The 57,671-nt window shown below is 65.8% G+C and carries 45 protein-coding genes and 2 tRNA genes (1 of these 47 running past the window's edge); 32 read left to right on the top strand and 15 right to left on the bottom strand.

The genetic code is table 11. The features are described 5' to 3' along the window. A protein-coding gene (locus tag ASG77_RS06100; protein WP_056342563.1) for a prolyl oligopeptidase family serine peptidase crosses the window boundary here: on the bottom strand, positions 1-2,234 show its 5' portion. 61 nt of this gene lie to the left of the window's left edge; 2,234 of the gene's 2,295 nt are visible here — the first part of the coding sequence; it begins with the start codon at positions 2,232-2,234; the stop codon falls past the left edge of the window. Positions 2,235-2,308: 74 nt separating this feature from the next. On the opposite strand from ASG77_RS06100, the gene ASG77_RS06095 reads away from it, so the two are divergent. The 6 genes from ASG77_RS06095 to ASG77_RS06070 all read left to right on the top strand — a co-directional run bounded on the left by ASG77_RS06095 (position 2,309) and on the right by ASG77_RS06070 (position 10,011). After that, positions 2,309-4,348: an FAD/NAD(P)-binding protein gene (locus ASG77_RS06095; protein WP_056342561.1), complete on the top strand. Its 2,040-nt coding sequence runs from the start codon at positions 2,309-2,311 to the stop codon at positions 4,346-4,348. A gap of 382 nt (positions 4,349-4,730) precedes the next feature. Continuing rightward, positions 4,731-5,807 (top strand): ABC transporter substrate-binding protein, encoded by a 1,077-nt coding sequence (locus ASG77_RS06090; RefSeq protein ID WP_056342558.1) that lies wholly within the window; start codon positions 4,731-4,733, stop codon positions 5,805-5,807. Positions 5,808-5,810: 3 nt separating this feature from the next. After that, on the top strand, positions 5,811-6,695 hold the full coding sequence (locus tag ASG77_RS06085) for an ABC transporter ATP-binding protein (RefSeq protein ID WP_056342556.1): 885 nt from the start codon (positions 5,811-5,813) through the stop codon (positions 6,693-6,695). Continuing rightward, positions 6,695-7,627, top strand: coding sequence for an ABC transporter permease (locus ASG77_RS06080; protein WP_056342554.1), 933 nt, complete (start codon positions 6,695-6,697; stop codon positions 7,625-7,627). Before ASG77_RS06085 ends, ASG77_RS06080 begins: the two co-directional genes overlap by 1 nt. A 60-nt stretch (positions 7,628-7,687) precedes the next feature. Beyond that, on the top strand, positions 7,688-8,650 hold the full coding sequence (locus tag ASG77_RS06075; RefSeq protein WP_056342551.1) for a TauD/TfdA dioxygenase family protein: 963 nt from the start codon (positions 7,688-7,690) through the stop codon (positions 8,648-8,650). Continuing rightward, positions 8,647-10,011, top strand: a complete 1,365-nt coding sequence (locus ASG77_RS06070) for an LLM class flavin-dependent oxidoreductase (RefSeq protein WP_442854232.1) — start codon at positions 8,647-8,649, stop codon at positions 10,009-10,011. Before ASG77_RS06075 ends, ASG77_RS06070 begins: the two co-directional genes overlap by 4 nt. 87 nt (positions 10,012-10,098) lie before the next feature. Here ASG77_RS06070 and ASG77_RS06065 read toward each other — a convergent pair whose 3' ends face one another. From ASG77_RS06065 to ASG77_RS06055, 3 genes are all read right to left on the bottom strand, one after another. Then, complete coding sequence (locus ASG77_RS06065) at positions 10,099-14,649, bottom strand: ExeM/NucH family extracellular endonuclease (RefSeq protein WP_056342546.1); 4,551 nt, start codon at positions 14,647-14,649, stop codon at positions 10,099-10,101. Positions 14,650-14,887: 238 nt separating this feature from the next. Beyond that, positions 14,888-15,655, bottom strand: coding sequence for a VOC family protein (locus ASG77_RS06060; RefSeq protein ID WP_056342543.1), 768 nt, complete (start codon positions 15,653-15,655; stop codon positions 14,888-14,890). 146 nt (positions 15,656-15,801) lie between these two features. Further along, positions 15,802-15,889, bottom strand: a tRNA-Ser gene (locus ASG77_RS06055). A gap of 109 nt (positions 15,890-15,998) precedes the next feature. Here ASG77_RS06055 and ASG77_RS06050 point away from each other — a divergent pair. The 9 genes from ASG77_RS06050 to ASG77_RS06010 all read left to right on the top strand — a co-directional run bounded on the left by ASG77_RS06050 (position 15,999) and on the right by ASG77_RS06010 (position 25,620). Then, positions 15,999-16,982: an NAD(P)H-quinone oxidoreductase gene (locus tag ASG77_RS06050; RefSeq protein ID WP_056342539.1), complete on the top strand. Its 984-nt coding sequence runs from the start codon at positions 15,999-16,001 to the stop codon at positions 16,980-16,982. 119 nt (positions 16,983-17,101) lie between these two features. Continuing rightward, positions 17,102-17,713 (top strand): PadR family transcriptional regulator, encoded by a 612-nt coding sequence (locus ASG77_RS06045; protein ID WP_056342537.1) that lies wholly within the window; start codon positions 17,102-17,104, stop codon positions 17,711-17,713. Next, complete coding sequence (locus ASG77_RS06040) at positions 17,710-18,447, top strand: ABC transporter ATP-binding protein (protein WP_056342534.1); 738 nt, start codon at positions 17,710-17,712, stop codon at positions 18,445-18,447. Before ASG77_RS06045 ends, ASG77_RS06040 begins: the two co-directional genes overlap by 4 nt. Before the next feature lies 1 nt (position 18,448). Then, positions 18,449-21,208, top strand: coding sequence for an FtsX-like permease family protein (locus ASG77_RS06035; protein WP_056342531.1), 2,760 nt, complete (start codon positions 18,449-18,451; stop codon positions 21,206-21,208). Between the two features lie 138 nt (positions 21,209-21,346). Beyond that, on the top strand, positions 21,347-21,631 hold the full coding sequence (locus tag ASG77_RS06030) for a DUF1540 domain-containing protein (RefSeq protein WP_056342528.1): 285 nt from the start codon (positions 21,347-21,349) through the stop codon (positions 21,629-21,631). 200 nt (positions 21,632-21,831) lie between these two features. Beyond that, positions 21,832-24,135: a carbon starvation CstA family protein gene (locus ASG77_RS06025; RefSeq protein WP_056342526.1), complete on the top strand. Its 2,304-nt coding sequence runs from the start codon at positions 21,832-21,834 to the stop codon at positions 24,133-24,135. Further along, entirely contained in the window at positions 24,132-24,335 is a 204-nt protein-coding gene (locus ASG77_RS06020; RefSeq protein WP_056342522.1) for a YbdD/YjiX family protein, read from the top strand. The genes ASG77_RS06025 and ASG77_RS06020 overlap by 4 nt, the downstream gene beginning before the upstream one ends. A 116-nt stretch (positions 24,336-24,451) precedes the next feature. After that, entirely contained in the window at positions 24,452-25,132 is a 681-nt protein-coding gene (locus tag ASG77_RS06015) for a bacterial proteasome activator family protein (protein ID WP_056342517.1), read from the top strand. Between the two features lie 8 nt (positions 25,133-25,140). Next, a complete protein-coding gene (locus tag ASG77_RS06010; RefSeq protein WP_056342515.1) occupies positions 25,141-25,620 on the top strand; it encodes a hypothetical protein in 480 nt (159 codons plus the stop codon). Between the two features lie 20 nt (positions 25,621-25,640). Here ASG77_RS06010 and ASG77_RS06005 read toward each other — a convergent pair whose 3' ends face one another. Both ASG77_RS06005 and ASG77_RS06000 read right to left on the bottom strand, forming a co-directional pair. Then, positions 25,641-25,826, bottom strand: a complete 186-nt coding sequence (locus tag ASG77_RS06005; protein WP_056342512.1) for a hypothetical protein — start codon at positions 25,824-25,826, stop codon at positions 25,641-25,643. A gap of 39 nt (positions 25,827-25,865) precedes the next feature. After that, complete coding sequence (locus tag ASG77_RS06000; protein ID WP_056342649.1) at positions 25,866-26,849, bottom strand: hypothetical protein; 984 nt, start codon at positions 26,847-26,849, stop codon at positions 25,866-25,868. Between the two features lie 63 nt (positions 26,850-26,912). On the opposite strand from ASG77_RS06000, the gene ASG77_RS05995 reads away from it, so the two are divergent. Further along, positions 26,913-27,413, top strand: coding sequence for a hypothetical protein (locus ASG77_RS05995; RefSeq protein WP_156380190.1), 501 nt, complete (start codon positions 26,913-26,915; stop codon positions 27,411-27,413). On the opposite strand, the gene ASG77_RS05990 is transcribed toward ASG77_RS05995, so the two are convergent. The 5 genes from ASG77_RS05990 to tmk form a co-directional block, all read right to left on the bottom strand. Next, positions 27,410-28,312, bottom strand: a complete 903-nt coding sequence (locus tag ASG77_RS05990; protein ID WP_056342506.1) for a DNA/RNA non-specific endonuclease — start codon at positions 28,310-28,312, stop codon at positions 27,410-27,412. The two genes, ASG77_RS05995 and ASG77_RS05990, sit on opposite strands and share 4 nt — an antisense overlap. Before the next feature lie 163 nt (positions 28,313-28,475). Next, a tRNA-Thr gene (locus ASG77_RS05985) sits at positions 28,476-28,548 on the bottom strand. A gap of 107 nt (positions 28,549-28,655) precedes the next feature. Next, entirely contained in the window at positions 28,656-30,221 is a 1,566-nt protein-coding gene (locus tag ASG77_RS05980; RefSeq protein ID WP_056342504.1) for an alpha/beta hydrolase, read from the bottom strand. 21 nt (positions 30,222-30,242) lie between these two features. After that, positions 30,243-31,385: a DNA polymerase III subunit delta' gene (locus ASG77_RS05975; protein ID WP_056342501.1), complete on the bottom strand. Its 1,143-nt coding sequence runs from the start codon at positions 31,383-31,385 to the stop codon at positions 30,243-30,245. Then, positions 31,382-32,038, bottom strand: coding sequence for a dTMP kinase (gene tmk / locus ASG77_RS05970; protein ID WP_056342497.1), 657 nt, complete (start codon positions 32,036-32,038; stop codon positions 31,382-31,384). Before tmk ends, ASG77_RS05975 begins: the two co-directional genes overlap by 4 nt. Positions 32,039-32,091: 53 nt before the next feature. On the opposite strand from tmk, the gene ASG77_RS05965 reads away from it, so the two are divergent. Together ASG77_RS05965 and ASG77_RS05960 are read left to right on the top strand one after the other, a co-directional pair. After that, the gene (locus ASG77_RS05965; RefSeq protein ID WP_056342493.1) at positions 32,092-33,282 is read left to right on the top strand and encodes a trans-sulfuration enzyme family protein; all 1,191 of its coding nucleotides are present in this window, start codon (positions 32,092-32,094) and stop codon (positions 33,280-33,282) included. A gap of 9 nt (positions 33,283-33,291) precedes the next feature. Beyond that, positions 33,292-33,642, top strand: coding sequence for a DUF2516 family protein (locus ASG77_RS05960; protein WP_056342490.1), 351 nt, complete (start codon positions 33,292-33,294; stop codon positions 33,640-33,642). A gap of 16 nt (positions 33,643-33,658) precedes the next feature. On the opposite strand, the gene ASG77_RS05955 is transcribed toward ASG77_RS05960, so the two are convergent. Next, the gene (locus ASG77_RS05955; RefSeq protein WP_200950675.1) at positions 33,659-34,483 is read right to left on the bottom strand and encodes a class I SAM-dependent methyltransferase; all 825 of its coding nucleotides are present in this window, start codon (positions 34,481-34,483) and stop codon (positions 33,659-33,661) included. A 78-nt stretch (positions 34,484-34,561) separates the two neighbouring features. Between ASG77_RS05955 and ASG77_RS05950 the strand changes: the two genes are divergently transcribed. After that, on the top strand, positions 34,562-35,308 hold the full coding sequence (locus ASG77_RS05950; RefSeq protein ID WP_056342488.1) for a phosphoglyceromutase: 747 nt from the start codon (positions 34,562-34,564) through the stop codon (positions 35,306-35,308). Between the two features lie 76 nt (positions 35,309-35,384). Here the strand turns inward: ASG77_RS05950 and phoU are convergent, their stop codons facing one another. Beyond that, the gene (phoU, locus tag ASG77_RS05945) at positions 35,385-36,038 is read right to left on the bottom strand and encodes a phosphate signaling complex protein PhoU (RefSeq protein ID WP_056342485.1); all 654 of its coding nucleotides are present in this window, start codon (positions 36,036-36,038) and stop codon (positions 35,385-35,387) included. Positions 36,039-36,240: 202 nt separating this feature from the next. Here phoU and ASG77_RS05940 point away from each other — a divergent pair, with 202 nt between their 5' ends. Continuing rightward, on the top strand, positions 36,241-37,449 hold the full coding sequence (locus ASG77_RS05940) for a sensor histidine kinase (RefSeq protein WP_056342482.1): 1,209 nt from the start codon (positions 36,241-36,243) through the stop codon (positions 37,447-37,449). Further along, positions 37,446-38,126, top strand: coding sequence for a response regulator transcription factor (locus tag ASG77_RS05935; RefSeq protein ID WP_056342479.1), 681 nt, complete (start codon positions 37,446-37,448; stop codon positions 38,124-38,126). Before ASG77_RS05940 ends, ASG77_RS05935 begins: the two co-directional genes overlap by 4 nt. Before the next feature lie 107 nt (positions 38,127-38,233). On the opposite strand, the gene ASG77_RS05930 is transcribed toward ASG77_RS05935, so the two are convergent. Continuing rightward, entirely contained in the window at positions 38,234-38,779 is a 546-nt protein-coding gene (locus ASG77_RS05930; RefSeq protein ID WP_056342474.1) for a hypothetical protein, read from the bottom strand. Between the two features lie 270 nt (positions 38,780-39,049). Here ASG77_RS05930 and ASG77_RS05925 point away from each other — a divergent pair, with 270 nt between their 5' ends. The 8 genes from ASG77_RS05925 (at position 39,050) to ASG77_RS05890 (ending at position 46,876) form a co-directional block, all read left to right on the top strand. After that, positions 39,050-39,532, top strand: a complete 483-nt coding sequence (locus ASG77_RS05925; protein WP_026266570.1) for a CarD family transcriptional regulator — start codon at positions 39,050-39,052, stop codon at positions 39,530-39,532. A 133-nt stretch (positions 39,533-39,665) separates the two neighbouring features. Beyond that, positions 39,666-40,472: a 2-C-methyl-D-erythritol 4-phosphate cytidylyltransferase gene (gene ispD / locus ASG77_RS05920; RefSeq protein WP_056342471.1), complete on the top strand. Its 807-nt coding sequence runs from the start codon at positions 39,666-39,668 to the stop codon at positions 40,470-40,472. 2 nt (positions 40,473-40,474) lie between these two features. After that, positions 40,475-40,975, top strand: a complete 501-nt coding sequence (gene ispF / locus ASG77_RS05915; RefSeq protein WP_056342468.1) for a 2-C-methyl-D-erythritol 2,4-cyclodiphosphate synthase — start codon at positions 40,475-40,477, stop codon at positions 40,973-40,975. Positions 40,976-41,044: 69 nt separating this feature from the next. Beyond that, the gene (gene cysS / locus ASG77_RS05910; protein ID WP_056342465.1) at positions 41,045-42,502 is read left to right on the top strand and encodes a cysteine--tRNA ligase; all 1,458 of its coding nucleotides are present in this window, start codon (positions 41,045-41,047) and stop codon (positions 42,500-42,502) included. A gap of 68 nt (positions 42,503-42,570) precedes the next feature. After that, entirely contained in the window at positions 42,571-43,560 is a 990-nt protein-coding gene (gene rlmB, locus ASG77_RS05905) for a 23S rRNA (guanosine(2251)-2'-O)-methyltransferase RlmB (protein ID WP_056342462.1), read from the top strand. A 335-nt stretch (positions 43,561-43,895) separates the two neighbouring features. Further along, on the top strand, positions 43,896-46,007 hold the full coding sequence (gene glgX, locus ASG77_RS05900) for a glycogen debranching protein GlgX (protein ID WP_056342642.1): 2,112 nt from the start codon (positions 43,896-43,898) through the stop codon (positions 46,005-46,007). Between the two features lie 18 nt (positions 46,008-46,025). Next, positions 46,026-46,511, top strand: a complete 486-nt coding sequence (locus ASG77_RS05895; RefSeq protein WP_056342459.1) for a ribonuclease domain-containing protein — start codon at positions 46,026-46,028, stop codon at positions 46,509-46,511. Positions 46,512-46,519: 8 nt separating this feature from the next. Next, positions 46,520-46,876, top strand: a complete 357-nt coding sequence (locus ASG77_RS05890) for a barstar family protein (protein ID WP_056342456.1) — start codon at positions 46,520-46,522, stop codon at positions 46,874-46,876. Between the two features lie 57 nt (positions 46,877-46,933). Here the strand turns inward: ASG77_RS05890 and glgP are convergent, their stop codons facing one another. Continuing rightward, positions 46,934-49,552 carry an alpha-glucan family phosphorylase gene (glgP, locus tag ASG77_RS05885; protein WP_200950673.1) on the bottom strand — a complete coding sequence of 873 codons (2,619 nt, stop codon included), beginning with the start codon at positions 49,550-49,552 and terminating at the stop codon, positions 46,934-46,936. A 152-nt stretch (positions 49,553-49,704) separates the two neighbouring features. On the opposite strand from glgP, the gene ASG77_RS05880 reads away from it, so the two are divergent. From ASG77_RS05880 to ASG77_RS05870, 3 genes are read left to right on the top strand one after another with little or no spacing between them, the layout of a single operon-like run. Next, positions 49,705-51,786, top strand: a complete 2,082-nt coding sequence (locus tag ASG77_RS05880; RefSeq protein WP_082575864.1) for an alpha-1,4-glucan--maltose-1-phosphate maltosyltransferase — start codon at positions 49,705-49,707, stop codon at positions 51,784-51,786. After that, positions 51,783-53,579, top strand: a complete 1,797-nt coding sequence (gene treS, locus ASG77_RS05875; RefSeq protein WP_056342450.1) for a maltose alpha-D-glucosyltransferase — start codon at positions 51,783-51,785, stop codon at positions 53,577-53,579. The genes ASG77_RS05880 and treS overlap by 4 nt, the downstream gene beginning before the upstream one ends. A gap of 1 nt (position 53,580) precedes the next feature. Then, positions 53,581-57,261: a 1,4-alpha-glucan branching enzyme gene (locus ASG77_RS05870; RefSeq protein ID WP_056342446.1), complete on the top strand. Its 3,681-nt coding sequence runs from the start codon at positions 53,581-53,583 to the stop codon at positions 57,259-57,261. Positions 57,262-57,671: the final 410 nt, after the last annotated feature.

Genomic DNA, 57,671 nt, shown 5'->3' with positions numbered 1-57,671 from the left:
TGCCGGTTGTCCGAAGCTCCGGCGTGGCCGCCTTCCAGCGCCTCGTGGAACCAGACATTCGGGATTCCCATCGCCTGCATCCGGGCTGCCATCTTTCGCGCCTGAACCGGTCCTACCCTGTCATCCGACGTCGCCGTCCAGATGAATGTTTCGGGGTACTCCACGCCGTCCTTGAGCAGGTGGTACGGGGAGAAGGTCTTGATGTACTCCCATTCCGCCGCCACGTCCGGGTCGCCGTATTCGGCGATCCAGGAGTGCCCGGCGGAGAGCTTGGTGTAGCGCCTCATGTCCAGCAGCGGAACGCCGCAGGAGATAGCCCCGAAGAGCTCCGGGTAACTGGTGAGCATGTTGCCCACCAGCAGCCCGCCGTTGGAACCGCCCACGCAGCCCAGCCGCTCCCGGGACGTGACGCCACGGGAGACGAGGTGCTGCGCCACGGCCGCGAAGTCCTCGAAGGCGCGGTGGCGGTTTTCCTTCAGCGCGGCCCGGTGCCATGACGGCCCGTATTCGCCGCCGCCGCGGATGTTGGCCACCACATAGACGCCGCCGCGGGAGTGCGCTGCCTCGCCGGGGCCGCCGGAGGTGGCGGTCCTGCGCTCAAGCCAAGCCCTGCCGACAGTTCCGCTGTACGCCGGGGTCCGGGAAACTTCAAAGCCGCCGTAGCCGGAGAGTTGGGTGGGGTTCTGCCCGTCCAGTACCAGGTCCCGCGAGGCCACCTGGAAGTAGGGGACCCGGGTGCCGTCCGCGGACACGGCGAAGTGCTGCTGCACCTCGTACTGGTCGTCATCAAAGAACGACGGCGACGCCTTGACAGCCGCATGGCTGCTCACCACGCCAGCCGTCCCGGCAACGCCCCCTCCGGAGCCAGCGGTCCCGGCAGGATCCCGCGTGAGGCTTCCGCGCATCAGTGTGCTGGGGGTGGTGAATCCGGTGGCGACCAGCCAGAAGTCGTCGCCCGCACCGTCGCCCGCACCGCCGCCCGCACCGCTGTCGGCCGGTCCTTCATCTTCGTCGTCCACCGCGTAGGCGTTGACGTCGTGCAGCGGCGGGCAGGCATCCAGCAGCGACGAAGCCCAGGCGCCGCCGTCGGCCGCACTCCCGTCGGACGCAGCCGCGTGGGCCGAAACGCCGGGAACAGAGGGATCCAGCACCCGGATCTCGGACGAGACGTCGCGCAACAGGTTCAGCAGCAGGAAATTCCGCGTCCAGCTCCACGACTGCAGTGAAGTGTGCGCATCCGGCGTAAACAGCACCAAGAGATCCCGCGCCCCGGCAAGGTAGTCCTCGAACTTCGCGGCCAACAGGGACCCGGCGGGGTACGTGGTGCCCTCAAGGGACCAGTCCTGCTGAGGCCGGAACAGGAGCCACTCGCGGTGCGCGCTGAGGTTCACGTCTGTCGGTGCGTCGATCTCGAGCCAGGCGTCGTCCCAGCGGATGAACGTGCTGCGGTTGTAGAAATCGATGTAGTCCACGGCGAACGTGCGCTCGAAGCCGGGAGTGGAATCATGCGCCACCACGGCCATCATGTGGTCCTCCGGCACCTCAAAAAGCCGGGCAGCCGCGGAGAGGGTTTCGCCGCGCCGCAGGGTGACGGCCGTCCGGGCGTAGGAGGAGGCGGTCCGCGGCAGGTTCCCGGCGGTGGAGGCGACCAGCAGCGTGTCCGTGTCCAGCCACGAGACGTTCCCCTTCGCCGTTGGCAGGTCAAAGCCGCCGTCGGCCGGGTCAACAAACGTGCGGGTCCCGACGTCGAACTCGCGGTAGCGGTTGGCGTCGCCGCCGTCGGGGGAGAGCGCCAGCAGCGCGAGGCGGTACGGTTCGCCGGCGGCGGGACGAAGGAACGTGGCACCGTGGAAGACCCACTCCTCACCTTCGGCGGCGGCGAGGGCGTCCACATCCAGCAGGACGTCCCAGTCGGGGGAGTCCGTCAGGTAGCTTTCCCAGGTGGTGCGGCGCCACAGCCCCTTCGGGTTCGCCTGGTCCTTCCAGAAGTTGTAGTACCACTCGCCGCGTTTGCCCACCATGGCGATCCGGTCCGTGGAGTCCAGCACCTCCAGGATGCTTCCTTCCAGGCCCGCATAGTCGGCGTCCTCCAGGAGGTCCTCGGTGCGAGCGTTCTGCTCCCGGACCCAGGCCAGCGGCGCCTCGCCGTAGATTTCCTCCAGCCAGACGTTCTCATCAGTGGGTTCGGGGGCGGACGATGGACCGGGCGCTTGATCAGCTGCAGTGGTGGTCATGCGCCCCATCCAAACAACAATTTCGCGCCGCAAGCAAGTCAAGTGCCTTGGGCTCATGCCGATACTCTGGATGCTTGGGTAAATCGAAGAGCATCCGGGCCGCCATCATCGGCGCCGGACCCCGGGGAACCAGTGTGCTGGAGCGGCTGCTCGCACACGCCGCCGCGTACGCCGCTGCCCATCCCGGCTCCGCAGCCCTGCATATCGACGTCATCGACCCCTATCCGGCGGGTCCGGGGCACGTGTGGCAGCCCGGCCAGTCCCGGCTGTACCTCATGAACACACAGTCCTTCTATCCCACGGTCATCCCTGAGGACCCCTGCCTGGCGCCGCCGGTCGCGGGCACCACGTTCGACCGCTGGCGGGTCCGGCAGAAGCGTGAGCCGACGCCGGCCCTGACGCTGGACGAGCGGTCCGAACTGGCTGCCTTGGGATCGCGGGACTTCCCCAGCCGGGCACTGTACGGCCGATACCTGCGCTGCACGCTGGACGAGTTGACGGCAAAACTGCCCGACGGCGTCACCGTCAGTTTCCACGAAACGATGGCCGTATCGGTGCGCCCGTCGCGCGACGGAACAGCCCGGACGCCGGGAGCCGGCGCCGCAGATGACGGCACACCAGATGAAAGCACCCCGGGGGACGGCGCCCCTGGCGAAGCAACCCCAAGTACGGGAACGTTCGACGTCGGACTCGCCGGCGGCGGTTCCCTCACGGTCGATTCCGTGGTCCTGGCCCTGGGGCACCTTGCGTCCCGGCTGAACCCTGAGCAGCGGGAACTCCAGGCATCGGCCGCACAGCTGGGCCTCAGCTACTTCCCGCCGGCCGTCCCTGCGGACGTTGACTGGACCGCGATTCCGGCCGGAGAACCGGTCCTGGTGCGGGGTATGGGGCTGAACTTCTTCGACGTGATGGGCCAGCTCACGGAGGGCCGCGGCGGAAAGTTCATCGACGCCGGAACCCGGCTTGAGTATCAGCCTTCCGGCCAGGAGCCCCTGATCATTGCCGCCTCCCGCCGCGGCACCCCGTACCGGGCCAAGGCCGCGCTGGCCGGCTACTACCCGGCGTCGGTCACCCTGCGGTACCTGACCCGTGCAGCGCTGGAGCGGTTCGCGGCCACCGGGATCCGCCCGGGTTTCGACCACGACCTCTGGCCCTTGCTGCACCGCGACACCCTCTGGGCCTACTACTCCACCCTGGTGCGCTCGCAGCCCGCGGCCGTCCCCGACGCGTCCGCGTTCCTGGCCGCGCTGGATGAGGCGCTGCGGCCGCATGCCCACAGCGCCGCCAACTGGGAGGTTGCGGTGGAGAGCGTCCTGGCCGTGCACGTCGGGCCGCGGCACCGGCTGGATCTGCGGGGCCTTGCGTCCCCGCTTGCGGGCAGGTCTTTCGGATCACGCGCCGAACTGGATGCCGCCGTCGTCGAGTACCTGCTTGATGACGCCCGCCGCTCCGCCCTGGGCGAGGAGGATCCCGTGAAGATGGCCATCGGCGCCCTTCATCATGGGCGCGCGGTGCTGAAAACGGCAGTGGCCGACGGCGGTATCACCGATGAGTCCTGGGTGGCCGGCCTGCGTGGCTGGTTTGAGTCGTTTGTGGAGGGCCTGGCCAGCGGGCCGCCCGCGCTGCGCGCTGAACAGCTGGCTGCCCTGGCGCGCGCCGGCGTGGTCAGTTTCGTAGGGCCCGATCCCCGGTTCAGCGTGGACCGGCGGACAGGCCGCTTTACCGCCGTCTCTCCGTGGGTGAAAGGCCCGCCGGTGGCGGCGAAGACCATGGTGGAGGCCCTCGCGCCGGCGAACCGAGTGTCGGCGAACGCTTCACCGCTGCTGGAACAGCTCCTCGCTGACGGGATGGTGCGGCCCCGGCTGATGATGACGGCGGAAGGTGCGCCGGTGCAGGCCAGCGGGCTCGACGTGGCGCCGCACCCGTACCGGCCGGTGGCGGCCAACGGCTCGGTCACCGACGGACTCTATGTGCTGGGCCTCCAGCTCTCGGCCACCCAGTGGGGGACGGCCATCGCCGCGGAAGCGCTCCAGCCGGGCGGCCCCACGTACGCCAGCGGGCAAAGGACACTCCGCGATGCCGACGAAATCGCGCAGGCGATCCTCGGACACTGAGGATCCCTGCCGCAACGAAATATTCGTCCGCACGTCCCCTGAGTTTTTGTCCAGATAAACGGCCTGGGGGCTCGTAAAGACGAATATGTGGACAAAAACTCGGGGAATATTGAGCCGCCGCGTCCGGGCGTTGCGGTTGATGACGTCCCAAAGCCTTGAAACAGGGCGCATTGTTGCGCCCTGTTGTGGTGGATGACGCGGCGTTGCCCCCTGCGTCCGGATTGCCCCGTGCTACGCCCCATGGACCGCCGTGACGTGCGGTTTCCCGCTGTGAACGCCGCCCTTTTGCCGCCCGTTCTTCTCTGTTCTAGTGGTTGCCACAAGCCAGCCGGCCTGGACCAGCATCACCGGTTCCACACCTCCAGTGCAGAAAGATTCAGCCATGAAATTCCGAAAGCCATCCGCACGAACCGCCCCCGCTGCAGGCACTGTGGCCGCCGTCGCCGCAGCCATGGCGCTGTCGCTGGTGCTGACGGGTTGTGGCGGCGCAGCGACAGCCCAGTCCGGAGGCAGCGGCGCCGAAGTAAAAACCATCCGGTACCAGGGTTCGCCCAACACCGTGGCCCTGGTGGAAGTGGCCGAGGACCTCGGCTACCTGGGCGACGTCAAGCTCGAATGGATCAGCAACACCACCAGTGGGCCGCAGAGCATCCAGTCCGTGGCCACCGACCAGACCGACATCGGGGGAGCGTTTACCGGTGCCGTCATCAAGCTCATCGAAGCCGGCGCGCCCGTCCAGGCCGTCATCAACTACTACGGCGAGGACAAGGAAACGTTCACCGGCTACTACGTGGAAGAGGGCAGCCCCATCAAGACGGCCCGGGACCTGATCGGCAAAAAGGTTGCCGTGAACACCCTGGGCGCCCACCACGAAGCGATCATCAACACCCACCTGAAGAACAGCGGACTGACCCCGGAGGAGATCAAGCAGGTCCAGCTGGTGGTGGTGCCGCCGAACGAAACCGAAGTGGCCCTCCGCAAGAAACAGGTCGACGTCGGCACACTCGGCGGGGTGCTCCAGGACCGGGCGCTCGCCGAGGGCGGCGTACGGGCCCTGTTCACCGACGTCGGGGTGATCGGCGGCCCGTTCGATGCCGGCCAGTACGTCCTGCGGAAGGACTTCCTGGCCAAGAACCCGGAAACCAGCCGCACGGTGGTCACCGGAATCGCCAAGGCCATCGAGTGGGAGCGCACTACCCCGCGGGAACAGGTGATCGCCAAGTTCGAGGAAATCATCGCCAAGCGCGGCCGCAACGAGAGCACAGAGGCGCTGAAGTACTGGAAGAGCGTGGGAGTGGCATCGCCGGGCGGCCGGCTCCAGGACAGGGACTTCACCCGCTGGGCCGATTACCTGACGTCCGCGGGAATCATCACCGGCGACCTGGACACCAAGAAGCTCTATACCAATGAGTTCAACCTGCTGGAAACCCCTGCACCGGCAGCAACCTCGAAAGGATAGAAGATGACACCCAAGATCAGTCTCAGAAACGTCACCAAGGAATTCACCGTCCGGCCGGGCAAAGGGGCGGGCAAAAACACCAGGACGGAAGCGTCCGTCCTCACCGCCTTGGATGACCTCAGCCTGGATGTGGCCGCAGGCGAATTCCTCACGCTGGTTGGCCCCAGCGGCTCCGGAAAGACCACGCTCCTGGACCTGCTGGCCGGCCTTTCGCGCCCTACCTCGGGGAAGGTCCTGGTGGACGGCAAGGAAGTGACCGGGCCCGGCCAGGACAGGGCCGTCGTCTTCCAGCAGTACGCGCTGTTCCCCTGGCGCACGGCGTCGGCCAACGTCTCCATCGGCATCGAGAACACAGGCCTGTCCAAGAAGGAAAGGGCGGCGAAGGCCAGCGAGTTCCTCGACCTGGTGGGCCTTGCCGGGTTCGAGGACCGCTACCCGCATGAACTGTCCGGCGGTATGAAGCAGCGCGTGGCCATCGCCAGAAGCCTCGCCTATGAGCCGGACGTTCTGTTGATGGATGAGCCCTTCGCCGCCCTGGACGCCCAGACCCGTGAGCAGCTCCAGGACGAGCTCCTGCGGATCTGGAAGGCCACGGGCAAAACCATCGTGTTCATCACCCACGGGATCGACGAGGCGGTCTACCTCGGCCAGCGGGTGGCGGTACTCAGTGCCCGCCCCGGCAGGCTCAAGGAAATCGTGGACATCAACATCCCCGACCGCGACGGCGACGCGGACATCCGCTCGCATCCGGCTTTTGTGGAACACCGGCACCAGGTCTGGTCCCTGCTGCATGACGAAGTCCGCCGGGCCCAGACCTCCGGCCACCGGAAGATCCTCCCGGACGGCACCGCCCCCGATGAACAACCCCTCGAAAGGAGTGCGGCCTGATGAGCACTGTGTTGACCCGACCGCAAGAGGCGGCTGCCGCCGTCGACCCTTCACTGCAGCCCGGAATACCGCAGCCCGGACCCTCCGGACCCTCCGGAGCGTCCGGTTCGGAACGCGGACAACGCCCGACGCCGGCAGCCAGGTTGGGTGCCGCAGCCCGCAATGCGGGGCGGGCTGGCTGGAAATCGCTCGCCGTTGTCCTGTTCCTGGCACTGTGGGAAGTGGGTCCGCTGTACCTGGCCAGCCCGGCCACGCGGGTGTTCCTGCCGCCGCTGCATGAGGTGCTGGCAGCGGGGGCCAAACTCCTGGAGAACGGACAGCTGCAGAGCCATCTGCAGGCCAGCCTGACCCGCTCGGTGTCCGGTTTTGGCATCGCCGTGGTGTCCGCCGTTGTCCTGGGGCTCCTGATCGCGTGGTACGGCTGGCTGAATTCGTTCCTGAACCCGCTGCTGGAGCTTTTCCGCAACACGGCAACGCTGGCCCTGCTGCCGGTGTTCACCCTGCTGCTGGGCATCGGGGAGGAATCGAAGATCACCATCGTGGCCTACGCCGCGTTCTTCCCGGTCCTGCTGAACACCATCGCCGGCGTCCGGACCGTGGACCCGCTGCTGATCCGGGCCGCGAAATCCCTGGGGCTGAACAGCTTCCGGCTCTTCCAGAAGGTGATCCTGCCGTCGGCGGTCCCCACGATCTTCACCGGCATCAGGATGGCCGGAACCTCGTCCATCCTGGTGCTCATCGCGGCCGAGATGGTGGGCGCCAAAGCCGGGCTCGGCTACCTGATCGTCAACGCGCAGAGCAGCTTCCTGATCCCGGACATGTACGCCGGCATCCTGACCGTCTCCGTCGTGGGCCTGCTGGTCAACACCGTACTCGTGGCACTGGAACGGCACTTCTCCCGCTGGCGCACCGCCGTCGGCTCCGACACCTGAGCGCCCAGCCGCCACCTCTGAACCAACAAACACAAAACTTTGAACTGCAAAGGAAGCACCATGACTGTCATCACCGAAACCAAACTCCAGTTCACCAAGCTCAGCTCCCGCATCGGCGCCGAAATCCGCGGCCTGGACCTCAGCGCAGACCTGTCCCCGGACACCGTGGCGCAGCTCCGGGCCGCCCTGAACACGCACAAGGCCCTGGTCTTCCGGGAAGCGAACATCCGCACTGACGAAGACCAGGTGCGGTTCGCCAGCCGCTTCGGTCCGCTCACCAAGGCCCACCCCACAGTGGCCTCCGTGGACGGAAAGCCTGCAGTCCTGCCCGTGGACAGCGAAAACGGCAGCGCCAACAACTGGCACACCGACGTCACCTTCGTGGTGAACCCGCCGCAGGCCTCCACCCTGCGCAGCATCACCCTGCCGGGCTACGGCGGGGAAACCCTGATCGCGTCCTCGGCCGGTGCCTACCAGGACCTGCCGGAGGAACTGCGGAACTTCGCCGACACCCTCTGGGCCATCCACACCAACGACTACGACTACTCCGTGCCCAAGAACCTGGAACACGCCAACGCCGACGAACGGCGCAAGGAGTTCACCAGGATCCACTTCGAATCCGCCCACCCCGTAGTGCGGGTCCACCCGCTGACCGGCGAGCGCGGATTGTTCATTGGGGGCTTCGCGCAGCGGCTGCGGATCGTTGGCCTGTCCAACACGGAGTCCAAGGACATCCTGCGGCTCCTGCAGGCCTACATCACCCGCCCGGAGAACGTGGTGCGCGTGAACTGGGAGCCGGACCAGCTGGTGCTGTTCGATAACCGCATCACCCAGCACTACGCCCCGGACAACTACGACGGCCAGCCCCGCCAGCTCAACCGCGTGACCATCGCCGGCGACCTTCCCCGCGGCGTCGACGGACGCAGCAGCACCTCCATCAAGGGCGACTCGTCCGCCTACTCCGAGACCGTCGTCGTTCCTGAAACTGCGAGGGTTCTCGATGCTGCCGGAGCCCGGCCGTGAGCGCGCAGCTTGGCGGCGCCAGGCAGCTGCACCTGAACGCCTTCCTCATGAGCACCGGCCACCACGAGGCGTCATGGCGCCTGCCGGAGAGCAACAGCTTCGCCGGCACGGACGTTGCCCACTTCCAGCGGCTGGCCCAGACGGCAGAGCGCGGCAAGCTGGACTCGATCTTCTTCGCCGACTCTCCGGTGCTGCACGGAAACGTGGCCCAGCGGCCCTACGGCAGCCTCGAGCCCACCGTGCTGCTCGCCGCCATCGCCGCCGTCACGGAACGGATCGGGCTGATCGCCACCGCGTCCACAACCTACAACGAGCCCTACAACCTGGCGCGGCGGTTCGCCTCCGTGGACCACATCAGCGGCGGCAGGGCGGGCTGGAACGTGGTGACCACGGCGGGGGACGCGGCCGCCAGGAACTTCTCGCTCGCCGGCCAGCCCGCCCACTCGCAGCGGTACGAGCGGGCGGCGGAATTCCTGGATGTGGCCAAGAAGCTCTGGGACAGCTGGGAGGACGACGCCGTGGTGGCGGACAAGGACGCAGGTGTGTGGGCCGACAGCTCGCGGGTCCATCCGGTGAACCACCAGGGCCGGCATTTCCTGGTGGAGGGCGGCCTGGATGTGCCCAGGTCCGTCCAGGGGCACCCGGTCATTGTCCAGGCCGGTTCCTCGGAGAACGGCAAGGACTTCGCGGCGCGGTACGCGGAGGCGGTCTTCACGGCGCACCAGACGCTGTCGGCTGCCCAGGACTTCTACGCCGACCTGAAAAGACGGACGACGGCGGCGGGCCGGGACCCGCAGTCCATCAAGATCCTGCCGGGCATCGTTCCGGTCATCGGCGCCACGGAGGCCGAGGCCCTCAAGCTGGAGCGGGAGCTGGATGAGCTGATCCTGCCGGAGCACGCGGTGCGGCAATTGGCCAACCTGCTGCGGGTCTCGCCGGAATCCCTGAAACTGGACGGCCAGCTGCCGGCCGACCTCCCGTCGGAGGACGAGATCGAGGGTGCCAAGAGCCGTTACACCTTGATCGTGAACCTCGCCCGCAGCGAACACCTGACTGTCCGGCAGCTCATCGGGCGGCTTGGCGGCGGCCGCGGGCACCGTACCTTCGCGGGAACACCGGAGCAGGTGGCCGATGCCATCCAGCATTGGTTCCAGGCCGGCGCCGCGGACGGCTTCAACATCATGCCGCCCGTGCTGCCCTCCGGCCTGGACATCTTTGTGGACCAGGTGGTTCCCATCCTCCAGGACCGCGGGCTGTTCCGGCGTGAATACACGGGGCGCACGCTCCGCGAGCACTTTGGCCTGGCCGTCCCGGCCAACTCCTTTGCCGAGGTCCCAGAAAGAGTGCCGCAGCCCGTCTGACACCCAGGCTGATGCATTAACGCAAAAGTGCCCCTCCCCAACTGATTCAGTCAGGGAGGGGCACCTCTGTTTAACGCTGGTCTGCTGCTAGCCGCGCAGGCACTGCTGGTACTGGATCCAGGCGATGCCGTAGCGGATCCAGCCCAGGATGTCGTACCACCTGGTGGGCGGTACCGGTGCCGTGCAGACCGGCGGAACCGGTCCGCCGGCAACCTGGACAGCGGCCTTCACCACGGTGCCGGACTCGGCGGCCGTGAGCACCAAAGTTCCTGCCCCCGCAGCAGCGCCGGCAGGAACGGCGAGATTCACGGCGGCGGCGCCAGCCGAAACCGGCACCGTGCCAAGGCCCGTCACAGTCCCGGTGCTGTCGCTGAACACCGCAGTCAGGGAGGTATTCACCGGGCTGCCCAGCGATGTAAGGTCCAGTTTGGAAACCGCCAGGGTGATGGCATCCCCGGCCTTGACCTCCGTGGCCGTGGTGTTCACAACGGCCACCATCCGCCGGGCGAAGTCCGGCACCACGGGGTTGTGCGCCTGCAGGTAAGTGATCCAGGCGTCCCGATCCACCAGACCCGAATCCTTGGTCCCGGTTCCGTCCTTGAAGACCCGGAAGTTGTCGCCACCGGTGGCCAGGAAGCTGAACGTCCCGATCCGGTAGGACTTCGCCGGATCGATCAAGGCACCGGCCACACGGATGGAGGTGATCCGGTCACCGGCGGCGCGGGTGGCGTCGTAGGTGTAATTGACGTTCTTGGACAGGCCCAGCTGCTGGTAGGCGCGGCTGGGGACCGTGCCGTCGGCGTTGGTCTGCCACTGCTGCTCCAGGAGCGCCTTGAACTGCGCGCCGGTCAGGGACGTGGTCCACAGGTTGTTCACAAACGGCAGGACCGAGTTGGCCTCCGCGTACGTGATGGTGCCGTCCGGGGCGTAGTACAGCTCGTTGCGGAGGCCGCCGGGATTGACGACGCCGATTTCCGCGCCGCCCAGCTCGGCAGGCTGGAGCGACTCCAGCAGTGAGTCGGCCACCAGGTTGCCCAGCGTCGACTCGCTGGCACGGTCATCGCGCTTGGCCGGCCCGCCTGCGGGATCCGGGCTGAACGCCGTGGTGATATCGGCGGTCAGCGCGCCGACCGGCTGGTTGCCGATCGCGGCTGCGTCGGCCAGGGCCTTCTTCACAATGGCATCAACCGCTGCAACCCGCGGGTAGGCGGCGACCAGGCCTGCGGCGGCATCCGTGGTCCGCTTGACGTTCCCGGCCTTGGAAACGGTTACTTCCTTGGTGGCCGTGTCCACGGTGAGCTGGATCTGGCCGATGTTCTCGCCGTAGTTGCCGGTCTGGACAATCGGACGGGTCTGGCCGTCGGCCCCGGGGATGGGTGCGTCCCAGGCGTATTCCTTGTGCGTGTGGCCGGTGAAGATCGCGTCCACCTCGGGGGAGGTTTCGGTGACCAGCTTCGCGAACGGGCCGCCCGCTGCCACTTCCTGCTCGAGGGTGGCGCCGTCCGGCGTCCCCGACCCGGCGCCGTCGTGGTTTTCCGCGATGATCACGTCGGCGAGTTTCTCCGCCGTGATCTTGGCTGCCACGCGGTTGATGGCGTCCACGGGATCGCCGAAGTCAAGTTCGGTGATGCCGGCCGGTGTCACCAGGGACGGGACTTCCTGGGTGACGGTGCCGATGACGGCAACCTTCACACCGTCCATGTCCAGCACCGTGAATTCGGGCAGGACCGGTTCGGTGGTTCCCTTCCTGTAGACGTTCGCCCCGAGCAGCGGGAACGTGGCGTTGGCGCCGCCCGCGATGACGCGGTCGCGCAGGTCCGCCCAGCCGCCGTCGAACTCGTGGTTGCCCACGGCGGAAGCGTCCAGCTCCAGCGCGTTCAGCACGTCGATGGTGGGCTGGTCCTTGGCAACAGCCGAGGCGAACAGCGACGCGCCGATGTTGTCGCCGGCCGACAGGAAGGCCGTGGCTCCGGGTGCGGCGGCGCGCAGCTTCTCGATGGTGCCGGCGAACAGCACCGTGTTGGTGTCGATGCGGCCGTGGAAATCGTTAATGCCCAGGAAGTTCAGCTCAACACTGGCCGGCGTGACCGGGCCGGCAGGCAGGTCCAGGCCCACCACCACAGGATCGTGGTCGCTGGCGCGGTACTGGTCCGGCGCATAGTAGTTGGTCACATTGTTGTTATACCTGCTGTACTCCAGCGCCACGGACTCGACGGAGTTGATGTTCCAGATGTCCGCGCCGGTGACCACTGCATCAGCGCCTGGGGAGGCCAGGATGTGGTCCAGCGAACCCACCAGGCCGCCGAAGAGGTAGGAGTGCTTCGCCGAGCCGTCGGCGTTCTTCGCTTTGCCGTCCTGGTTGACGTAGCCGGCGTCCGTGAAGACATTCATCGGGTCTTCCTGGGCGTAGGAGTTGAAGTCGGCGGTCAGGAAAACCTTGTCCGTGCCCTTTGTTGCCTGCAGCCCGGCGGCGAAGTCCAGGAGCGACTTGGCCTGGGCGGTGCGGGCGAGGTTGGACGCGCCCTGGCCCTTGTCCGTGTCATCCGGCGTTGCTGCCGAACCCTTGGACTTGAAGTGGTTGGCGATGGCGATGAAGTTCTTGTCGTCCCCCGCGCCCACGGGCTTGAAAACCTGCGCCAGCGGTTTGCGGGCGTTGGCGAACGCGACGGTGTCGTTGTGGATGACGGACTCGCCCACAGGCTCGGCCACGGCCTTCTTGAAAATGAACGCGGTGCGGATTATGTCCTCGTCAGCCAGCGGGGGAACGTTGGCGGGTGTCCGCACGTAGTCCCAGATGCCGGGCGTTGCGATGTTGAGGGCGTCCACCAGTTTGGCCAGGGCGTCGTCGCGGTCCTTGCCGAACTGGGCGGAGTTTTCAATTTCCATCAGGGACACCACGTCGGCGCCGGACTTGGTGATCGCGGCGACGATCTTGGCCTGCTGGCGGAGGAAGTTCTCCGCGTTTGCGGCGCCGCGCGCGTCGCAGCCGCCCTGGACCGTGATGGGGTTCCCGTCGCGGTCCTTGTAGTACGAACAGCCCGTAAGCGTGTCGCCAGTGGTGGGGAAGTAGTTGAGCACGTTGAAGGAAGCGATCTTCAGGTTGCCGCCCACGCTGGCGGGAGCCTCGGTCCGGGTGGCGCCGAAGCTGGCCGGCTGGACCGTGCCTTTGTTGGCCTCGGTGAGGTGGGTCAGCGGCTGGAATTTCCAGGCGTTGTTGGCGTAGCTGAGCACCACATTGGTAGCGAATGTCACCGGCGAGCCCACCCGGACCGGGTCCGTCGCGGTCAGGTACGGCAGGACCTGGGCTTTGGTGCTGGCGTCCCTGAGGAAATTGGTGGTGGATCCGTCGTCGAGCTTGATGCCGCGGGCTGCGTTGTCCGCCACGGCGGCCTGGTATTCGGCAGAGCCGTAACGCGCCACGGCGGTGGGCTGCACCAGCGTGGTGGTCCCGCCCGAGAGCCCGATTTCGCCGTACTGGTTCAGCGAGTAGTTGTCGGTGACTGTGACCGGCCCTTGCGGTGCCAGCAGCATGCCCTCGAGTGCCTCGCGGAAGGATTCGGCTGCCGGTAGCGTGAAGGCGGTGGCCTTCACCTCGGGGGCGGCGTCGGTCAGTTTGGTCAGCCCCGCGGCGTCCGCCACGCTGACCTGGGTCATGCCGAAGAACTCGGAAACCGTGCCGGTGACCTCCACGAAGTCGCCGAGCTGCACGGACCCTGCGGTGGCAGGGGAATAGACAAAAACAGCGTCCGACGCCGTGTGGCCGGCCGGGGTGAGGTCGCCACCGGTTCCGGGGGTCTGGACGTAGTAGCCGGCGAAACCGCCGGTGGGGAAGGCCGCGGTGACTTTTCCGCGCGTTGTCACGGCCGTGCCGGCCAGCGGACTGGCCGTACCGGTGCCCTGGATTTCCGCAATCGTTTTGGTGCCGGGTACAGGGTCGGGGGTTGGATCGGGGTCCGGCGTTGGGTCCGGATCAGGATCCACGGTGCCGCCCGCCGCCGTCGGCGTGATGGCGGCGTTCAGCGTGAAGTCTGCACGGTTGCTGTTGGTGTCCGTCCCTGCGCTGCGGTTAAGGCTCTTGACGTCGGTGTTACCGGCGGGCGCCACGGCGGCTTGGGTTTCAAAGGTGTTGGAGGAACCGTAGCCGAGGAGGTCCGCCACCCCGGCCGGTTCAATAGCCGAGCCGGTGGTGAGCGTGGCGGCGGTGGCCTGCTTCGCCAGGATGATGGTTCCGGCGGAGCCGCTGAAGTTCAGGGAGGTCGCCACGACGTCCGGCGCCGGGAGGACGGCGCCGTTGGTGCCGTTGCTGCCGCCCTGGATGAGGTAGTGGCCCTTGGCAGGGATGGAACCGGAGAGGGCAGCCACGCTGGTGGGCGCCGCGGTTCCCGTGCCTGAACGGTACTGGACTGACCAGCCGTCCAGGGAGACCGCGGCGTCGGAGGTGTTGTAGAGCTCAACGAACTTACTCTTGTACGCTGCGCCGGCACTGCCGCCGCTCAGGTAGGCCTCGTTGATAACAACGGGTGAAGTGCCGGCCGGAGCTGCGTCGATGGCGAAGGCGGGGACCGCTGCCAGCGGTGTGGCGATGAGCCCCGCGGACAACGCTGTTCCCAGCGCTAATTTCCAAGGTGAATGGTGCATCCGCTCTACTTTCATAGGGGTGTCCCGGTAGGGGACCCGATGGAGTGTGTCCGGGTAGTACCTACGGACAATGGCCGGACAACACGCGTGATCAGGTGGTGTCCGGCACAGCAAAGCAGCGCCGAATGAACGCAGGATTGATGGTGGGTGCATTTGGCGAAACGTCCGTGGGGCAAAACAATACCGGCCGGTAGCTTCAAGGGAAGCTGCCGGCCGGTATTTCGTCGAAGGAATTTACTTATGCAACGATCTTGAACATGGCTCCAGTGGGGTCGGTCAGGGTGGCGAGGCGCCCGAACGGGGAATCGTCCGGGCCGTCGACCACGGTGGCTCCGAGCGAAACGGCCTTCTCAATCGACGCGTCCGCATCTTCGACGTTGAAGTAGACCTGCCAATTGGAGGGAACCTCAGCCGGCAGGTAGCCGGAGGCGTCCATGATGCCTGCCTTGGCGGAGTCCCCGGCACCCAGGGTGGTGTACCGGAATTCGGGCGTATCGCTCAAGACAGAAGTTTCCCAGCCAAACACGTCCTGGTAGAACTTCACGGCGGCGTCGTAGTCCTTGGTGTGGAGCTCGTGCCACGCGGCCGTGCCGGGCTCGGCCACGAGCTCGTACCCTTTCATTTCGCGCGGCTGCCACACGCCGACGGCCGCGCCGGCGGCGTCGCCGAAGATGGCCATGTGGCCCTGCTCCGGAACATCCATGGGCGGCATGTGAACCTGGCCGCCGTTGGCCGTGACGGCGGAGGCGGTGGCCTCGGCGTCGTCCGAGCGGAGGTATGTGGACCAAACGTCCGGCATGCCGGCCTGGCCCTCATCCTTCTGCATGAGCCCGGCCACGGTCTTGCCGTTCTTGCGTGCGGTGGTGTAGCCGCCGTACTTCTCCTCGTCGCCGGTCTCGTACTCCCAGCCGAAGAGTTCGCCGTAGAACTCGCGGGCTTTGGTGATGTCTGAGGTCATGAGGTCGATCCAGCAGGGTGCGCCGGGGGTGATCTCGGGTGCAGGCATGGTGAGCTCTTTCTGTCGATGGGTGGCAACAGGAACGACCCTATGTTCGGGCTCCGACAGTTTCAATGGTTCCGGTGTGGCGGCCCGCGAGCCCGTTAAACGAAGAACCCCGGCCCGCCATCACGTGGCGTACCGGGGTTCATTCGCGGAAGGTAAGAGATTCGAACTCTTGGTACGGGGTTACCGCACACTAGTTTTCAAGACTAGCTCCTTCGGCCGCTCGGACAACCTTCCCTAACGAGTAGTGTTTCATAGGCAGTTGGCTGCAACAAAACAGAGTCTGCCGTGCGTCCGGTGCACACTGGTTCTGGGGCACGAATCAGCTAGAAAACGGGAGTTCTCCATGAAAGCCGTCTACATATCAGAGCCTGGCGGTCCGGAGGTGCTGGAAGTCCGCGACGTGGACGCTCCGGTGCCCGGGCACGGTGAGGTATTGATCGACGTCGTTGCCGCCGGCCTGAACCGCGCGGACGTGCAGCAGCGCAGGGGCTACTACCCTCCTCCGCCCGGCGCCTCCGAGATCCCCGGGCTGGAAGTCTCCGGGCGGATCGCGGGCTTCGGTCCGGGCGTCACCAAAGCGTTCTCCGTGGGTGACAAAGTGGTGGCTCTGCTGTCCGGCGGAGGCTACGCGGAGCAGGTTGCGGTGCCGGCGGAACAGGTCCTGAGGATTCCCGACGGCGTTGATGTGGTCACCGCTGCGTCGCTGCCGGAAGTCGCAGCGACGGTCTACTCCAATCTGATCATGACGGCGCAGCTGCAGGCGGGCGAGACGGTCCTGATCCACGGCGCCACCGGCGGGATCGGCACCATGGCCATCCAGATGGCCAAGGCCTTCGGCGCCAAGGTGGCCACCACCGCGGGAACCGCGGAAAAGGTGGGGACCGCGAAGGCGTTCCTGGGAGCAGACATCGCCATCAACTACACCGAAGAGGACTTTCCGGACAGCCTGCGGCGGCAGAACGGCGGCAAGGGTGCCGACGTGATCCTCGACGTCGTCGGTGCCAAGTACCTGGCGCAGAACGTCGATGCGCTCGCTGACTACGGCCGGCTCGTTGTCATCGGCCTGCAGGGCGGGGCCAAGGGGGAACTGGATCTTGGCCAGCTCCTGCGGAAGCGTGCGGCAGTGGTTGCCACGGCACTGAGGCCACGCCCGGTGGCGGAAAAGGGCGCCATCATGAACGCAGTGCGCGAATCCGTGTGGCCCCTCATCACGGACGGCCGGATCCGCCCGCTGGTGGCCAAGACCTTCCCGCTGGACCAGGTTGCGGCCGCCCATCGGTACTTCGACAGCGGCGACCATGTGGGCAAGGTCCTGCTGGTTATGTAGGCCGGGTAGATACTGAGTATTGCTTTGGGCCGCGGACTGGGTTAGCCTCACTCTATACGCGGTATGCACGGGTCTTGGGGTCCGTGCATACCGACGCTGACGCCACCGCTAGGAGCATCATGTCCATCCGCCACAGCCTCCTTGCCCTGCTGCAGGACCAGCCGCGTTACGGCTACCAGCTCAGGGTTGAATTCGAGAACCGCACCGGGTCCACCTGGCCCCTGAACATCGGGCAGGTATACACCACGCTGGACAGGCTGGAACGCGACGGCCTGGTCAGCAAGGACGGCAGTGACGGCGAAGGCCACGTGGTCTACAGCATCACCGCCGCCGGCAAGGCGGAAGTGCAGAACTGGTTTGCCGCCCCCGTGGAGCGCAACAACCCGCCCCGGAACGAGCTGGCCATCAAACTGGCGCTCGCTGTCACGCTGCCGGGCGTGGATGTGCAGGCCATCATCCAGGCCCAGCGGGTGGCGTCCATCCGGGCGCTGCAGGACTACACCAAGGCCCGGCGCGACACGGCCGCCAACCAGCGGGCGGCGGATACCGCCTGGCTGCTGGTGCTGGATTCACTGATCTTCCAGACGGAAGCGGAGGTCCGCTGGCTGGATCTTTGCGAGGCCCGGATGCTGCAGCAGGCGCAGGCCGCAGGCCAGGCCTCACCACGCAAATCGTCCAACGGGGTCACTGTGGAAGAGGCTGCCCCGCTCATCGCGGACATCCGCCGATGAGCGTCCAGGGGCCGCAGCAGGTCCTGGAACTCGCCAGGGTCAGCAGGACGTTCGGTGAAGGCGCGACGGCGGTCGCCGCGTTGCGCGAGATAGACCTGAGTATCAGGGCCGGCGAGTTCGTCGCCGTGATGGGTCCGTCAGGTTCCGGGAAGTCCTCCCTCCTGGCGCTGGCCGGGGGACTTGACCGGCCGACGTCGGGCGGTGTCTTTGTGGAATCGACACCCCTGGGCGGGCTGGGACTGAACGAACTCGCCCGGTTGCGCCGCCGCGCCGTCGGCTACGTCTTCCAGGACTTCAACCTTGTCCCCACCCTGACGGCTGCCGAGAACGTGGCGCTGCCGCTGGAGCTGGATGGGACGGCCACCAGGAAGGCGCAACGCCAGGCCCTCGATGCGCTGCGGCAGGTGGGCATCCCGGAACTCGCGGACCGCTTTATGGACCAGATGTCCGGCGGACAGCAGCAGCGGGTGGCCATCGCGCGGGCCATCGTGGGCGACCGCCGGCTGATCCTGGCCGACGAACCCACGGGAGCCCTGGATTCCACCACCGGCCATGGCGTTATGGAGGTGCTTCGCGGACGTGCCGATGCCGGTGCGGCCGTGATGCTGGTGACCCATGAGGCCCGGCATGCCGCGTGGGCTGACCGGGTGGTGTTCCTCCGGGACGGCCGGATCGTGGACCAGGCAGTTGCCATGCACGATCCCGCCATGCTCTTCGCGCAGGCTGGCAACTGACGTGGCCCTCACCCTCGACCCGGCGCCCGGCGGGCGCCGGCAGGCTTTCCGCGTCGCCGTGCGGATGGCGCGGCGCGATATCCGCCGCCACAAAGGGCGGTCCCTTCTAATCGTCCTGCTGATCATGCTCCCCGTGGCCGCAATGACGGGGGCGGTCACACTGGTCCAGAGCACCCAGGAGACCGCCGCCGAGCGCGTGCAGTACCAGCTCGGCACCACGCAGGCGCGGTTCCGGCCCATGCCCATGGCAAATGGAGCCATGGTCCAGGACCCGGTCGAAGAGCTGCGCATCACCACGAATGACTGGGAAAGCAACCCGGACTTCACGCCGACTGATCCGCAGGACGCGATTCCAGCCGGCTACGACGTGCTCACAGAATCCACCCTCGACCTCACCGCCGAGTCGGGTGCGGCGGACGTGCGTGTGATGGGCCGAGCGGTGGACGCCCTGGCCCCGGCATTTGCCGGAAAATACACCCTGCTGGACGGCAGGGCCCCCGGGACTGATGCCGAGATGCTCGTGTCGCCGGGGCTGCTGGAGCGGTTCGGTCTGGGACTGGGGGAGGAGCTGGCGACGTCGGCCGGGACGTTTGTTGCGGTCGGAACGCTCCGCGATGCGGGCTATTCGGACAGCAACTCCATCGTTTACCTCAAGCCCGGCCAGGGTGACATGAGTCTTCCGGTTCCACCGGACTCTGCTGTCCGCGAGCCAACCGTGTCGGCCATCAAGGCCACCTCAACCAGCGCGGCGCTGCCGCTCACCACCTACGCGGCCGGGGCGCTGCTGGGCGCATTGGCATTGCTGGAGGTGGGGCTGTTGGCGGGAGCCGCGTTTGCCGTGGGCGCCAAGGGACAGGTCCGGGAGCTGGCCCTGCTCGCCGCGACGGGGGCCGAAAGCCCCACCATCCGCTCGGTGGTGATGGCGGCCGGTCTGTGGCTCGGCGGCGTTGGCGTAGCAGCCGGCGCCGCTGTGGGTCTGGCAGCGGCCGCCGCGGTGGTAATCGTGGCACGCCTGAGCGGATCGGTCCGTTTCCCGGGCTTCCATCCGGACGCGTTGTTGACGGTCCTTGTGATGGTTATGGGCTATGTCGCCTGTCTGCTGGCTGCCCTTGCGCCCGCGCGGCAGGTGGCGCGGCAGGCCGTTCTGGGCGCGCTCAAATCTGGGCGGGCGCCGGCGTCGGCCGGCAAATCGTCCACCGTGGTGGGTACTGTCCTGCTGGGAGTGGCTGCCGTGTCACTTGCCGTCGGCTCATGGCTTGCCGTCAGCAGCGAAGACCCTGATGTGTTCTTCTCAAGGACGCCGGTGATTCTCTGGTTCCTGCTGGGTGGCGCGGTACTGGGCGTTGCGTCCCTGGTCCTGCTGACCGGCAAGGTGGTGGCGTTCCTTGGCAAGCGTGCCGGACGCCTTCCGCTGGCTGCGCGCATGGCCGCCCGGGACTCTTCCCGCAACCGCGGCCGTACTGTTCCAGCTGTTGCCGCCGTCCTTGCCGCCGCCGCCCTCGCCAGTGCCGGCATGGTGCTGGCCGCCAGCCAGCAGGCGAACGAGCAGCAAAACCACTACTGGTCCGCGTTGAAAAACCAGGCAGTCCTGCCGTTATCCGTGTGGCAGCCTCCACTGGCTGACGGAACAATGCCGGACCCACTGCGGATCGACCCCGCAGAGGTGGTGTCCGCCCTGAATGGAGCAGTGGACACCGTCGAATGGACCAGCGTGTTGCGCACGGCCGCCATCCGGAACTGCGACGTGCGGCCCGAACTGGCTGACGCGTCGCCAGCGCAAACGCCGACGACGAGCTGCCTGCAATATTCGCTGGCCACACCCGAGGGTAACGCGTGCCCCGTGACCGCCGGCCATCAGCGTGTCCGGGATCCGGAGGATTGGCGCTGCCAGGGAGCGATGCGTCCGTACGAGACGCAGGGAAGTGTTGACTCCGTCATCGTCGGAACGGCCGATGACGTGGAAAGGCTGTTCGGAACGGTGCCCACGGCCGAAGCCCGCGACGTGTTGGCGGCCGGTGGCATGGTGGTGACCAACCCCGTGTTCGTCCGCGACGGGCACGCGTCCCTGGTGGCGAAGGACATGCGGAAGCCCGCGCCGGGCAATCCGGCCACTGGTGTCTTCCAGGGCTACGTGGAGACGGGACAGACGGAAGTTGCCGCGGCCGTGCTGGAGCCGGCAGTTAAGGTGCAGTACTACGGCGTAGTTTCCCCCGTGGCGGCAGCGACGGCCGGAATGCGCGTGGATGACAGCGCGCTGCTGGTCCAGTTCAGCGCCTACCCTGATGCCGTCCAGATGGACAAAATGTCCGAAGCGCTCGCCGGCATCTACAAGGACCGCTACGGGACCCCGCTTATCGAGCGCGGACCGGAGCAGGACGACTCGCTGATCCTCTGGTCCATCGTGGGCCTGGGCGCGCTGATCACGCTCAGCGCGGCAGGCATCACCACGGGCCTGTCCATGGCGGACTCGCAGAAGGACCACGTGACGCTTGCCGGCGTGGGTGCGGCCCCGCGCCTGCGGAAGGCGCTCGCAGGTTCCCAGGCGCTGATGACGGCGGGGCTCGGAACCGTGTTGGGAAGTGTTGCCGGGATAGTGCCCGCCGTGCTGCTGGTGACGGCCACCGGGATGGCGCGGACCGCCGTCGTTCCCTGGCTCCAGCTCGTGGCGCTGCTGATCGCAGTGCCGCTCACCGGTGCGGCCTTGGCTTGGCTGTTTACCCGGGCGAGGCTCCCGGTGTCCCGCCGGGAGGTGGGGACCTGAGCGGTCTGCCGCGGCAGCCGAATGGGCAGGGCCGGAATTAGGTCACACAGTTGGGTCTTTTTGATTGGGCCTAACAGGCCTACCGTGGGGCTTAGCACGCTGTCCGTCCCGGGCGGCCGAAGTACGGAGGGACCTCTTATGACAACGCATGTTGCCGATTGCAGTGTTACCCGTTGCTCGTTTAATGACCATGAAGGCTGTACGGCCCACGCCATCACGGTTGGCGGGAGCAAAGACCACGCCAGCTGCGCCACGTTCATCGATACCGGCACGCACGGCGGCCTGCCCAAGGTCCTGGCGGATGTCGGAGCATGCCAGCGCTCCGAGTGCGTCCACAACGACCACCTGATGTGCAACGCTGCGGAAGTCCACGTGGGCCCCGGCGCTGACAACGCGGACTGCCTTACTTACGCACACGCGTAGCCACGGCTCCCGCTCGGGATTAGTCACGAAGGCCTCCGTCCAGGAAACCCTGAACGGGGGCTTTTGTGCGCTCGGCGCCGCCCGCCCGCCGTTCACCGCAATGACACGCGGCGCGGGCACAATGCCGCCTCCTCGTTGGTGCGGCGTTGGTAGGGTGCCTTTGAGCAACTCACAGAAGCACCAAATCTCAAGGAGGAGACATGGCCAGCAGGCCTGACGAACCGGTACGTGCAGCGAAAGGAAGAGGCCCATTGACCGCTGATCCGAAGCTTCCGCCAACGGCCGTGGATGAGGCCGTCCGCGAGGCTGAGGACAAGAAATGGACCCCGGCCAAGATCGCCCTCTGGGCTGCCATCGCACTGCTCGGCGGCGTCGCCTGGTTCATGCTGGCGATCGTCCGTGGCGAGACCGTCAACGCGATCTGGTTCGTTTTTGCCTCGGTCTGTACCTACCTGATCGGTTACCGCTTCTACTCCAAAGTGATCGAACGCCTCATCACCAAGCCGGATGACCGCCGCGCCACGCCGGCGGAATACAAGGCTGACGGCAAGGACTATGTCCGCACGGACCGCAACGTGCTGTTCGGCCACCACTTCGCCGCCATCGCCGGCGCCGGCCCGCTGGTCGGACCCATCATCGCGGCCCAGATGGGCTACCTCCCCGGCACCATCTGGATCATCATCGGCGTTGTCCTCGCAGGCGCGGTCCAGGACTACCTGGTGATGTTCTTCTCCATGCGCCGCGGCGGCCGTTCCCTGGGCCAGATGGCCCGCGAAGAACTGGGCGTCATCGGCGGTACCGCAGCACTGATCGCCACGCTGCTGATCATGGTGATCATCGTGGCGATCCTCGCGCTCGTCGTCGTTAATGCCCTGGGCGAAAGCCCGTGGGGCGTGTTCTCGGTCGGCATGACCATCCCGATTGCGCTGTTTATGGGCGTCTACCTGCGCTACATCCGGCCGGGCAAGATCATGGAAGTCTCCCTGATCGGCTTTGTACTCCTGATGGCCGCGATCATCGGCGGCGGCCTGGTGGCGGAGACCGAATGGGGCTCCGCGTTCTTCACCCTGGACAAGGTGACCATCGCGTGGGGCCTCATTGTTTACGGCTTCATCGCGGCCATCCTCCCGGTCTGGCTGCTCCTGGCTCCCCGCGATTACCTCTCCACGTTTATGAAGATCGGCGTGATCGTGATGCTGGCACTGGCCATCATCGTGGTCCGCCCGGAGATCACTGTCCCGGCGTTCAGCGAGTTCGCCAGCAGGGACAACGGGCCGGTCTTCCCCGGTGCCCTGTTCCCGTTCCTTTTTGTCACCATTGCCTGCGGGGCGCTATCCGGCTTCCACGCCCTGATCTCCTCGGGCACTACCCCGAAACTGATCGAGAAGGAACGCCAGACCCGCTTCATCGGCTACGGCGGCATGCTGATGGAGTCGTTTGTGGCCATCATGGCGCTGGTCGCGGCCATCTCCATTGACCGCGGGCTGTACTTCGCCATGAACGCGCCGGCCGCCCTGACCGGCGGCACGGTGGAAACCGCGGCCGCCTGGGTCAATGGCCTTGGCCTGTCCGGGGTCAACGTCAGCCCGGCCATGCTCGCGGAGACGGCGGCCAACGTCGGGGAGCAAAGCATTGTGTCCCGGACCGGCGGCGCGCCCACACTTGCCGTGGGACTCGCCCACATCATGCAGCAGTTCATCGGCGGGACGGCCCTGATGGCGTTCTGGTACCACTTCGCCATTATGTTCGAGGCGCTGTTTATCCTCACCGCGGTCGACGCCGGTACACGCGTTGCGCGCTTTATGCTGCAGGACTCCATCGGCAACTTCATCCCGAAGTTCAAGGAGCACTCGTGGCGGCCGGGAGCCTGGCTGTGCACCGCCGTTATGGTGGGCGCCTGGGGTGCCGTGCTGCTCATGGGCGTGACCGATCCGCTGGGCGGCATCAACACGCTGTTCCCGCTCTTCGGCATCGCCAACCAGCTGCTGGCCGCGATCGCGCTGTCCGTGTGCCTGGCCATCGTCGCCAAGCGGGGGAGCTTCAAATACCTCTGGATCGTGGCCGTACCGCTGGCGTTCGCCGCCGTGGTGACTATCACCGCGAGCTACCAGAAGATCTTCTCGTCAACGCCTGCCGTCGGCTACTTCGCCAACAACGCAGCCTTCACCAAGGCACTCGCGGACGGCAAGACCGAGTTCGGCACAGCCAAGAGCGTTGCCGCCATGGAAGCCGTGGTGCGCAACACCGCCATCCAGGGCTGGCTGTCCGTCATCTTTGTGGTGTTGAGCATCATCGTCATTACCATGGCTTTGGTGGCCACCATCAAGGCCTTCCGCAACCATTCCGCTGGGTTGCCGAACGTTGACAACGAGGACGAGGCCCGGCCGTCGAAGGTCTTCGCACCCGCCGGGCTGATCCCCACACCCGCGGAGCGTGAGCTGGAGGCCGAGTGGAACAAGCTTCCGGCCGAGCTGCGGTTCGAAAGGGCAGGTCACCACAAATGAGCCCCGGTCTGGCCGCGGTGGCAACTGGGTTCCGGGGTTTCGCCCGGTACCTCGGCGGCGTGCTCGGTGCTGATGCGTACGCCAAGTACCTGGAGCACCACCACGCGGCCGGACACGGGGAGCCGCCACTGACGGAACGCGAGTTCTGGCGCGACCGGACGGACCGCCAGGATTCCAACCCGCAGGGCCGGTGCTGCTGACGCTGTCGGCCGGCCAGCCTTCACCGGCTGGCCGGCTTCATCAACTGGACTGCCTCCTCAACTGGACTGCTTCCTCAACTGGACTGCCCGTCCTCGGCTCGTGAGAGTATGAACGCATGAGCGATCCGACAGACACTCAGCCTGATGATGTCCCCGTTGAGGGCAGGACCCTCGACAACGGCGAACCGGCCATGCCGGCTGTGCCCATCCCGGCTGGAGCCGGCGCTGCAGGTCCGGCCACTACCGGCCCGGCGGCGTCGAGCAGGTCACTCGGGGGCAAGGCCAAGGGCAGCAACCTGCAGGATCTTGTGGACGAGCCTGCGAAAGTCATGCGGATCGGCACCATGATCCGGCAGCTCCTGGCAGAGGTTAAGTCGGCACCGCTGGACGACGCCGCGCGCGAACGCCTCGCCGAGATCCACGAACGTTCCATCAAGGAGCTGGAGGACGGCCTGGCCCCGGAGCTCGTTGAAGAACTGGAACGGATCAGCCTGCCTTTCCCGGAGAACGCCACGCCGTCGGACGCGGAGCTTCGGATCGCCCAGGCGCAGCTGGTGGGGTGGCTTGAAGGCCTCTTCCACGGGATCCAGACGGCCATCGCCGCCCAGCACGCGGCACGGGAGCAGGCCGCCGCGCAGATGCACCTGAGGCAGCTTCCGCCAGGCACCATGATCGCCCCGGGTGTGGTGATCGGGGAGAACGGCGAGCCGCAGAGGGCCGCCGCCGGCCAGCATTCCGGTCCGGTGCCGTCAGGCCGGCCGGAGGACCCGGACCACGGTCCCGGTCAGTACCTCTAGGTTCCTGCGTGGGATTCTTTACTGCCGCCCGCCAAGGGCGCAAGGACGATGCTGAGCTGGGCAAGGGCCTTTGGCGCCGTGCCAACGATCGTTTCCACCGTGGCCTGGACCGCTATCACCAGGTCCTCGAAGGTGTCGAGGACGAGCAGCTTTATGCGGAACTCGTGGGAGTCGCGAACGAGCTGGCGGGGCTCCTCGAACGTGTCCGTGTTGTTTGCGTCGAGGCCCAGCGACGTTCGCCCAGCGAGGGGCTGGACATTCCTGGCGACCTGGCCGGTGTGCACCGGTCGCTGTCGAAGGCAGGCAATTCACTGGCCACCACTGCCGAGGCTGCCGCCATGCTGCGGCTCGCCGTCGGTCCGGTGCCGGTGGGGGCGGCCTCGGTACGGCGCCGCGCGGAATCAGTCTTTGAGCAGGTGGCCGACGCCGAACGCCGGCTCGCCGAGGATGCCGCCGCCGGCGGCCAGCCCGAAAGCCGTTCCGGCTGAGCGGTATTTCCGGCTGAGCCTCAGGCGGCGATTCTCGCCTGCCCCACGGCAACAGCGTCGATGACGGCCCACGATTCCTCGGTGCCGCAGTTCCGGTTGGCGAAACGCTCGGCTTCCTTCAGTGAGTCGAAGATTTCACTGTTGATCCGGCCGCAATCGGCGTCGAAGTATGTAACGTGAAATTCCTGTGCAAGTTGGTTTTCCATAGATCCAGTCTGCAACCGGGGTCTGACAATAACCGTTCATCAGTCCCGCGTGTTGCCCAGGCGTAGCACCCGCTCCTGCGCGAGCATGGCCGAACGCTTGGCCTTATCAGCCGCCCGGGCCGCCTGCTTGGCCTCGGCTGCCGCCGTGCCCAGGTTTTTCCTGGCGCTGTCCAGCTGCTCCTCCGCGGCTTTGAGCCGGTCGCGGAGCTCACGTGTTTCGCGGGTCAGGTCCGCGACTTCGGCCTCCGTGTCCGCCAGCTGACTTTGCCGCTCCACGGCCAGCCGGGCGGACTCCTCTTCGGCTGCCATGGCCTCGCCCAAGGCAGCGTTGGCTTTCTCCAGCGCCGAGGGGGACGCCGGGCGCGGAGTCTCCCTGACAGCCTTGAGGCGCGGTTGGTCCGCGGGTTTGCGGGTGCCGGGTTCCGCCGTCGTCCGTTCTTCTTCCGGTGCGGTAGCCGCCGGTGGCTGTTTGGTAGTGAGCTGCGTAGTGGTGGACAGCGGCGCCGGCACGGCCCCGGGCACCGCTACGGCCCCATCGAGATCAACAGTGTCCACGCCGTCGGCGGACAGCGACTGGACCAGCAGTCCGCTTTCGACGGCGGCAGTGGCACCTTCGTCGGCGGTCATCGCCTGCAGGGTCCGCTCGACGTCGGCGGCGATGGTGGCGCTGATGCTGCGCCCCTGGCGTTCAGCAACAGCGCGGGCGGTCTCGACGGCGGTCGCCAGCAGGGTGCGGCGCTCCCGCGCCAGTTCCCGGAGGGCGGCGGCGTCGAGGGATGCCTGGGCCGACCGCATCCGTTGGCCGAGTTCGGCAAGCTGCGCGAGCACTCCTGGCTCATGGATGGCCAGCATGTTGATGGCCCAGGCCGCCGCTGAAGGTTTTGGCAAGGCCTTGACGGCAGTCGGGAGCTCCTTCCCGGAACCGGCGGCGGCCTTGGCTGCGGCGGTCCGGGCGGCCACAAATTCCTCGATAGGCAGGGCGTACAGTTTGAACGCGATAGCCGTCAGCGCCTTGTCATCCATGCTCGCCATCATAGGGGGCGGGCTCCGGAGCCGAAGGGTATGTGTGCCGCCTAGACTGGCCGCATGAGAAGAGTGTGGGGGCTCCTTGTCCGGCCGGCCGTTCTGATGTTGGCAGTCTGCATCCCGGTTGCCGGCTGCTCGAACGTCTGTCCGGCCATCGGGTGGGTCAACTCCATCACGGTTGAACTGGCGGGTGATGTCTCGCATGTGGATACCGTGCAGCTGTGCGCCGATGGCGCTTGTTCGGAGTTGCGACCGGAGCCGGGGACGGCAGCACCGCCCATTGTCGTGACAACAACGCTGGATGCCAGGGCTCCGCACACCCCGGAAGCCCAGCCCACCATGGCCCCGTTCTACGCTGAAAGGATCGACGCCGATACCTGGCGGTTCACCGTCAGCATGAGCCCTCCTGACCACGTGACCGCTAAAGCGCTGTCTGCCACGGGCGAGGTCCTCGCCGAGAAGGAAGCCGACCTGGACTGGAAGCGGGTTGGCGGCTCGGCCCAGTGCGGCGGTCCCGTGGAAGCTTCGCCGGTCGAACTCACGGTTCCGCCAGGGCTCTAGTCTCCGTTCAGATCGAAGTCCAGGTCCAGGTCCTCCGGAGACATGAGCGTCCGCCACGTCGACCTCACCCGTGCGGTGGGTAGTTCTGCGGCGATGGGCATCCGGTCAACGGCCACGAGCTGGTCCAGATCCAGGCCGGTGACGGCTGCGATATCGCGGATGGGAACCTGAAAAGTCCGGAACGGGCCCAGGGGCGGGGCCTCGTCGTCCACGGCGCCCGGGCGGGGCACGTCGGGCAGGTCGGCCAGCTGTGGTGTCTGGTCCACGATGTAGCCGGTGGCCGAAAGCTCCCCGTCCTGGAGGAATGCGGCGACCTTGAAGAACAGCAGCGGAATGTCCACGCCGCGGTACACGGGGTCGTTGTCCCCGAAGATGGGCCCGGTGAACACGATCAGCCGCCGGCCGTGGTCGGCGGCATGCTCCAGCAGGTAGGCCTCCAACCCGAGCCACAGGTCCAGGCTCTGGTTGAACTTCGCAGCCTGGGGCACGGCGTTCGTGTAGTGGAACGTGTCCTCATTCGCTTGGGCGGCCTCCTGCCGGGTATCACCCCAGACGGCTGAGGCGCGCCGGACCAGGTGGCCCCTATCAAGGTTGTTCCGGGCGTAGAGCTGCTCGCCGGTCTGCTGGTCCTCGGCCAACCTTGGATCCAGCTGCCATTGGATCCCGGATCGGTCCAGATCCATCAGCTTCTCCCCGTCGATGCCGAGGGCCGTGACGGCGGCCAGGCGCTTGTCCAGCCGCATGAGCACCGAGAAGTGGGTGTAGGGCAGCAGGATCGTTTTCGTGTCGGCCAGAATCGGCACAGGAACCTGTACACCCAGGAAGTCGACGTCGTACCCCGCCCGGTTCGACAGATCACGTGCAGCGGCAGAACCCGGTACCAGCAATAGTTCGTCCATGGCCGGACATTAGCAGTGGAAGATGACGGCAGGATGAATTTCGGTGGACCACAGGGAAACTGCCGTCGGCGGCCCAGCTCAATGCGGCGGGCTGTCGGAGGGCTTAACCAGCGAAAAACCCCGTATCATCGTCGAAATCAGCGACAATACGGGGTTTATCCCGAGCTTCCTATCAGAATCGAACTGATGACCTTTTCATTACGAGTGAAACGCTCTACCGACTGAGCTAAGGAAGCACCGCATAATTGGCCCGGCGTAACCGGGCGGTTCATGCAAGAGTCAACTGTAATAGAGTCCCTGCGCCCGGGTCAAAATGGGCGCCGAAACAGCTCAGCAGAACTCCTCAGCAGACGGTGTTGTCGGCGGGAACAGTTCCGTCCACAAGGTACTTGTCCACGGCGTCTTCGAGGCAGCTGTTGGCCCGGCCGTAGGCGGTGTGGCCCTCTCCCTGCCAGGTCAGCAGGGAGGCGTTGCCCAGCTGTTTGCGTAGGGATGCGGCCCATTCCACCGGGGTGGCAGGGTCGCCGGTGGTTCCGACAACCACGATGGGAGCGTCGCCGGTGTATTCCACCGGGGCGGGAGTCCGCAGGTTCTTGTACGGCCAGTCCACACAGTTGGTGCCGCCGTAGGCGAAGAAGTAGCCCAGGGTGGGGGAGGCCTGCATAAGCTGTTGCTGTTCCGCGCGCATGGCGGCAGTATCGGACACCATGGGGTAGTCCAGGCAGTTGATGGCGCCGAAGGCGAAGGTGGAGTTGGACGTGTACTTCCCGTCGGCGCCGCGGTCAGCGCCGAGGTCCGCCAGACGGAGCATCAGGCTGGCATCACCGTTCAGTGCAGCTTCGAGGGCCTGGGTCAGGGCGGGCCAGCTCTGGTCGTTATACAGCGGAGTGATGAGGCCGCTGACGAACATCGTGGCGTTCACCAGGCGGCCGTCCTTGGCCTGCCAAGGTGTGTTCTGGACGGCGGTGATGAGGTCGCGGATCTGCTGGACTCCGCTGTCCACGTTCCCGCTGAGCGGACACGAGGATTCCTGCTGGCAACTGGCCACGTAGGCCCTGATGGCTTTTTCGAAAGCCACGGCCTGGCCGCTGGTCAGCTCCTCGTTGCTGATGGACGGATCCAGGGCGCCATCCAGGACCATACGGCCCACGTTGTCCGGGAACAGCGAGGCGTAGGTGGAACCAAGGAACGTGCCGTAGGAGTACCCCAGGTAATTGAGCTTCGAGTCATTGACCACAGCCCGCAGGATGTCCAGGTCCTTGGCAGCGCTGACCGTGTCGACGTGGCCCAGTACCGGACCCGTCTTGGCGGCGCACTGCGCGGCGATGGCCTTGTTATCGGTCAAAGCGGCGGCAAGCCCTGCATCGGTATCCAGTGCGTAGACCTTTGCCCGGGACGCGTCCCGTTCGGCATCCGTCAGGCACGTAACAGGGGCGGAGCGTTTGACGCCCCGAGGATCAAAGCCCACCAGGTCATAGTTGGCCCGGACAGACTGCGGGAAGTGCGTTCCGGCCGCATCCTTGACGAAGTCGTAGCCGGACCCGCCCGGACCGCCCGGGTTGACCAGCAGGGTGCCGGTTTTCTTGCCCGTGCTGGGAGCCCGCAGCGCAGCTATCTGGATCGTGTCGCCGTCCGGCTTCGCGTAGTCCATCGGCACGGTGACCTTGGCGCACTGGAAGCCGTTTTCGCAGGGCTCCCACACAACCTCCTGGGCGTAGAAGGTGTCCAAGCCGGCGGGCGCGGACGCCACGATAGCAGGGTCTGCCTTCGCCGTAGCGGGGGCCGCGTCCGGGGTGTCCCCGCCAAAGAGGCCGCACGAGGCCAGCGTCAGGGCCAGGATCAGGGCGCCGGCAGCCCGCAGCCCAATCACCAGGGATCGGGAGCGTGCGGGCAGGGGGCGTGCAGTCATCGAGCGGTCTCCTAGTAGGTGCTAGATCAGGCTGGCGGCCATGGACTCAATGGTCAACAGCGGTGCAACGTTGGTGGTGGTGATGCGTTGGCGGGCTTTGTTGATGGCGTCCATGCGGGCGAGGGTGGTCTCCGGGGCAGACCGGGCGGCGAATTCCTCCAGCTCACCCCTGAGCTCAACGTTTACCAGCTCCACGGCGTTCCCGAGCTGGATGATCAGCACATCCCGGTAGAACGACAGGAGGTCCGTCAACGTCCGGTCCAGCGAGTCCGTGATGGATCGCTTGGCCCGTCGTTTCTGGTCGTCTTCAAGCTGCCTGACCTGGCTGCGCATGGTCGGCGGGAGCGTCCCTGACTCCGGGGCACCCAGGGTGGCCAGCAGCGCAGCCTTCTCGGCGGCGTCGCGCTCTTCATTGGAACTGTTGGCTTCGGCGGTGGCGATCTTCACGAGCTTGTCCGCCATCATCACCGCTGCGGTCACGCCGCGCAGACCCAGGGGGAACCTCACCGTTTCCAGCCGGCGTTCCCTTGCCTCGGGGTCCCGCGCCAGCCGGCGGGCGATCCCCACATGGCTTTGCGCCGCGCGGGCAGCGCGTTCGGCGAGTGCCGGGTCCACGCCGTCGCGCTTCACGAGCAAAGTGGCGACGTCGGCGGCCGGCGGCAGCCGCAGGGCCACGGCCCTGCAGCGCGAACGGATGGTCACCAGGACGTCAGCGGGCGACGGTGCGCACAGCATCCAGATGGTCCGCGGCGTGGGTTCCTCGATGGCCTTCAGCAGCACATTGGTGGTCCGCTCGGCCATGCGGTCGGCGTCTTCCACCACAATGATCCGCCAGCGCCCGGACGACGGCCGGTTGCCCGCCTTGGACACCAGATCGCGGGCTTCATCGATGGTGATGGTGACCTTCTCGGTCCTGACGTACGTCACGTCCGAATGGGTCTCGCCGAGGATGGTCAGGCAGGCGGGACACTCCCCGCAGCCGCGCCTGGCCACGTCGTCCTGATCGCAGTTGAGGGCGGCCGCGAAGGCCTTCGCGGCATTGGAACGCCCGGATCCGGGCGGGCCCGTGAACAGCCAGGCATGGGTCAGTCCTTCGCCCCGCGAGGCAAGGCGGAGCTGTTCGACGACGGCGGGCTGGCCCTGGAGGTCGTCCCAGACAGTCATGCGGCGCCCTGGCCTGCAGACGCGAGCAAGGCATCAACGCGGGTGAGGATCAGCGCGGCCAGTTCGTTGACGGGCAGCTCCGCCGGCAGGACCAGATACGTATCCGGCCGGCTGGAGGCCAGTTCGAGGAACGCCCCTCGGATTGTTGAATGGAACTCATCGGCCTCTGACTCAAGGCGGTCTTCGGCGGCGTCGCCGGCTGTGCGGCGGCGGCGGCCGTCAGCGGGGTCCACGTCCAGCAACACCGTGAGGTCGGGCTGCAGCCCGGACGTCGCCCATTCGTTGAGGGTACGCACGGCGTCGGCACCCAGATCGCGGCCGGCCCCTTGGTACGCCACGGACGAATCAATGTAGCGGTCCGTCAGGACAACCTCGCCGCGTTCCAGTGCCGGGCGGATCACCTGGCTGGCATGGGCCGCGCGGGAGGCAGCAAAGATGAGTGCCTCGGTGTGGGCGTCGATGTGGCCGTGGCCATGGTCCAGGACCAGGGAACGCAGTTTTTCGCCAATGGGCGTCCCGCCGGGTTCGCGGGTCCGCAGGACTGTCAGGCCACGTGTTTCCAGAGCCTCGGCAAGACGGGCCGCCTGGGTGGACTTGCCGGCGCCGTCGCCGCCCTCGAAGGCGATGAAAAGTCCAGGGCTGTTGGTGGTCACTGGTCTAGACTACCGACTTCGGGAGCCGCTGCACGTCCAAGTACGCTTTCTCCATGAGTCTCTCGGAACAGTATGCAGCGTCCCTGTCGGCCGAAACCGTGGTGGTTGCCGCCGGCCGGCCGCCGCGTGAGCGGGACGAGCCCGTCAACCCGCCCATCGTGCTGTCCTCCACGTACTTCGGCACGGGAGCGCTGGGCGACGGGGACCGGGGCTACGGCCGCTACTCCAACCCCACCTGGGATCCCTTTGAGGAGGCCTTGGGCCAGCTTGAAGGATCTGAACTGCCCGGCCTGCTCTACGCGTCCGGACTCGCGGCCGTCAGTTCGGCGCTGTCCTTGCTGCCCGCCGGCGGCGTCCTGGTGATGCCGTCGCACAGTTATGCGGGTTCGCTCGTGATGGCCACGGAGTTGGCGCAGAAGGGCTTCATGGAACTGCGGACTGTGGACATCACGGACACTGACGCAGTCAAAGCACAGCTCGCGCCGCGGGGACCGGACGCGAAAGCGGCCAGGATGCTGTGGCTTGAGAGCCCCACCAACCCGATGCTGGGCATCGCCGATATCCGCGAACTCACCGCGGCGGCCCACCGGGTGGGCGCCATTGTGGTGACGGACAATACGTTCTCCACGCCGTTGGTCCAGCAGCCACTGAGCCTGGGTTCCGACGTCGTTCTTCACTCGGTGACCAAATACCTGGCCGGACATTCCGACGTCGTCCTCGGCGCCTTGGTGACGTCCAACCCTGACATCCGGGCAGCGCTGCTGCACCACCGCATCATTCATGGCGGTATCGCCGGGCCGTTCGAGGCATGGCTGGCGCTGCGCGGGCTCCGGACCCTCGCGCTGCGTGTGGAACGGTCTCAGGCTTCTGCCGCGGTCCTGGCGGAACGCCTGAGCACACACCCCCTGATCGATAGCATCCGGTTCCCCGGCCTCCCCACGGATCCCGGCCATGAACGGGCCAAGACCCAGATGTCGGGCTTCGGTTCGATTGTGTGCGTGCAGATCGCGCCGGTTGCCGGCCTGAGCGGAGCAGACGCCGCGGACAAACTGGTCCGCGCGCTGCAGCTCTGGCTCCCGGCGACATCCCTGGGCGGGGTGGAATCGCTGATCGAACGGCGCCGCCGGCACGCCGCCGAGCCGCTGAGTGTCCCGGACAACCTGGTGCGGCTGAGCGTCGGCATTGAAAATATTGAGGACCTCTGGGCCGATTTGAAGCAGGCGCTCGACTCACTGGGCCGCTAGGCTTGGACGGTGGACGGTGAACTGATAATTCGGCCTGTAGAGCTGGCAGTGTTTTTTATCCTTGCCCTGGTGGCATTCGGACTTGAAGTGTGGGCTCTGCTGGACTGCGTCAGGCACAAGTCCGCCGCCTTTGAAGCGACCGGAAAACGAACCAAGACCTTCTGGCTGGCACTGACCGGCGGTGCCACCCTGATCGGCGCCATCTCGCTCTTCAGCAGCGGCGGAATCTTCGGCACGCTTGGCCTCTTTGGGCTCGCCGCTGTGGTGGCAGCGTCCATTTACCTCGCAGACGTCCGGCCAGCGGTCAAGGACGCGGGCCGCGGCGGTAGCCGTAATACGGGGCCCTACGGCGGCTGGTGATCCCCACCGGCCCCCACTAGACCGACGGCGCCACCGCTTCCCAGGCCACCGTTAGTTCGCCGAGGCGCCACCGCGCCGGGCCGTCCTGAACCGGCCACCCGCCGTCGAGCAATGCCCTGCACATGGCGTGCCAGCGCTGCCTGTTGCCGAATGACGCCAGCGGCGCCGACTCCAGCCAGGCCCGGTCCATGGCCTGCATCAGCCGGTGGACAGGCTCTCCCGGAACGTTGCGGTGGATCAGCGCCTTCGGCAACCGCTCGGCAATTTCCGAGGGCAGGTCAAAGCTGCCGAACCGCACGGACATGCTCAGTGACAACGGCCGCTCGGCGTCGAGGGCAACCCACGTCACCCGCCGCCCGATCTCATCGCAGGTACCGTCGATAAAGAGGCCGCCGGGGGCGAGCCGGCCCTGGACCAGTCGCCAGATCCCCGCCACATCGGCCTCTTCGTACTGCCGCAGGACGTTGAAGGCGCGGACCAGCACGGGGCGCCCGGGCAGCGGCAATTCGAAACCGCCCACCTGAAAGCTCAGCCCCGGCCGCTCGAGCGCCTTGGCGATCCGGACGCGCTCCGGCTCGATTTCGATTCCGCACACGCGGACGTCCGGCCGGACTGCGCGGAGGCGTTCAAAAAGTTCGACGGCGGTGGCCGGCGTTGCGCCGTAGCCCAGGTCAACCACGAGCGGGTCAACGGCCGCGCGCAGGCGCCAGGCCTGGGGGCCGGTGAGCCAGCGGTCCACCCGCCGCATCCGGTTGGGATTGGTGGTGCCCCGGGTTACGTTTCCGACCGGCCTGCCGCTCCGGCCATGGGGAGCGCTCACGCGTTCAGCTTTTTGCACCACGGCCCAACCCTATCCTTGTAACGCAGGGCCTTTGTAACGCAAGGCGGGCGGCGCCGTGCCTCGGCTAGGATAAAAATCATGACTTACAAGCTGATTCTGCTGCGCCACGGCCACAGCGAATGGAACGCCAAGAACCTGTTCACCGGCTGGGTGGACGTTGACCTCAACGACCAGGGCCGCGAGGAAGCAGCACGCGGCGGCGAGCTCCTGGTTGAGAACGATCTTCTCCCGGATGTCCTCTACACCTCGCTCCTGAAGCGGGCCATCAACACGGCCAACATCTCCCTGGACAAGGCCGACCGCGGCTGGATCCCCGTCAAGCGGGACTGGCGCCTGAACGAACGCCACTACGGCGCCCTGCAGGGCAAGGACAAGGCACAGACCCTGGCCGAATACGGCGAGGAGCAGTTCATGGAATGGCGCCGGTCCTACGACACCCCGCCGCCGCCCCTGTCCGACGACTCCGAGTTCTCCCAAGCCCATGACCCCCGTTACGCGGACCTCGGCGACGCACTGCCCCGCACCGAGTGCCTCAAGGATGTCCTGGTCCGCCTGCTTCCTTACTGGGAATCGGACATCAAGGAAGACCTCAAAGCCGGCAAGACCGTTCTGGTTACAGCCCACGGCAACTCGCTGCGCGCCCTGGTCAAGCACCTGGATGGCATCAGCGACGACGCCATCGCCAGCCTGAACATCCCCACGGGCATCCCGCTGGTCTACGACCTGGACGAGGACTTCCAGCCGATCAAGCGAGGCGGCACCTACCTGGACCCGGACGCGGCTGCGGAAGCCATCCTGGCAGTGGCGAACCAAGGCAAGAAATAAGGCCGTAGTTAACGAACGACGGCGGGCCGGTCACCTGAGGTGACCGGCCCGCCGTCGTATGTGGTTTAGGGAGCGGCTAGAAGCCCTGCCCCTGCCATTCGCCGGTGACGAGGTAGGTGACCTTGCGGGCCACAGACACGCCGTGGTCAGCGAACCGTTCGAAGTAGCGGCTGGCCAAGGCCACGTCCACGGTGGTGGCGGGGGACTCGGCCCAGTCCGGCGCGGCGATCGCCTTGAACACGCTCAGGTGGAGATCGTCGATGGTGTTGTTGGCCTTGTGGATGTCGCGGGCCACTTCGAGGTCCCGGGATTCCAGCAGGACAATAAGCTTGTCGGCGATAAGTTGGTCCTGCTCGGCCATTTTGTTGAACGTTTCCGTCATGGATGCAGGGATAACGGTGGACGGGAAACGCAGCCGGGCCAGCTGGGCAATATGGCGGGCCAGGTCCCCCATCCGCTCCAGGGAAGCGCTCATGCGCAGGGAGCCCACGATCATCCGCAGATCGCTGGCCACCGGCCCCTGCAGTGCGAGGATGTCGATAGCGCGCTCATCCAGGCTGGTCTGCAAAAAGTCGATACGGGCGTCCGCGGCGATGACGTCCTCTGCCAGATCAACGTCGGCAACCTGGAAGGACGTCGAGGCTTTCGCCAATGCCTCGCTGACCAACCGCGAAATCTCCACCAGCTGCTCACCCACCTGGGTCAGCTCTTCCTGAAAAACCTTACGCACGTGGGCGTCCTTTCTTTGGAACTCCGCCCCTCGGGTGGCAGACGGAACTCATGTCGCCATTCGGCACTCCAACATATAACTTTGTCAGCGTGCGGTAAACGATTAGTCGGTTGTAGATGAACGTTAGCTGAACCGTCCCCGTAATGGGCCATGACGCACCGTCTCGACAGGAACCACGGCCTAAGCTGGATGTGTGGATCCTATGCTCATCGGTGTCATCGCCGGCCTGGTCGGCCTGTCGCTCGGCACCTTTGGCGTGCTCGCGTTCAGGATCAGTGAAAAGCAGCGCCAGCTTGTTGACGTCGACGTCGACGAACTCGCTTTGCCGGCCGGCGCCGCGGAAGTACTGGCCGTCGTCGGACGGGCTTTTGTGGTGGTTGACGCCGTGGACGGTGTGGTGCGCGCCAGCCCGGCAGCTTATGCGTATGGCCTGGTGCGCGGCCATACGGTGGTCCACAAAGAACTTCTGGACATGACGGCCGGTGTGCGCCGTGATGGCGTGATCCTGGAAAAACGGCTGGAGCTGCAGCGCGGTCCGCTGGGTCACGGCACCATCATCGTGCAGGTCCGGGCGGCCATGCTCGGCGAGGAATATATCGTGCTTCTGGCCGACGACCGCACCGAAATTACCCGCACGGAAGAGATCCGCAACGACTTCGTGGCCAACGTGTCCCACGAGCTGAAGACCCCGGTGGGCGCAATTTCCCTGCTGGCCGAGGCACTGGAGTCCTCGGCCGACGACGAACAAGCAGTTCGCCGGTTCGCCAAGCGTATGCACAAGGAGTCAACCCGGCTGGCCGCCCTGGTCCAGGACATCATCGAGCTGTCTCGCCTCCAAGGTGCCAGCGTGTCCCAAGAGGGCAAGGCCGTGGACATCAACGCGGTCATCACGGAAGCGGTGGACCGTTCCCAGCTCCCCGCTGAAAGCAAGAACATCCGGATCGTGGTGGGGGAGCGGGTTAAGGCCACCGTCTTTGGTGACCGGGACCTGCTGGTTACCGCCCTGCGTAACCTGATCGACAACGCCATCCGATACTCCCCGGAGAACACCAGGGTGGGCGTGGGCGTCCGGTCAAAGGACGGGCTGATCGCAGTGTCGGTCACGGATCAGGGCGAGGGGCTGACCCCGGAGGACCAGGAGCGCGTGTTTGAGCGCTTCTACCGGGTGGATGCGGCGCGTTCGCGCCACACGGGCGGAACGGGCCTGGGCCTTAGCATCGTCAAACACGTTGCCTCCAACCATGGCGGTGAAGTGACTTTGTGGTCACGGCCCGGCCAGGGTTCCACTTTCACCCTGCGGCTGCCTGAGATGGAAAGCCAGGACGCACCGGATACCGCAGGTGTCAAAGAACCAGCCGTACCCGTGCGCAGAAAAGAACGCGGCGTACATGAGCAAGGAGCTAGCGCTTGAGCAGGATTTTGATTGTCGAAGACGAAGAATCGTTCAGTGATCCGTTGTCCTATCTACTGGGCAAGGAGGGGTTCGAGGTAGAAGTGGTGGACAACGGCCTCGACGCCATCACCGAATTCGACCGGAACGGGGCGGATCTGGTGCTGCTGGACCTGCAGCTCCCCGGCCTGTCGGGCACCGAGGTCTGCCGCCAGCTGCGGCAGCGCTCCAGCGTTCCGGTCATCATGCTGACGGCCAAGGACTCCGAGATTGACAAGGTGGTTGGCCTGGAGCTGGGCGCTGACGACTACGTCACCAAGCCCTACTCCTCCCGCGAGCTGGTGGCCCGCGTCCGGGCCGTACTCCGCCGGCAAGGTGAACCCGAGGAACTGATCTCGGCCACAGTCCAGGCCGGCCCTGTCCGGATGGACATCGAACGGCATGTGGTCAGCGTGGATGGCCAGCAGGTCCTCTTGCCGCTGAAGGAGTTCGAGTTGCTGGAAATGCTGCTGCGCAACTCCGGCCGCGTACTCACCCGCGGCCAGCTGATCGACCGGGTCTGGGGTTCGGACTACGTGGGGGACACCAAAACCCTGGATGTGCATGTCAAGCGGCTGCGCGGCAAGATCGAGCCCGACCCGTCCATACCGCGTTTCCTGGTAACCGTCCGCGGCCTGGGCTACAAGTTCGAGCCGTAGGCCTCTCCGCCGTATGGCACGCCGGGCATCAGGCGCACCAGACTTCAAGTGCACAAAAAGGAGGGGCTCCCCGCGGGGAGCCCCTCCTTTTTGTGCTTTGCTGCTGCTTAGTGGGCCGCACCAGTGCCGGTGGCCGACGGCGACGGGCTGGGTGTGGCGGATCCGGTCGGTTCGCTGCCGGCCGGCAGGTACTCCTTGTACTCCGCGAGGGAACCATCCAGGACAGGCACGCGGACAGTCTTGCTCACGTTGGTGCCGTCTTCGGTGATCTTCACATCGACCAGGGAGCCGGCGATACCGCCGCTGGTGCTGAGGATTGCCTCATCCGTGGAGTCGTTGAGCAGCGTGTAGGAGTTGGCTTTCACCGGCACCTGCGTCTGCGAACCGTCGGCACCGTTGACCGTGAGCTTGACGTCCTTTGAAGAGGAGTTGTAGACGGCGCCGAGCAGGCGGCCGGGCTTGTCTTCGCCGGCGGAGACAATCAGCATGTTGCGCAGCTGCAGCGGACCCAGGTCGGCGCGGATACCGTCCGACGCCGCGTACTGGTGAGAAGTCTGCTGGGGGTTGATGTAGCCACAGCCGGTCATCGTCGCCAGGGCGAGGGCCAGGGAACCTGCCGCCAGTGCCAGTTTGCCGCCCTGGGCCCGGTTCATCGCAGTGAAACGCACGTCACGTACTCCTCGAGAGTCTTGAAACATTATTCAGCCATAGCCTAGCGGCAAACCGGCCCAAACGAGGATTCCGCACGGTCATATTCCCCTTGGCAGCAGGCCGCGCATGCACTATTATCTGCATTCGTCAAGGGGGCGAAGGGGGTCTATTCTGCCCATTTTCCGCGTATTTCCGGGGTTCCGGGGCCGGTTCGAGGCCAGTCATATGCCTGAATCGTGATAAACTGGTCTGCGGGAAAGGGGAATGTCCACATGGTATTTGAGGTCGGCGAGACAGTAGTTTACCCTCACCACGGTGCTGCAAAAATTGAAGAAATCAAGATGCGCACTGTCAAGGGCGAAGAGAAAATGTATCTCAAGCTCAAGGTGGCTCAGGGTGATCTGACCATTGAAGTTCCAGCAGAGAACGTTGACCTTGTTGGGGTCCGTGACGTAGTGGGCAAGGAAGGTCTGGAGCACGTATTTGATGTTCTCCGGGCTGAGTTCACTGAAGAACCCACCAACTGGTCGCGCAGATACAAGGCAAATCTGGAGAAGCTTGCTTCCGGTGACGTCATCAAGGTAGCAGAGGTTGTTCGCGACCTCTGGCGCCGTGATCACGATCGGGGCCTTTCCGCAGGTGAGAAGCGCATGCTGGCCAAGGCCCGTCAGATTCTGATTTCAGAACTTGCACTGGCTGAAAAGACTGATGAAGAGAAGGCTGCAAGCGTTCTCGACGAGGTCCTGGCTTCCTAAGAATTGAGCCCCGGGGGTACGCAAGTGCCTCCGGGGTTTCTTTTTGCCCTTTTTCGGTCCAGCCCTCAGCGGCAGGCGCGTCGCGCGGGTGGGATTCGGCACGCCGGGCACGCAGGCACGTAGGCTGGACCGCATGAACAACGGACTTCCCCGCCCCGTCACCGCCGTCGTCATTGTTGCCGCAGGGTCCGGCGAGCGGCTGGGTTACGGCATGCCCAAGGCGCGCGTGCCGCTGGGGAGTGACGCCATACTTACGCATGCCCTCCGGGGCGTCGCTGCCGCCGGAGTCGCACGCCAGATCTGTGTGGCCCTGCCGCCCGGAGATATAGTCCTGCAGGAATTGTGCGCGGCCTTCGCCGAGGAACTCCGGGCGGGGAACGATGCCAACCAGGAGAACCCGCTTCCCGTGCTGACAACGGTCGACGGCGGTGCCACCCGTGCCGCTTCCGTCCGGTCAGCGTTGGCGGCCTTGCTGGACGGCACCGAAGCTGTGCTGGTCCACGACGCCGCCAGGGCGCTGACGCCCGAGTATGTCTTCCACCGTGTCGTCGATTCCCTGGCTGCCGGCGCCGTTGCAGTGATTCCTGCCGTACCGGTGGTGGATACGGTGAAGATGGTTACCCCCACGACCGGTGACGACAGCATCATCGCCCCGGAACTCGTGACCGGGACCGCGCCGCGGGAGGAGCTCCGTTCGGTCCAGACGCCTCAAGGGTTCCGCCTGTCCACACTGATCCAGGCCCATCAGGCAGCGGCGGACTTTGACGAGGAACAGGCTGCCGCGGTCACCGACGACGCCATGCTGGTGGAACTCCTGGGAGTTCCCGTGCACGCCGTCCATGGCTCCACACAGTCAATAAAAATCACCACGCCGCTGGACCTGATCATTGCCGAGGGGCTGCTGGAAGGCCCGCTGGGCATCCGCTGGGTGGAGGGTTAGGCATGAGTGAAGCCAAGATGATCCTGCCGCGCACGGGTATCGGCCTGGATGTCCATGCCTACGCGTCCCCTGACCTTCCCCGTCCGCTCTGGCTGGGCGGGCTGTTCTGGGAAGGCGAGCGTGGACTGGCCGGGCATTCGGACGGGGACCCGGTGGCCCACGCCGCCGCCGACGCCCTGTTCTCGGCCGCCGGCATCGGGGACCTCGGCACGCATTTTGGCACCGACCGTCCGGAGTTCGCCGGAGCCTCCGGCGTCACGCTCCTGACCGAGGCGGCGAGGATTGTCCGTGCGGCCGGCTTTGAGATCGGCAACGTGGCAGTGCAGTTCGTGGCTACCCGGCCCAAATTCGGCCCGCGGCGGGAAGAGTCCCAACGCGTGCTGAGCGAGGCGGCAGGGGCGCCGGTCAGTGTCACGGCCACCACCAGCGACGGACTCGGTTTCACCGGCAGGGGCGAGGGCATTTCCGCCGTCGCCACCGCTTTGGTCTATCCGGTGATTTAACCCAGCGTTGTTCAGGCCGGATAAACGCGCGGGGGCCGGCACACAGTCCTTTTCCGCTAATCTGGAGCGGTGACTCTCCGCTTCTATGACACCGCGTCCGCCGAAGTCCGTGACTTCGTTCCCCTCGTCCCGGGAAAAGCGAGCCTGTACTACTGCGGAGCCACCGTGCAGGGCATGCCCCACGTAGGTCACATCCGCTCGGCGATCGCCTTTGACCAGCTGACCCGCTGGCTCGAGTACCGGGGGCTGCGGGTCACCGCGGTCCGCAACGTCACGGACATCGACGACAAGATCCTCGCCAAGTCTGCCGAATCGTTCAGCCCGGACTTCGAAGCCGGACCGGACGCTGTCCGCGAGGAGGAATGGTGGGCCCTGGCCTATCGCTACGAGCAGGCGTTCCTGCAGGCCTACGACACGCTCGGCGTTTCCCGGCCCACTTATGAGCCACGGGCAACCGGCCATATCCCCGAAATGCATGCGCTGATCCAACAGCTGATCGACCGCGGCCACGCCTACCCGGCGCTGGACGATTCCGGCGACGTCTACTTCGACGTGCGGTCCTGGGACAAGTACGGGACACTGACGCGCCAGAACATTGACGACATGCAGGGTGCCCCGGACGCGGATCCCCGCGGCAAGAAGGACCCCCGCGACTTTGCGCTGTGGAAGGGCTCCAAAGAAGGAGAGCCGACGACGGCGAGCTGGGCCTCGCCCTGGGGCGCCGGACGTCCGGGCTGGCACCTGGAATGCTCCGCCATGGTCACCAAGTACCTCGGCACCGAATTTGATATCCACGGCGGCGGACTGGACCTGCGCTTCCCGCACCACGAAAACGAAATGGCGCAGTCCCAGGCCGCAGGGCACGGGTTCGCCAACTTCTGGATGCACAACGGTATGGTCACGTACCAGGGCGAGAAAATGTCCAAGTCCATCGGCAACACCATCAGCCCTTCGGAGATGCTGGACATCGCGTCGCCTCGGGTGGTCCGCTACTACCTCGGGCAGGCCCACTACCGCTCAGTGCTGGACTACCGCCCCACATCGCTCGACGAGGCCGCCGCCGCCGTCGAACGCATTGACGGCTTCATCAGCCGCGCCGTTCGGGCCCTCGCCGCCGGTGGGAACTACACCTTCGCCACCTACGGCAAGGTTCCCGAGGCGTTCGAGAGCGCCATGGATGACGATCTCAATGTGCCGCAGGCCCTCGCAGTGGTCCACGAAACAGTCCGTGCCGGCAACACTGCCCTGACGGAGGGGAAGCTGGAAGACGCCCAGCAGGCCTTGCGCAGCGTGCATGACATGCTGCGGGTCCTGGGCCTGAATGCGGTGGCGTCCGGCCCGGCGTCGGACGCCCGGGAGTCAGCCGCCCTCGACGTCCTGGTGGAAGCCCAGCTCGCTGCCCGCACGCAGGCCCGGGCCACCAAGGACTGGGCTGCCTCCGACGCCATCCGCGACACGCTGAAGGCGGCCGGCGTCGTCGTCGAAGATGGCCCAAATGGCGCTACCTGGAGCCTGCAACGGGACTGAACCGGCGATTTTACTTGATTCAGTAGACTGGTAAGCAGACTCAGTCAAACAATCAAGGGTGGAAAATCATGGCCAACAACGGTCGCCGGTCGGTCAAAGCAAAGAAGGGGCCAACCATCGGAACCGGTGGTCATGGCCGTAAGGCCCTCGAAGGCAAGGGTCCCACGCCCAAGGCGGAGGACCGCCCGTACCACAAGGCGCACAAGAGCAAGCAGCTTGCCGAACGTTCGGCCGCCAAGCGCGGCACGGGTGCCCGCAGCGCCGGCGCCTCCCGCACGGGTCCCAAGGGCCGCGCCACCGAGGAAGTCGTCACCGGCCGTAACTCCGTGGTGGAAGCCCTCCGCGCCGGGATCCCCGCGAAGGCCCTGCACATCGCCATCCGGATTGAAATGGATGACCGTGTCAAGGAGTCGCTGAAGATCGCCGCCGAACGCGGTATCCCGCTGCTCGAGACCGGCAAGCCCGAACTTGACCGCATGACGGACGACGCCATCCACCAGGGCCTGGTCCTGCAGATCCCGCCGTACGAGTACCAGGACGCTTATGACCTGGCCGAGGAAACCGTGGACCGCTGGAAGAAGGGCCACGTATCCAACGCCCCGCTGTTCGTTGCCCTGGACGGCATCACGGACCCGCGCAACCTTGGTGCCATCATCCGCTCCGTCTCGGCCTTCAGCGGCCACGGCGTCATCGTCCCGGAACGCCGCTCCGTGGGCGTCACGGCTTCGGCCTGGAAGACCAGCGCCGGCGCTGCCGTGCGTGTTCCGGTGGCACGTGCCGCCAACCTGAACAGTGCCCTGAAGCAGTTCAAGAACATGGGCATCTTTGTCCTGGGGCTCGACGGCGACGGCGACGTTTCGCTGCCTGACCTCACCCTGGCCGCCGAGCCCGTCTGCATTGTGGTCGGGTCCGAAGGCAAGGGCCTGAGCCGCCTGGTCCGCGAAAACTGCGACCAGATCGTCTCCATTCCGATCAACTCCGCCATGGAATCGCTCAACGCCTCCATGGCCGTTGGCATCTCCCTGTACGAAATCTCGAGGCAGCGCGCCGTCAAGTAACTCGCTGCGAGGCGGCGGCACGGCGGCGGGGTCGCCGCCGCGACCGCTTTGCCGTCGCTTAGACACCTCCCGTTGCCTCATTCGGCCGCGGGCGGCCTTCTTCGGCTCTGGTCGGCGATGCGCTCCCTGGCAAAACGGCCGCAACGGCTGTATCGTCGTCCTGCCGAACGCTCTCTCACCTTTGGTGGGTTTAACAGAAACGCTCTCTCACCCGGTGAGAGAGCGTTTCTGTTTAAGGCGCGAAAACTGCGAGAGCGTTGGAGCGTGGTGGGTCCGGATGACGTCATAAAAGCGGCAGTGCAGTTCAACAGCCGCTGGCCGCTACCATGGACGTGATGGTCATGCCGCTTTTCGATACCGCTTCCACCAGGGATGCCTCTTCGGCATATCCGCTCGGTGTCAGCGTCCCGCGCCCGGGATCGGGAGCGGATTACGGCGTGCAGTCCAGCGCCAACGTCGCTGTGTACGCCCCGGCCGTGGAGAACCTTGAGATTGCCTACAAGGCTCCGGGCAGCGAGTGGCATCTGCAGACCCTGCCCAATGTCACCCACGGCGTGCACCATGGAATTGTTGAGGATTTCCCGTACGGATCGCTGTACGGTTTTCGCGCCACGTCCAAGGCGGACCCGTTGCCGCTGGCGGTCCCCATCGTGGACCTGGACGACGACGGCGGGCAGCCTCTTTTGCTCGATCCTTACGGCCGGGCGGTGGACCAGGGGGAGGGTTTCCTGACGAGCGTCCGGATGGCCGGCGATTTTGACTGGGGCATCGACGAACGGCCCCGGACGCAGTGGCGGAACACCATCATCTACGAGGCCCATGTCCGCGGCCAGAGTATGCTGCATCCCGATGTCCCCGAGGAGCTGCGTGGCACCTACGCCGGAATGGCCCATCCGGCCATCATCGAGCATTTCAAGAGCCTGGGTATTACCGCTGTCCAGCTGCTCCCGGTGCACTTCCACCTCGATGAGCTGCACCTGCAGAACCTCGGCCTGACCAACTACTGGGGCTACAACACGGCCGCGTTTTTCGCACCGCACGCAGCCTACGCGACGCAGGCGGCGCGGGATGCCGGACCGCACGCCGTCCAGGACGAGTTCAAGGGAATGGTTAAGCTGCTCCACGCGGCAGGGCTGGAAGTGATTCTCGACGTCGTCTACAACCACACTGCCGAGGGCGGCCCGGACGGCCAGGCCATCAGCTTCCGCGGACTCGGTGAGGACACGTACTACCGAACTGATGGCCACGGGAAGTACATCGACACTACGGGCTGCGGCAACAGCCTGAATTTCGGCCAGCCCAGGGTGGTCCAGTTGGTGCTGGATTCCCTCAGGTATTGGGTGGACGAATTCCACATCGACGGCTTCCGTTTCGACCTGGCCGTGACGCTCTGTCGGAACGCGGACAACGAGTTTGATCCCCGGCACCCGTTCCTGGTGGCTGTGGCCGCCGATCCGGTGCTGTCAGACGTAAAACTGATCGCCGAGCCCTGGGACGTCGGCTATGGCGGCTGGCAGACGGGACGGTTCCCGGGCGGCTGGGTTGACTGGAACGACCACTTCAGGGACGGCGTCCGCTCCTTCTGGCTTGCCGACCGGGCGGCCATCGAAGCCGGCGGGCAGGGCGGGTCCGTGGCGCGGCTGGCTGATGCCCTGTCCGGGTCTGCCGGGCTCTTTGAAGCGTCGGGCCGTTCCAGGCTGGCGTCGGTCAACCTCATCACGGCACACGACGGCTTCACGCTCAACGACCTTGTGTCCTACGACCGTAAACACAACGAGGCCAACGGCGAGCAGAACCGGGACGGGCACGGGGACAACCGCAGCTACAACCACGGCTTCGAAGGCCGGAGCGAGGACGAGAGCATCCTGGCGCAGCGGTCGCAGTCCCGGCGGAACCTCATGGCGTCCCTGATGATTTCGCTCGGTGTGCCCATGATCACCGCCGGGGACGAGCTGGCACGCACGCAGCAGGGAAACAACAACGCCTACTGCCAGGACAACCCACTGGCCTGGCTCGACTGGACGCGTACGCCGGAATCCGCAGAGATGCTCCGCAGCACCAAGCGCTACGTCCGCCTGCGCAAGGAGTTCCTGGCAAGCCAACCCCATGATTTTCCGGCGCGGGATGAGCAGTCCTATATCTACTGGTTTGATCACTCGGGACAACCCATGTCCATGGATCAGTGGAATGATCCTCGGCACCGGGTCATGCAGCTCCTGCTCGGCTCGGATGACGGCACCATCGCAGGCCTGGTGGTGGTCAACGGCAGCAACGCCGATGTCAAGATCACCCTTCCGGAACTCACGAACGACGACGGAACGCCCAGCAGGATGTTCGAACTCCGGCTGACAACGTCGCCGCTTCACGACCTTCGACAGGGCAGCCGCGTGGCGTCCGGCGAGACGGACAGCATCGAGGCGAACTCGATCAACATCTACCGCACGTAGCTGCGGAGGGGACCAAAATTGCGCAACCGCTCCATTGCCCTGCTGCTGACCGGGCTGCTGGCCATGGCGGTGTTCGCTTTCGGCGGCCCCGGGCTCCTTGAGACCCTAGCGGGAAGTACGACGCCGGCAGCCAGTTCCAGCGCGGCTCCGGTCCCGGGTGATCCCGTCCCGGGTCCTGCGGAGGTTTCGGCCCCGGCGGTAGTTCCCGCCAACCCGTCCGGGTTGCCCGCGATCAAGGAATCCCAGCTGCCGGCCGAAGCGCGGACTACCCTCACCGCCATCCGTGCCGGCGGCCCCTACCGCTACAGCCAGGACAACCAGACGTTCGGCAACTTCGAGCGCATTCTCCCGCGGCAGGGCTCAGGCTATTACCGCGAGTACACCGTGCCCACCCCGGGTGAATCCGACCGGGGAGCCCGCCGCATTGTCACCGGCTCCGAGGGGGAGAAGTACTACACCCAGGACCACTACGACTCGTTCAAATTCATCGCAGAAGGCAGCTGAACACCCTCATGAAAATTTACTCCGCCGACACCTGGACCATCGAAGAACTCCAGGAACAGGTCGCCGACGCCGGCCGCCGCAGCCTGGTGGTCCCCGCCGCCGACAGTAAGAAGGCTGTCCTGGAAACCTTCGGCGAAGTGCTCGCCTTTCCTGAGCACTACGGCGTGAACATGGACGCCCTGAACGACTCCCTGCACGATTTCGCGGACAGCATCGGCGAGAACGGTAGCGCCCCGGTCACAATCCTTTGGCAGGTGGCCGCAGCGTTCCGGGGGGACAGGTCCTTCGGGATCATCTGCGAGGTCCTCCAGGATGCCGAAAGCTACGCCGGCAGTGACCTCGCGGTCACGGCCGTGCTGCTCTAGTTAAACCGGTTGGCCCCCGCTGTCCGGAAGACGGCGGGGGCCAACAAATGCGGTGGATCAGGCGTTGACGATCAGCCCCAGCTCAGCCTTGGAAGCCAAGGCCTCGTGCCGGGGCAGGACGCGGACGGTGTAGCCAAAGGGACCGGAACGGTCTATGACCAGCGAGCCGCTGAACAGGTGGCGCCCCTCGCCCAGGTCCTCTTTCGAGTTCAACTCCATCAGGGTGACATCCGCCAGGGTGTCGCTTTCCTCGGCACGGCCATAAGCCACCTCCACGGACACGTCCTCCGGTGAGAGGGTGTGCAGCGCGATGTAGGCGTTCACCTGCAGGGTGTCCCCGATCTGAGGGTCCTCGGAAACGCCCACGGAGTCCACATGTTCGACGTGCAGCAGAGGCCACGCCGAACGTACTTTGGCAGTCCATGCCGCCAGCACACGGGCCTGGGCGTAGGAGTTGGCAACGGCCCTGCGTCCGGCCTCGGCGGCGGGGCGGTAGAGCACGTTGACGTAGTCGTGCAGCATGCGCTCCGCGGAAACGGCCGGGCCCAGATGGGACAGCGTGTGCTTGATCATTGACACCCAATGCGTCGGGACTTTCTCGGTGCCCGTGGTGGACGGTCCGGCAGCACCGGCGCTGTCAGACACCGTGTTCCCGTAGAAGCGTGGCGCCACCTGGGTTTCCAGGAGTTCGTACAACGCCGCGGCCTCGATGTCGTCCCGCTCCTCGGGGGACGCGTCGTTGTTGGCGGTGGGGATCGCCCAGCCGTTCTCGCCGTCGTACATTTCATCCCACCAGCCGTCCATCACCGAAAGGTTCAGCGAACCGTTGATTGCGGCCTTCATGCCCGACGTACCGCACGCCTCCAGGGGGCGGAGCGGGTTGTTGAGCCACACGTCGCAGCCCGGGAACAGCGTCCTGGCCATCGCGATGTCGTAGTTCGGCAGGAACGCGATGCGGTGGCGGACCTCGGGGTCGTCGGTGAAGCGGACCAGATCCTGGATCATTTTCTTCCCGGCATCATCTGCCGGGTGGGACTTGCCGGCGATCACCAGTTGGATCGGGTGTTCCGGATGCAGCAGCAGCGCCTTGAGCCGGTCCGGCTCGCGAAGCATCAGCGTCAGGCGCTTGTAGGTGGGAACGCGCCGGGCGAAGCCGATGGTCAGCACGTCGGGGTCCAGGACGCTGTCGGTCCAGCCAAGCTCGGCGTCGGCGGCGCCGCGTTTCTTCCACGCAGCCCTGAGCCGGCGGCGTACGTCCTCCACCAACGCGGTGCGCATTTCACGGCGCAGCGCCCAGACGTCTGCATCGCTGACGTTGTAGGCAAGGTCCCAGCGGCCCAGGGCTTCGGCCTCGGTGCCGAACTGTTCCCTCGCGAGCCGGGAGATGCGCCCGTCGACCCAGGTGGGCACGTGCACTCCGTTGGTAACGGACGTGATAGGCACCTCGGAATGGTCGAACCCCGGCCACAGGGCCGAGAACATCCCGCGGGATACCTCGCCATGGAGCTTGGCGACGCCGTTGGCCCGCTGTGCCAGCCGGAGTCCCATCACCGCCATGTTAAAGACTGACGGGTTGCCGTCGGCGTAGTTTTCCCGGCCCAGTTCCAGGATCCGGTCCACGGGTACCGCGGGCGCAAGCCCGGCCTGGAAGAAGTGGTGGATCTGGGAAATCTCGAAACGGTCGATGCCGGCCGGAACGGGAGTGTGGGTGGTGAAGACCGTGGACGCCCGGCCGGCGGCGAGGGCTTCGTCGAAGCTGAGGGCGGCGTCGCCGGCCATCAGTTCCTGGATGCGCTCAACCCCCAGGAAGCCGGCATGGCCCTCGTTAGTGTGGAACACCTCGGGCGCGGCGGTTCCGGTGAGCTGCTGGTACGCGCGCAGCGCCTTGACTCCGCCCATCCCCAGCAGGAGCTCCTGCTGGAGCCGGTGGTCTCCGCCGCCGCCGTAGAGGCGGTCGGTGATGCCGCGCGCGGCGTCGTCGTTGCCGGGAACGTTGGAGTCCAGCAGCAAGAGGGGAACGCGTCCGACGTCGGCACGCCAGATGTGTGCCAGCAGCCGGCGCCCGTTGGGGAGCGGGAGTGAGATCTGCAAAGGCCGGCCGTTGCCGTCGGCGGACGGTTCACGAAGCAGAGTCAGGGGGAGGCCGTCAGGGTCGAGTACAGGGTACGTTTCCTGCTGCCAGGCGTCGCGGGAGAGTGACTGTTTGAAGTAGCCCGCCTGGTACAGCAGGCCAACGCCGATCAGGGGCACGCCCAGGTCCGAGGCGGCCTTGAGGTGGTCGCCGGCCAGGATGCCCAGGCCACCGGAGTACTGCGGCAGGACTTCGGTGATGCCAAATTCGGGGGAGAAGTACGCGATGGCGGCCGGGGCATCCTCGCCCAGGCTCTGGTACCAGCGGGGCTGCTCAAGGTACCGGTCAAGGTCCTCGGCGGCGGCGCGGACCTGGTCCACCACCGAGGGGTCGGCGGCGAGGCGCTGGAACTCTTCGCGGCTGACCCGGCCCAGGAAACTGATGGGATCCTGGCCGGATTCCTCCCAGATGCGGGGGTTCAGGGCCGCGAAAAGTTCACGGGTGGGCCGGTGCCAGGACCAGCGCAGGTTGGTGGCCAACCGGGCCAGCGGCCTGATGGGTTCCGGGAGGACTGTTCTGACGGTAAATCTGCGGATTGCCTTCACCTGCGCCACACTAACCGACAACATCAACGTCCGGAACAGCTTTGGCTTTCTTTTAGGTAAATGACAGTTGGCGTGGCGGATAAGTCGAATCGCCGCGACAAAAAGCAGCGCAGGCTTAGCAATCTGAGCCATTTCTCGCTAACGTCGAGCCTGTGACGACTAACTCAGCAACCCCTGCCGCCTTGAAGAAAAAGCCGAAAGGCAAAATCACCGACGGGCTAAGATTTGGCCGTTTTCCGATCACTGCAGTGCAGCCTGCGGTGGAGGGTGGGAAGTATCCTGCCAAGGCCCTGCCGGGGGAGGGAATTGTGGTGGGCGCCACGGCCTTCCGGGAGGGGCATGACCAGCTGGGTGTCAGCGCGGTCCTGCTGGATCCCCGCGGGAAGGAACGCCAGCGCGTCAGGCTGGCGCCGCCCAAGGGGGAACGCGGCCTCGGTACCGACCGCTGGGAGGGCATCCTCACGCCGTCGGCCGTTGGAAACTGGACGTTTTTCATCGAGGCCTGGCACGACCGCTACGGAACCTGGCACCACAACGCCGAAGTCAAGGTGGCGGCAGGCATCGACGTCGAATTGATGCTCGCCGAAGGATCGGCGCTGCTCTCGGAAGCGGCCGCCGACGCCTCCCGCAATGCGTCGGACCGGCGTACCCTGCGCATGGCGTCTTCCATTCTGGGCAACGGGTCCCTCACCGATGAGGAGCGTCTGGCAGCCGGCTTCGGCGCTGACGTCGCCGCCGTGGTGGACCGCCAGCCGGTCCGCGAACTGATCACCGTTTCCGAGCAGTTCCCGCTGCTGGTGGAGCGCGATCTCGCAGGCCGCGGAGCCTGGTACGAATTCTTCCCCCGGTCCGAAGGCGCCGTCAGGGACGCCACCACCGGGGCGTGGACGTCCGGGAATTTCCGGACCGCGGCGAAGCGGCTGGACGCGGTGGCGGAAATGGGCTTCGATGTGATCTACATGCCGCCGATCCACCCCATCGGTATCCAGCACCGCAAGGGCCCCAACAACACCCTGATTGCCGGCCCGCATGATCCCGGCTCGCCCTGGGCCATCGGCGCCAAGGAGGGTGGACACGACGCCATCCACCCGGAACTGGGCACGTTCGAGGACTTCGACGCCTTTGTTGCCCGCGCCAACGAACTGGGCCTGGAAGTCGCCCTGGACCTGGCGCTGCAGGCCGCGCCGGACCACCCCTGGGTGCAGTCCAACCCGGAATGGTTCACGACCCGGGTTGACGGGAGCATCGCGTACGCGGAAAACCCGCCCAAGAAATACCAGGATATTTTCCCGCTCAATTTCGACAATGATCCGGAAGGGCTTGCGAAGGAAATCCTGCGGATCGTGCTGCTGTGGGTCAGCCATGGCGTGAAGATCTTCCGGGTGGATAATCCGCACACCAAACCGGTGTGGTTCTGGGAATGGCTCATTGGCCAGGTCAACAAAAAGACCCCTGGCGTCGTGTTCCTCGCGGAAGCGTTCACGCGCCCTGCCATGATGCACGCCCTGGGCCGGGCGGGCTTCCAGCAGTCCTACACCTACTTCACGTGGCGGAACACCAAAAAGGAACTCGAAACCTACTTCACGGAGGTCAGCCACGAGTCGCCGGCGTACTTCCGGCCCAACTTCTTTGTCAACACGCCGGACATCCTCACGGAATACCTGCAGTTCGGCGGTCCGGCCGCGTTCAAGATCCGCGCCGCACTGGCCGCCACCGCCAGCCCCCTCTGGGGCGTTTATGCCGGCTACGAACTTTATGAGCATGTTGCCCGCCCCGGCGCGGAAGAGTACATCGACAACGAGAAATTCGAATACAAAGCCCGTGACTGGGACGCTGCCGCTGCCTCAGGCCGGACCCTGGCGCCGTACCTGACCAGGCTCAACGCGATCAGGCACAACCACCCGGCGCTGCTGGACCTGCAGAATCTCACGGTCCACCACAGCACCGACGACGCCACGGTGGTGTACTCCAAGCACAAGACCCTGCCGGACGGCACCAAGGACACCATCATTGTGGTGGTCAACGTTGATCCGCACGGCATCAGGGAGAGCACGATTTCACTGGATCTGGCTGCGCTGGAACTGGACCCCGAGGACCTGTCGCCCAACGGCGGATTCCGGGTGGATGACCTCATTTCCGGCGAATCCTGGGAATGGGGCGAATACAACTACGTCCGCCTGGACGCGCACGTTGAACCCGCACACATCCTGAGCGTGAGGAGATTGCATCAGTGAGCTTTAATCCGCAGAGTTCCAGCCAGCATTTCACCCCCAAGAGCACGTTTGAGCTGAACGCCCCCGGCCTGGCCCACGATCCGCTCTGGTATCGGAAAGCCGTGTTCTATGAGGTGCTGGTGCGGGCCTTCGCGGATGCGAACGGCGACGGTTCGGGCGACTTCTCCGGCCTGATCGACCGGCTGGACTACCTGCAGTGGCTTGGCGTGGACTGCTTGTGGCTGCCGCCGTTCTTCCAGTCGCCGCTGCGTGACGGCGGCTATGACATTTCGGACTACAACTCCGTCCTGGATGAGTTCGGCACCATCAGCGACTTCAAGCGGCTGGTGGCCGAGTCCCATGCCCGCGGCGTCCGGGTCATCATTGACCTGCCGCTCAACCACACCTCGGACCAGCACCCGTGGTTCCAGGAATCGCGCAAGGACCCGGACGGTCCCTTTGGCGACTTTTACGTGTGGAGCGACACTGACGAGAAGTACCAGGACGCCCGCATCATCTTCGTGGACACGGAGGAGTCCAACTGGACCTTCGACCCCATCCGCCGGCAGTTCTTCTGGCACCGCTTCTTCAGCCACCAGCCTGACCTGAACTTTGAGAACCCCAAGGTCATCGAAGCGCTCTTTGACGTGGTCCGTTTCTGGCTGGACCAGGGCATCGACGGTTTCCGGGCGGATGCCATCCCGTACCTCTTCGAGGAAGAGGGGACCAACTGCGAAAACCTGCCGGCCACCCATGACTTCCTGCGCAAGCTGCGGGCCATGGTGGATGAAGGCTACCCGGGCCGCGTCATCATCGCCGAGGCCAACCAGCCGCCCAACGAGGTGGTGGAGTACTTCGGAACAGCGGAAGAGCCCGAATGCCACATGGCCTTCCACTTCCCCATCATGCCGCGCCTCTACTACGCCCTGCGGGACCAGAAGGCCGCTCCGATCATCGAGACCATGCATGACACCCCGGAGATCCCCGAAGGGGCGCAATGGGGAACGTTCCTGCGCAACCACGATGAACTGACGCTGGAGATGGTCACGGCCGACGAGCGTGCGGCGATGCTGGGCTGGTATGCCCCGGACCCCCGGATGCGCGCCAACATCGGGATCCGGCGCCGGCTTGCGCCGTTGCTGGACAATTCGCGGGCCGAGATCGAACTGATCAATGCGCTGCTGCTGTCGCTGCCTGGCAGCCCGTTCCTGTACTACGGGGACGAGATCGGCATGGGGGACAACATCTGGCTCGATGACCGCGATGCTGTGCGCACCCCCATGCAGTGGAACCCGGACCGGAACGCAGGATTCTCCAATGCTGATCCCGGCAAGCTCTACCTGCCGGTCATCCAGTCGCTGGTGTACAACTACGGCATGGCCAATGTGGAAGCCGAGGCCGCCCACTCCGGTTCCCTGCTCCGCTGGACCCGGCAGATCCTCAGCGTCCGCAAGAACCACCCTGCCTTCGGGCTGGGCGCGTTCAAACATGTCGAAGCGGACCACGACGCCGTGGTGGCGTACCTCCGGGAACTTTCGGAGGACAACACAGCGGGGCTGCCAGGCGAATCCATTCTGTGCGCCTTCAACCTTTCGCAGCACCCCGTCGCGGCAAAACTGCGGATTCCCCAGTTTGCCGGCCGCGGACTCCGCGATGTGTTCGGCGGTCAGCCGTTCCCCGGAATCGACGACGACGGATCACTGACGCTGACCCTCGGAAGCCACGATTTCTTCTGGCTGCGGATCCGCTCTGCGACGTCCAACCCGGCCTCCCCGTACACGCAGGCACTGCCCATCCTGTCCATCGAGAACTGACATGGCCCAGCCCACCCTCACAGCCGCACTAAGAGCCGTCCTTCGCGAATGGCTTCCGCACCAGCGGTGGTTCCCCGTGAAGACAGCCGATTTTTCGCTGGAACAGGCAGGCAGCCTGAGCCTTGAAGATGCCGCCGGGCAGGCCCGGCTGGAGATCTTCCTGCTGGCTGTTTCCTCCCGGACGGCCGACGGCGGACTCCGCACTGACGTAGTCCAGGTCCCGCTGAGTTTCCGGGCAAGTCCGCTTGCCGGAGCGGAGCGGGCCCTGGTGGGCCAGGCTCCCGGGGCCGGCCTGGCCTGGATCTACGACGCCGTGCACGATCCATCCTTTGTGTCCTCCTGGCTTGAGCTGATCCGGTCCGAAGCGGGCTCAAGCACGGGTTCGGCGACGGGCCACCGCACCCGGTCGGAGCATCGCCTGCCTACCGCCCACGGAATCGTCAAAGTCCTGTCCGGTGAGCAGTCCAACAGCTCTGTCATTGTTGACGACGGCGAGTCCGCGGCGATCGTGAAATTCTTCCGTGTGCTCTCCGCAGGGATCAACCCTGAGGTCGAGGTGGGGGCGGCACTGACGGCCCAGGGCACCTTCGAGGTTCCGGCCACGCTCGGGTGGGTCCGCGGGGAATGGCAAGCGCCGGCGTCATCGGGGCTCCCGGCACAGGCGCCATCGCAGGGCGAGCTTGCCGTAGCCCACGAATTCCTCGCCGGCGGCCGCGATGCTTGGCGCCTGGCAGTGGATGCCGCGCGCACCGGTGCCGATTTCACCGCCGAGGCGCATGCCCTGGGCGCGGCCACAGCCACAGTCCACCGGCGGCTGGCCGAAGCGCTCGGCACAGCGGTTGAACCGGCCCCGGGTCAGCTCATTGCGCCGGGAGTAGCCCAGCGGGTCCGGCAGGCATGGGCGGAAGCCGGTACCGCCGTCGGGCCTTACGACGACGCGCTAGGGGCTCTGCTTGGCGAGCTCGACGGCGTGCCGGCAGGGCCGCTGCAGCGGATCCACGGCGATCTCCACCTCGGGCAGATCCTGCAGGTCCCCGGCCACGGCGGCCAGCCCGGCCGGTGGGCCATTCTTGATTTTGAAGGTGAGCCACTGCGGCCCATCGCCGAACGCAATTTCCCCGATGTTCCGCTCCGGGACGTGGTGGGAATGCTGCGTTCCTTCGACTATGCGGCAGGCGCGGCGGAACGCGAATATCAGGGTGCCCGCGTTCCGGCGTCCTGGGTCGATGATTGCGCGGACGCGTTCCTTGCCGGCTATGCCGCAGTCACACCCGGCACCATCGACCGGACTTCACCGCTCTTTGTGGCATTGTGGCTGGACAAGGCCCTTTATGAAGTCGTATATGAATTGCGGAACAGACCTGACTGGCTGGCCATTCCAACGAATGCGTCCAGGCGGCTCCTCAGCATTAAAGGCTCCGGCGATCAGGCCGGGGCAGCATCGGAAGGTATGAAAATGACAGGCTCAGCACGTACAGACCGGCCCCGGGTGCCTCTTCACGTGGACCCGGACACGTTGGCCCGCGTGGCTAACGGCGAACACCACGCGCCGCACTCGGTGCTCGGCGCCCACCTGGACGACCACGGCCATGTGACGGTCCGGACGCTTAAGCACCTCGCGGAGGCAGTGAGCGTGGTGACTGCCGCGGGTTCGGTGCCGATGACCCACGAAAACAACGGGGTATGGGTGGCAGTCCTCGAACCGCTGCAGGCCGGCCACGTCCCCGACTACCGGCTGGAAGTCACCTACGCCGGTGCCGCGCCCCTGACGGTGGATGAGCCGTACCGTTACCTGCCCACCGTGGGTGAAGTGGACCTGCACCTGATCGGCGAGGGCCGGCACGAGAAACTCTGGGAAGTCCTGGGCGCGCACGTCCAGCACTACAAGTCCTCGCTCGGGGATGTTGACGGCGTCTCCTTTGCCGTCTGGGCACCGAACGCGCAGGCGGTCCGCGTCAAGGGCGATTTCAATGCCTGGGACGGCCGCGAAAATTCGCTCCGCTCGCTGGGGTCATCAGGCGTGTGGGAAGTCTTCCTTCCCGGCGTTTTAGCAGGAGCGTGCTACAAATTCGAGATCAAGTCCAAGAGCGGGCACTGGGTCGAAAAGGCGGACCCCTTGGCCTTCGGCACCGAAGTCCCGCCGCTGACGGCGTCTCGCGTAGTGGAACCGTCCTACGTTTTCAAGGACGCCGAATGGATGGCGGCACGCGCCCAGCGTGACCCGCACAATTCGCCGATGAGCGCCTACGAAGTCCACCTCGGCTCCTGGCGCCTTGGCCTGGGCTACCGGGAGCTCGCCAAGGAGCTGGTGGAGTACGTCAAATGGCTGGGCTTCACACACGTTGAGTTCATGCCCGTGGCCGAGCATCCCTTCGGCGGCTCCTGGGGCTACCAGGTGACGTCCTACTTTGCGCCGACCTCGCGCTTTGGCCATCCGGACGAATTCCGGTTCCTGGTGGATTCCCTGCACCAGGCCGGAATCGGAGTGCTGCTGGACTGGGTTCCGGCGCACTTCCCCAAGGATGCCTGGGCGCTGGCCCAGTTCGACGGCGAACCCCTCTACGAGCACGCCGACCCGAACCTGGGCGAGCACCCCGATTGGGGAACGCTGATCTTCGACTTTGGCCGCACCGAGGTGCGGAACTTCCTGGTGTCCAACGCGCTGTACTGGCTTGATGAGTTCCACATCGACGGACTCCGGGTTGATGCGGTGGCCTCGATGCTGTACCTGGACTATTCGCGCGAAGACGGGCAGTGGTCGCCCAACCGCTTTGGCGGACGCGAAAACCTGGAAGCCATTTCCTTCCTCCAGGAAGTCAACGCCACCGTCTACAAGACCCACCCGGGCGCGGTGATGATCGCCGAAGAGTCCACGGCTTTCCCCGGTGTCACCGCCCCCACAAGCCACGGCGGCCTCGGCTTCGGGCTCAAGTGGAACATGGGTTGGATGCACGACTCCCTCAAGTACGCCTCCGAGGACCCGGTCAACCGGAAGTGGCACCACGGTACGTTGACGTTCTCGATGGTCTACGCGTTCACAGAGAACTTCCTGCTTCCCATCAGCCACGACGAAGTAGTGCACGGCAAGGGCTCCATGCTCCGGAAGATGCCGGGGGACCGCTGGCAGCAGCTGGCCAACCTGCGCGCCTTCTTTGCCTACCAGTGGGCGCACCCGGGCAAGCAGCTCATCTTTATGGGCACCGAATTCGGCCAAGAGGCTGAATGGTCCGAGCAGCACGGACTGGACTGGTACCTGGCCGACATTCCGGCGCACCGCGGATTGCAGCTCCTCACCAAGGACCTCAACGAGCTCTACAGCTCGACGCCGGCCCTCTACGCGCGGGACAACGAGCCCGGCGGATTCCAGTGGATCAACGGCGGGGATGCCGACCGCAACGTCCTGACCTTTGTTCGCTGGGACAAGGACGGCAATCCTTTGGTGTGCGCCATCAACTTCTCCGGCGGTCCGCATGTGGGCTATGTCCTCGGCGTTCCCGCTGCAGGGGCCTGGACCGAAGTGCTTAACACTGATGCTGCGGCCTATGGCGGTTCAGGTGTTTTGAATGGTGGTGAGCTGATTGCCCTGGACGAAGGGCTCGATGGCCAGCCGGCATCGTTGACCGTGACGTTGCCGCCCCTGGGTGCGGCGTACTTCAAGCCCGCTCCTTTGGCGGCCGGCTGACCGAATAGTGTGAACCCGCTCTCTTAAGTGCGGGGCAAAAAGGCCCGGAATTCCTTGAGATTCCGGGCTTTTTGCTACCCGCCGGGTGGGGGTGCAGGAGGGCGTTTGGGGCTTGGTTGGCCATCCCGGCAAAGTGGTGGTAGAGTTTATTTCCGCGCTGCTCCACAGAGTCAGACCGAAAAAACCGACACGAAAGCCTCAGGCTGACGAAGTCGCGGATGCGGGTTTGACAAGATGGAGAACAGCCGGTAAGTTTGAAAAGTTGCTCCGGAGCGATCCACGGCCGTTATGTTGGTTGTGGTGGTGCCGGGTGTGTCTGTTGTTTGAGAACTCAATAGTGTGCCAAGTTTGTTGATACCAATTTATTGTATTGAATTGGTTGAATTGACTGGATCCGCCACCCCGTGGTG

The sequence above is a fragment of the Arthrobacter sp. Soil762 genome, assembly GCF_001428335.1.
Classification (GTDB): domain Bacteria; phylum Actinomycetota; class Actinomycetes; order Actinomycetales; family Micrococcaceae; genus Arthrobacter.
Note: the sequence above shows the minus strand (reverse complement) of the source record. Positions and strands in the feature narration are given on the sequence as shown.

Excerpts from the sequence above, each read along its gene's own strand:
- ASG77_RS06030 (WP_056342528.1), top strand. The coding sequence starts at position 21,347 with ATGACAACGCATGTTGCCGATTGCAGTGTTACCCGTTGCTCGTTTAAT.
- ASG77_RS05980 (WP_056342504.1), bottom strand. The coding sequence starts at position 30,221 with ATGACTGCACGCCCCCTGCCCGCACGCTCCCGATCCCTGGTGATTGGG.
- ASG77_RS06090 (WP_056342558.1), top strand. The coding sequence starts at position 4,731 with ATGAAATTCCGAAAGCCATCCGCACGAACCGCCCCCGCTGCAGGCACT.
- ASG77_RS06020 (WP_056342522.1), top strand. The coding sequence starts at position 24,132 with ATGAGCCCCGGTCTGGCCGCGGTGGCAACTGGGTTCCGGGGTTTCGCC.
- ASG77_RS06025 (WP_056342526.1), top strand. The coding sequence starts at position 21,832 with ATGGCCAGCAGGCCTGACGAACCGGTACGTGCAGCGAAAGGAAGAGGC.
- ASG77_RS05965 (WP_056342493.1), top strand. The coding sequence starts at position 32,092 with ATGAGTCTCTCGGAACAGTATGCAGCGTCCCTGTCGGCCGAAACCGTG.
- rlmB (WP_056342462.1), top strand. The coding sequence starts at position 42,571 with ATGGCCAACAACGGTCGCCGGTCGGTCAAAGCAAAGAAGGGGCCAACC.
- ASG77_RS05995 (WP_156380190.1), top strand. The coding sequence starts at position 26,913 with ATGAGAAGAGTGTGGGGGCTCCTTGTCCGGCCGGCCGTTCTGATGTTG.
- ASG77_RS06075 (WP_056342551.1), top strand. The coding sequence starts at position 7,688 with ATGACTGTCATCACCGAAACCAAACTCCAGTTCACCAAGCTCAGCTCC.
- ASG77_RS06065 (WP_056342546.1), bottom strand. The coding sequence starts at position 14,649 with ATGCACCATTCACCTTGGAAATTAGCGCTGGGAACAGCGTTGTCCGCG.
- ASG77_RS06000 (WP_056342649.1), bottom strand. The coding sequence starts at position 26,849 with ATGGATGACAAGGCGCTGACGGCTATCGCGTTCAAACTGTACGCCCTG.
- ASG77_RS06005 (WP_056342512.1), bottom strand. The coding sequence starts at position 25,826 with ATGGAAAACCAACTTGCACAGGAATTTCACGTTACATACTTCGACGCC.
- ASG77_RS05940 (WP_056342482.1), top strand. The coding sequence starts at position 36,241 with ATGCTCATCGGTGTCATCGCCGGCCTGGTCGGCCTGTCGCTCGGCACC.
- ASG77_RS05930 (WP_056342474.1), bottom strand. The coding sequence starts at position 38,779 with ATGAACCGGGCCCAGGGCGGCAAACTGGCACTGGCGGCAGGTTCCCTG.
- ASG77_RS06085 (WP_056342556.1), top strand. The coding sequence starts at position 5,811 with ATGACACCCAAGATCAGTCTCAGAAACGTCACCAAGGAATTCACCGTC.
- ASG77_RS06050 (WP_056342539.1), top strand. The coding sequence starts at position 15,999 with ATGAAAGCCGTCTACATATCAGAGCCTGGCGGTCCGGAGGTGCTGGAA.
- ASG77_RS06080 (WP_056342554.1), top strand. The coding sequence starts at position 6,695 with ATGAGCACTGTGTTGACCCGACCGCAAGAGGCGGCTGCCGCCGTCGAC.
- ASG77_RS06040 (WP_056342534.1), top strand. The coding sequence starts at position 17,710 with ATGAGCGTCCAGGGGCCGCAGCAGGTCCTGGAACTCGCCAGGGTCAGC.
- ASG77_RS06060 (WP_056342543.1), bottom strand. The coding sequence starts at position 15,655 with ATGCCTGCACCCGAGATCACCCCCGGCGCACCCTGCTGGATCGACCTC.
- ASG77_RS05950 (WP_056342488.1), top strand. The coding sequence starts at position 34,562 with ATGACTTACAAGCTGATTCTGCTGCGCCACGGCCACAGCGAATGGAAC.
- ispF (WP_056342468.1), top strand. The coding sequence starts at position 40,475 with ATGAGTGAAGCCAAGATGATCCTGCCGCGCACGGGTATCGGCCTGGAT.
- ispD (WP_056342471.1), top strand. The coding sequence starts at position 39,666 with ATGAACAACGGACTTCCCCGCCCCGTCACCGCCGTCGTCATTGTTGCC.
- ASG77_RS05990 (WP_056342506.1), bottom strand. The coding sequence starts at position 28,312 with ATGGACGAACTATTGCTGGTACCGGGTTCTGCCGCTGCACGTGATCTG.
- ASG77_RS06015 (WP_056342517.1), top strand. The coding sequence starts at position 24,452 with ATGAGCGATCCGACAGACACTCAGCCTGATGATGTCCCCGTTGAGGGC.
- ASG77_RS05975 (WP_056342501.1), bottom strand. The coding sequence starts at position 31,385 with ATGACTGTCTGGGACGACCTCCAGGGCCAGCCCGCCGTCGTCGAACAG.
- ASG77_RS05890 (WP_056342456.1), top strand. The coding sequence starts at position 46,520 with ATGAAAATTTACTCCGCCGACACCTGGACCATCGAAGAACTCCAGGAA.
- glgX (WP_056342642.1), top strand. The coding sequence starts at position 43,896 with ATGGTCATGCCGCTTTTCGATACCGCTTCCACCAGGGATGCCTCTTCG.
- ASG77_RS06045 (WP_056342537.1), top strand. The coding sequence starts at position 17,102 with ATGTCCATCCGCCACAGCCTCCTTGCCCTGCTGCAGGACCAGCCGCGT.
- ASG77_RS05925 (WP_026266570.1), top strand. The coding sequence starts at position 39,050 with ATGGTATTTGAGGTCGGCGAGACAGTAGTTTACCCTCACCACGGTGCT.
- ASG77_RS05870 (WP_056342446.1), top strand. The coding sequence starts at position 53,581 with ATGGCCCAGCCCACCCTCACAGCCGCACTAAGAGCCGTCCTTCGCGAA.